This is a genomic window from Marinibactrum halimedae (assembly GCF_021234875.1).
Lineage (GTDB): Bacteria > Pseudomonadota > Gammaproteobacteria > Pseudomonadales > Cellvibrionaceae > Marinibactrum > Marinibactrum halimedae.
In genome coordinates, this window is sequence record NZ_JAJQVM010000037.1 from 1 (window position 1) to 43388 (window position 43388).

The window sequence follows — 43388 nt, forward strand, 5'->3', positions numbered from 1 at the left end:
CGATTTGTCACGCTATGCGGCCAACGTGCGTCTGGAATATACAAATAGGGAGAAAAAATCATCAAAAGAACGAATTTTTATCCAATATTTTTGTAAATAAATGCGTAATGATAATTATTTTCGGTAAGTGTTCCGGTAGAAAAAATTAGAAAATTATCGCGCTAAAAAAACGAATTTATAGAGGTTCCCTTGAATCTCTTTTGGCACTAACATCTTTACATTACGGCCTATAACTTCTTCACGATTAAAGCCCCACAACTTTACTGCCGCATCATTAAAATACGTCACATTGTTATTACCATCAATCGAGACAATCGCATCAATGGACTGATCTAAAACTTCTTTTAAGTTTTCACGTTGGCTAGGAAACCCAAACATTAATACCGCCCTTAATATCGATTATCATTTCAATATAGGAAAACTTTTAATAATAACGTCTAAAGATTAGTCGTCATTTTAAATAAGTGGCAAGCTGAGTTGAATAATAAAGCTTTATAGAAAACACAGAGTATTCATCGAAAGCATAACAATACAGTCTATCGTGCAATGCACCGTCGATTTAGAGGCGTTTTCATAAAATGTCATATTTGTTTATTTCAAGGATGAACTAAGATGACTGCGCTGATTTAAAATAGGTATAATTGGTAAAGGTTGTAAACAGACCATAGAAAAATCATTCCCGTATTTCAGTCATAAATTTGATGAGGGCAACACCAATCATGCTGAGAGGAGCACTATTTAAACAGTTTTTTTTATGGATGATTGCCGTCAATATTTCAACCATCATCATAATGGGGTTATTGGGTTCAATACTGTTTGAGAAAGGTTCTGAACAGGCGTTTCAAAAAGGGGATGAGCGTCAATTGCACAACGCCGCTGAGCTATTGGCAGAGCACTATCGTTATCATGGCCGGTGGGATGAGGTTATCCATAATGATACATTGTGGTGGGGCTTTGCTGTGCCCGGTATTTTAACGCCCAAGCCTGATGGAACGCCTTTATCTTCGCGGGAACTTCTCGAACGATTTCAATCACTGAAAGTTCCTCCTCTGCCCAAACACCATTTACCTTTTAAGCTTTTGTCAGAAAAGGGCAAATTGGAACACAATGCCACAAAAAATCGCCCCCCTAAAAAGCCACCTCTCCCATCCAACTCGATGCTGCTCTTTAATGCAGAAGGCAAACTATTGAAAGGAGACGCTGCGCTGACCTCCTTGTTAACCACACGCATTCCCATTTTGCTCGACAACGCACTTATCGGTTACATTGGTAGGCCACCTCGCCCACACATTATCGAAAATCTCTATTCAAGCCTGTGGCACTCCGCCCCCATCACGCTAATTGGCGGCATTATGACAGCATTATTGCTGTCGATCGGTGTGGCCTATTGGGTAAGCCAAACGTTATCAACACCACTAATACGAATTTCGTCCACCATACGCAAACTCGCCTCAGGGGATTTTCAAAAGCGCGTCACTATTGATGCCTCTCACACTTACTATCCCATTGCTGAGGACGTCAATTTCTTAGGTGAAGCACTGGCAGAAAGTAAAGAAGCTCGACAACAGTGGGTCAGTGATATTGCCCACGAATTACGAACACCCGTCAGTATTATGGTCGCTGAAATCGAGTCGGTTGAATATGGTATCAAGCCATCTTCAACCGATATGCTGCAATCCATGCGTGAAGAAATTGATCAGCTCAATACATTAATTGGCGATTTGAAAACATTGAATCTGTCTGATTTAGGCGGGGTGAACTTAGAGCGCTCAACCCTTTCTTTCAATGATTTTCTTGATGCCTATGAGCACAAAATAGAAAAAACGGTTCATCAGCATGAAATTCAGTTCGAAATGACATTAGATGCGCTGTCCGACGAGGTCTCTCTATTTGTCGACGAAAATCGACTTCGACAAGTCCTCGATAATTTATTGCAAAATACCCTTCGCTATACGGATAGTGGCGGTATATTGCAGATAAGCACCCGATTAGACGGAGAGAATATCTACCTTACTTGGGAAGATTCTGCACCTGCTGTGCCTGAACATGCTTTACCTCATTTATTTGAGCGCCTATACCGTGTTGAAAAAACCCGTGATCGTGCAACCGAAGGTTCGGGCCTGGGCTTATCCATTTGTCGTAGCATCATCGAGGCACTAGAAGGCAATATTGATGCACGACACTCTCAGCTGGGAGGCCTGGCCATCGACATACGATTGCCGGTTTATCGAAACTGGTAATTGCTTTCTCGTACCTTCAGCCACACCCTTACTGCACCTCCCTCATTGATGCCGCTCACTATCTACTATCTACTATCTACTATCTACTATCTACTATCTACTACCTACTACCTACTACCAGCATCAAAAATAAGTGATCACTCACAAACCATTCGTTAAAAGACAATACCGATATATTCCCCTTGATAAAACCAAATAAGAAGTATTATCATATGCAATATATTCGTATTAAGTTTATTGTTAACAACATTAACGGTGTTAATGATTATTCAAAAATATTTACCAAACATACGAATTCATCTTTGTTGTACAGATTCACAGGGGCAGCAGGGGGCACTTCGGAAGGTTCTAAAGGCTCACCCATGTTCACAAAATCGAGATGAACTGTGCTTGTCATTAACGATATACCAAAAAGAAAATATCGAGTTTAGGACCATGAAAACACTCCCAATTGTTACCGCTATATCCACCATCTTAGGGGCCAGCTTATCACCTGCTTTCGCAGACCAACTTCCATCGAAGACAACCCCAAAAGACTCTGAAGATATTGAAGAAGTCGCGGTTTATGGCAGCAACTACCGAACTACAGGCACCAAATCAACCCTGAAACCTCTCGATGCCCCCATGAGTTTTGAAGTCTACGATGCGACGCTGCTGTCTAGCCGACAAGTGGACAGTGTGAACGATGCTATGCGTTATGTACCTGGGGTGACGCCAGAAAGTCGCGGAGCTGTGACTATTTTTGATCAATACAGTATTCGAGGCTTTGTTAGCTACTTTAATTATTACGAAGGCCTACCACTGCAGGAACTTCCTGGCTGGAATTTAAAACCTCAAGTGGACATGATCGCCACAGAAACCATTGAAGTGTTAAAAGGGCCAACGTCTGTATTGTATGGGGCGGCACCAGCAGGAGGAATGATTAACCAAACCGCAAAACACCCCCAATCCACACCAGAGACAACCCTTAGAGCCAGACTCGGCAACAATGACTTGATGGATGCCTCTATCGACAGTACCGGCGCACTTTCTGAAAATGTCGACTACCGACTGATTGCCTTAGCAAGGCAAAGGGACGGCCAGCAAGTGACCACAGAAGAGGAACGCTACCTGCTCTCTCCTTCAATTACCTGGCAGGTCGCAGATACCACCAGTTTATATGTCAGCCTGTTTTATCAAGATGACCCACAAATGGTGCCTTCCACCCCACTTCCATCCATTGGCACTCTTTACGAAGCCAGTTATGGCCGACTCGGTTCAGACGCCTATTCTGGAGATAGAAATTGGGCGAAATTCGATCGCGAAATGACCATGGTAAGCTATAAATTAAACCATGATTTTTCAGACACGCTCAGCTTTTTACAAAACTTCCGCTACACCAAAGGTGAGTCTCTACAGCACAACACATACAACGCCGGGCTGGTCACTAACTTCCCCGGCCTTGAAGACAACATACATCTCATTCGCAGTGCTTACCTAACAGACGAAGAGTTAGAGGGGTTCACAGTCGACAATCAGCTGGCTTTCACACTCAATACTGGTGAATTGGAGCACCGACTGCTTGTCGGCTTGGATTACAAAACACTGGATGGCACTGTCACTTACCGAGATACTCTGGCTGGAGATCCCGTTACAAGACTGCCCTTTATTCCCACAATAGACCTGTCCAATCCAGACTACGATTTACTCAACCCCAGCACTTTACCGTTAGACAATTACGGTGAAGACCACGATATCGAAGAAACTCAAATCGGCTTTTATATTCAAGATGAAATTCACTGGAATGCCGTCACGGTAATTGCGGGCCTACGGTACGATAATTACGAAAGTACCGACAAAGAAGAAACTATCTATTTCGGTAGTGAATCCGAAGACACCGCAGACATTGATCAAGACAATTTAAGCGCACGACTGGCCGTGATTGTGGACATTGCAGATGGCGTTTCTCCCTATATCAATTACTCAGAATCGTTTGAGCCAGAAGCAGGGTTTAACGATGTTACTGGCGAAGAATTCGACCCTACTACCGCAAGCCAAATAGAAGCAGGGGTGAAATTCCAAAGTCACGACAAAGCCTTCGATATGACTTTTGCGGTCTATGATATTCGTAAAGAAGATGTAGTAGTTAACAGCCCTACAAACCGCAACCTTTCAACGCAAGCCGGTGAAATCCGCTCGCAAGGCGCAGAAATTGCGGCAAATGCTGCCATTACCGAGAACTTTTCTCTCAACGTAACCGCTTCATACAATGATATTGAAGTTACCGACAACCCACTTGACCCAGCGCGAGAAGGAAAAACGCCAGTTTGGGCATCCGATTGGCAAGCAGGGGCTTGGGCAAGTTATCAAGCAACGCCGGCATTACTCTTGAGCGGTGGCCTGAGACACGTCGGTGAAAGTGCGCTTGATCAATACAACACCGACACGGTTCCTTCTTACACTCTTTGGGACTTTGTCGCCTCCTACCAAGTGAACAACACACTGAGTTTGGGCATAAGCGCCAGTAATCTTACCGATGAAGAATATGTTGGCTCCTGCTTTGATGCCAGCAATTGCTGGATGGGAGCTCAACGAAACGTTGAATTCAGTGTTGATCTCACTTTTTAAGCGACATACCCGATAAACTCATAGCCTCGTTTGCTCCGCTTATTCTGTACTGGGTATTCTCCTGGTACAGAATAGACGGCCTAAAAATAGACCGAGATTCCTTTTCTATACCGCGTCACTTATTCCATTTTCTATTCACCTTCCTAACTTTGGCCCTTCTAAAATCAAGTAATAAGCATTCCAAAGAACAACCGTCACTTTTACTTCACATTATTCTTTTAGAGGGAATCATTAAGACAAATTTGTGATAGATAAATGATACCATTCACGCCGATACACCCAGGAGGCCGTCATATAACGCTTAGGCGCCAATATGAACAACGAATTTACCAACACGAAGTGTGTTCTAAACAACGGTGATTGATCAAACAATGACGAGGCTGCATCAAAAATCTGCTTTCCCTTTTGCAAAACTAAAAGCGGTTGCTCTCACAACGCTTCTGGCTCTTTTCCAAACTGCTGCACTCGCCAACCCCTCTTCTATCTCACCTAATACCGATGGCTCTAATGTCAATGAGATGGGGATGGCTATCAACGACACCGATACCAGTGACTCTAGTAATATCGATGTCGATACTGAAGCCAATGCCCCGGAGCCATTAAATAACCCACAGCCCTTGTTGACTTCTTTAGAGGACAACAAAGAGGTCAACTCAATCACTGAAACCGAAAAAAGCGTCATCACGATAGAACCAGAGGAAGAAGAAGCCGGCGCTCAACCTCAACCCGCCCCCAATGTTGACCTGAGTGAAGTAGCCCCCATTCCACAGCCCATTCCCACAACTGAAGACAATAGCGCTTCCTTTGACACTGACGCCGTTACCACATCAGTCGAAGGCACCGAAACCACAGCCCCCACTTCGATTCAGTCTGAACCGGTCGTTACACAACAACCTAAACCCGAACCACCTGTTACCACAACAGCAGAAATTACTTATGACCAATTCGTTATTCTCGGCGCAGAAGTGCTACCGGGAACCTCAACCCGCCTAGCTTGGTCGCCCAATGTAGCCATAACAGGCCTTGCTTTACCAACCCCTGTACTCGTCATTAATGGTGCTCAGGATGGCCCTACATTGTGTCTGAGTGCCGCCGTTCACGGAGACGAGCTCAATGGTATCGAGATTGTTCGACGCGTGATGTACAACATCGACCCCAGCCGGCTTCACGGCAAGGTCATTGGTGTGCCGATTGTGAATTTACAAGGTTTCCAACGAGGCTCACGCTACCTGCCAGATCGACGCGATTTGAATCGTTTCTTCCCTGGCGATAAAAACGGCAGCCTTGCGTCCCGTATTGCCGCTTCCTTTTTTACGGAAGTCATCAGCCATTGTGACATGCTCGTGGATTTACATACCGGCTCAGCCGGGCGCACCAATATGCCCCAAATTCGGGCCGATATGAGCAATGAGGCAGTCAGAATGTTGACCGAAGGCTTCGACAAAATGGTAGTCGTTCACAGCCCCGGCAACCCAGGTATGCTTCGTTCTGCGGCTAACGCTGTAGGCATTACCTCGGTCACCATGGAAGTGGGGGAGTCTCTTCGGGTACAGGAAGATTCGATTAAGGCAGGTGTGACGGGTGTGTACTCACTAATGGAAAAACAAGGCATGTTCGCACGGCGTTTCGTCTGGGGCAGCCCATCCCCGGTGTATTACAAATCCTATTGGTTACGAACAGAAACCGGCGGTATTTTATTCAGTCGAGCCGACTTAGGGGATACGGTCTATGCAGGCCAAGTATTGGGCCATGTCACAGACCCAATCACCAACGAGACCACACAAATTATCGCCCCGGTAAAAGGCCGTATTATTGGTATGGCTGTTAATCAAGTGGTTATGCCTGGTTTCGCTGCTTACCACATTGGTGAAATTGCCACTGAAGATACGATTGTTGACCCAGAAACCACTATTGATAGCCCCATGCACTTAGGGGAATCAAATAATAACTCTGCCATTGATACCGAAGAGAATTTTATTATTAACAATTGATTTAACGCTGCTCTTTAAGGTAATTCAGCAACAGCCCATTAATCACCGACATCAAGGGAGCGCATGGCGATCTTTTGGATAAGGCTAAGTAAATCAACCCATTATTAATAATGATACTTTCCACAACGCCTGAGCTGTCATCATTAATTAAGGCTAATGCAGAATACCCAGTAGCTCGCCCCACAACCACATAATCCACACGGTTGTGCAACAACATTTTCATTAAGCTCTCTGCATTCTGTGCCTGGGCGAGATTAAGAAAGATTGTCGAAAATTCATCAAATTCATCTCCAAATTTATCTCCCGCACTGATTGCCCCCCGCAAAGAGATCAAGTCTAACCAGGTTTTTACTTTTGAGGAGAGCGGTGTTAATACAAATACATTGGAGGGATTGGCAAAAACAGGCACGTAGGAATAATTCAAAAACTTCCGTCGCTCACGCGTATCTTTAAGGCCAATCAGCATATCGATATCACCCGTATTGGCTTCGGCCAATACCCGCTTCCAAGGCGTTGGAGAATGAATTTCAAATGGGATGTTAAGGTCTTTTTCTAACCGCTTGGCAAGGTCGATGGATAACCCCACCAATCGATTATTTTCCGTGTAATGAAAAGGACGATAATCAGGATGAGCACCGACCACGACTTTTTTGCATCCTGAAGGGATTTGATCAGGAAGTGGCGGTTTTAGAGCAGTTTGAGCATGGCTCCCCCAGCTAAGCGATAAACACAACAGCGCCACCGTGACCGGAAAACGCAAACGCAAAAAAAACAAAGAAATTATCGTCGACAGGCGTAGAGCAGAAGTACACAAGCTCAACACGGCTTTCACTCGCTTCACCATACTCCCACTATATTCTCCATCGCTTTACCGTCACTTTAACGGCTTTTCAGCTGCCACAAGAGGAAATACACCATAAATAACACCGTAATGAATAGCACGTTATTACAATTTGTTCAAAAAAGAAAACCGTTGTCTTAATGCCGTCTTACTGTAAGTAAGAGGATACCTCTATCGTTCGCTCTGCCAAGATATCACCAAAGCTACAATTTCCTCGGCTGGTTAAGTTGTAAAACGTTGTGACATTCGCGGAATCATTTACGGCTGTGCAAAACACCGTCATTGTACAGCTCCTCAACCCGGTAGCAGTGAATGAGATTGCAGTGCCTGTCCCTCCATTATCGATCCCATTACACTCCGCCGTCGCGGCTGCACGAGTTAATGATGCGGTGCTGTCAAAATACAGCCGATGCATTGCGTATTGGGCGCCACTTTCTGCAGCATAAAACGCTTGAAGTGACGCCTGCTCTTGCAATACCGATAGGTTACTGTATTGCGTCATACGACTCAGTGTTACCCCGAGCCCTGCTAAAATCAGCACGATAAACAGCGCCAGCGGTAATAAAAAACCCTGTTGAGGTCGTAGAAGAGGGTATTGACCAAGATCATTACGGGACATTGCGAATCATCACCTGATGGCTAAGTGTAATGGCTTGATTAGCTTCAGAAATTGGCAAGTTAATAGAAACCAATGTATTGACCGTCTCCGTTGCAAGAGACACCGAAAAAGCGGCAGCACCATTAACACCATCCATCAATAACACACTGTTACCGCTTGGCGTACCGAGTGAAAGTGCACTGTTGAGTGGGTAAGTGTTAGCGGGGGTATAGGCATCATAAAGTCGTAACTGATCACCCGACACACAAATTTGACGAGGAAACGTCGCCACAAACATTCGTCGATTAACCGAATTACGCACAAACTGCTTGGCACTGTGCGACACCACATTCGGCACTATTGATGTATCCACACCGCCCCACAAAGCCAATGCCGCCGACGAACTGCCCGATGCATACAATTCACTTGGCAGTAAACCACCCACCGAGACATAAACCGGCACACCAGAAGACAGAGAAAGCGGCGCTGTGTTTAGCGTGCTGGTAGTGTTGCCATTTTCGACATCCCCTACCACACCCAAGTAATTCGCCCCCCCAATAATAGGGATGTACTCAATACACTGGCCCGAGCTGTTCGAGCGCACACTGTTCGGTAGTGCCATACGAAGCTCTCGGGTAATCCGTTCAAGCGCCTGTCGTCCTTTTTGGGTAAGCGCAAAACGCGCTTTCGACTGGGTATAACTGGTAATGGAACTGGTGACAAATTGCGTACTCAATACCGCCAGAATCGATAAAATTACCATCACGGTAATCAATTCGATCAGCGTAAAGGCTTGCTGCCGACGATACGGGCTTCGTTCTAACGGACTCCGCTCTAACTGCACCCTCTTTAATTGCCATTTCTGTAAATAAGAGCGCTTTGCAATCGTGAGGGGAGAAAACTCAGACTTTACTGGAACCATTAAAAGTTAGCCTTATAGGCACTGAGTACCGTTTGTGCGCCCCCACTGGCGGTGGCAGTGACAGTAATTAGCCGGGCCCCATCGCCCGCCAAACCCAAATCGGCTCCGGCATCCACCACCGTAACCGCTGTAGAACACCGAGTGGCACTGTTGTCAGTGCTATTGTGGTAATCCAACACATCATCAAAATCAGCATCTGCCGTTCCGGCGCAGGTTACGCCCTCTGCATCAAAACTATTACAAGCGGGGATGCCACCTGTGGGGGTGTTTTCATCAAACTTTCGCGCCAAAATTTCATCCATTTTCGCTTGTGCGCACTCTAATGCTCGGGTTTGGTCAATGGGGTTTACGCTGTTGGCCACTGATTGATTGTACACTCCAATGACGGCCGCCAACGCCGTACTCACCACCACCATAAAGACAATCAGCTCCACCAAAGAGGCACCCCATTGCCGTGACAGCCTATTCTGAGTGAATATCACTTTATTAGTGTGCATAACGGCATTAGTGCACATAACCGCTCGCCTCCACCGTCACCTGAGTGGACGCACCATCATGGGAAAGCGTAAAAACCGTTGCAGTGGTCTCCCCCATCTTATTGTAAGCCAAGGTTACTGCCGGACTCACCGTCACCCCATTGGATAACACTACTGGGTACTGCACCCCAGCACTGCTTAAGCTAGCACCACTGGCTTGTACATCGATGGCCGCGCCGGAAGTCACAAAGGTAATGGGATTGGCAGCAGAATCGCGAGACATGGCAATTTGCTGAGCAAAGAAAAGGGCCGCAATCAAATCGTCGCGGCCAGAGGAAAGGTTCGAATCAATCGAACTGAAGCGATTACCCACATACACGCTGATAATCGCCACAATCAGCAATACGGTAATTAATTCAATTAGCGTAAAGCCATTTCGATGCATAAATTAGAGACTAAGCCTTTAATTTAAGGAGTCGTAGCTGGAGCAACAACATTATATGCAGTGAAAAACTCTGAAGGTGAATCTGATGCATCAAAAGCATTATTGTCATTTGAATCGACAGAAACTGTACACTGAGCACTGTCACCTTCAGCAGCACCAACGGCATTAGTCGATATGAAATATCCATTTGGTAAACCGCCATCTAGGAGAGCTGCAACATTGTTACAAGTAGTCACACTAACTATTGAGTTCGCTTCGGTCGGTAAACCCGCATCAGCAGCAATATTGTTGGCATGATTAAGTGCAGCAGCACTGGCCAACCCACCCGCAACGCCCTGAACAGCAGCTTGTTCAGCAGCATCAGATAAGTTTAAAAATCTCGGAATTGCCGTCGCGGCAAGAATTCCCAAAATAACAATAACCGAAATCAATTCAATTAAAGTGAAACCCGCTTGCTGTTGTTTCATGGTGTGCATAATAAATTACTCCAAATTACTGAGGAACCGGTGCGCTTACCCCGCGCCCTTAGGCTTTAAAAATCCGCGTAAACTTCAAAAAAAATCGGCACAAAGCTACGCAGGCAATTACCGCCTCTGTGTAAGCATAGGCTTTTATCCGCCTATTTTGATGCCATTCCAGAGGCTAATCACACCCAAACCACCACCAATAAGAGTGGCAATATCGAAAGTGAGTGCATTTTTATTATTGTCATCTCACTCATTATTAATTGAGCGGCCAATTCAGCAAAGCGGTTAAAACCTTGCCTTCTTTAATATTTAACCCTCACTCAAGAATAAATAGATCTTTACATAGATAAATTTATTTTCAAAATGATTTTTTAATACTTAGTAAAAAAAACGTCTTTGATGACAAATGGCTTACATTTCTGCAAAAACGTCCACTTTAAAAACTTTTTCCCATAGAACAATCAAAAAACCTAACTATAAAATATAAAACCACGCTTAACCCAACAATCACAACCACTCTAGATAAGCTTTACAACGAGAAATGGGTAGATACCGCAACCCGCCCATTACGCAAATTATAATCAAAAAATAACGTATCATTATTTTTTATAGCCAATTCATACCGACAAATATAAGAGTCTGGCATTGATACGTGATAAGTCGCTCGCCCGCGATTTTCATCCCCCTGTATGGTGGCATCGATACTGCTCTGCGAGATCCCTAGCCATAAAAAAAAGCACTCTTGGGGAGTTTGGTTATGAATAGAGGGAGATCCACTTTCTCCTGCCGACGCCGCCCAACCAAATTCATTTAAATGAACAGTCACCCCTTCCATATCGACAGAATGAATTTCTCCGCGCTCTGTTCGATTCACCAACCAATGCCCCCTCAAACTGGACACGGACGATGCAAAACTTCTGGCCGATGCATTAATGAGTGCTTTTTGAGCCTCTTCCTGTGATTGCAAATAATACTTAATGCCTATGGCTGCCAATACACCAATCACCGTAATTACGATAATAAACTCAAACAAGCTGTAACCACCAATACTACGATTTTTGTGTCTGGCACGTACCATACTCAACAGCCTAAATAGGGTTTACCGTTTGGTTTTATCATCTCACCTCTTTCCTGCTCTCTTAAGTTAACCTTAAGTTAATCTTTACTTAACTTTTACGCCTGATTTAATCTTACTTCTGAATGTTGTACATTTCCCACATGGGTAAGAAGATACCCAACGCTAAAATCATGACAAACACTGCCATAATCACCAAAATAATCGGCTCGATACGATCAGAAAGTTTACTCACATCATAATCCACTTCCCGTTCGTAAAACTCAGCCACTTCTTTTAACAACTCGTCTACCTGCCCGCTCTCTTCGCCGACAGAAACCATTTGCAAAACCAACGGCGTAAACATTTTACTGGCAGTGTGCGTACGAATTAAACTTTCTCCGCGCTCAACACCGCTTTTCATACCTAAAATTTTTTCCATTAAAAATCGATTATCGATACTCTCGGCACACAGCGCCAATGCGGTAGGTAACGGAACACCCGAACTTGACATTAAACTGAAAGAACGAGCATAACGAGCCAAAGAAGCTCGATTAATAATGTCGCCGATAATGGGTAATCGAATTTTCGTTTCTCCCCAAAAACGCTGCCCATTATCGGTTTTCATATAGCGCCACCATAGGCCAACCGACACTGCCACTACAATCAGCATATGTGGCCAATAGTTAACGAACGTATCCGAAACACCGATCAATATTTTTGTAGGCAAAGGTAATTCCGCATCAAAGCGAGAAAACATATTCGCAAAGGCTGGGATCACGAAAATATTAATCACCACCATAGCCACTGCCAAAGCAATTAATACAAAACTGGGATACCGTAATGCCGATTTAATGCGCCGAGCCGTATCCAATTCCCGCTCTAAATATTCAGCCATTTGCAAAAAAACGCTGTCTAGTCGGCCACTGTTTTCACCCACTCTAACCATACTGATAAAGAGCGAACTGAAAACATCCGTGTGATAACGCATAGACACCGATAACTCCATACCGGCTTCTAGACGATCTGCAATTTCAAATAATGTTTTTTGCAATACGTAATGCTTAATGGATTCTGCCAACCCTCGTACCCCCCGCACTAACGGGATACCCGCTTTAGTGATGGTATACATCTGCCGACAAAGAATAATTAACTCCTCCACCGACACACCACTGGAGCCCATCAAGCGCTGAAACCTAACCTCCAGGGGTACTTGCTCCTTCACGTCTGAAGCCGGGTTGATGGCAACAGGCGTAATGCCCCGCCCCATCAGTGTACTTGCCACAGCATCCATTGTGGCTGCTTCTTGTTGGCCTTTTACCTGCCCACCTTTTCCGTCGCGCCCTACGTAGGCAAATAATGGCATCTTCTCTTTCGCACTCGTATCGTCAGTTAATTAAGTTCAGTTCAACAGTAATTAAAAACATTCTCTTTTCTAAAACAGGTCAAGCAATAAAGGGGCAATTAGAGGATGGCGGCTGCCTCATCTTCCACTTCTGCCGACACTTTCATTACCTCTTCTAATGTTGTAATGCCTTGTAGAGCATACTCTAAAGCACCGATACTCAATGGCTGAAAATTCGGGTTACGTTGCGCGGCTTCATGAAAATCAACATGGCTGTTATCGCGTAGAGCGGTGGCCATTTCGCTATTAATATCCAGCATTTCAAACACCCCGATTCGGCCACGATACCCCGTATTAAAACAATGCGGACACCCCGCACCTTTTTTAAATCGAGCGTTGGAAAAGTCCAAACGGGAAGCCAGAGCGTTGAGAAGTTGCTGCTCAGATTCATCCGGTTGGTGATCCGTCGCACAAGTGCTACACACGCGTCGAACCAATCGCTGAGCAATAATGGCTTTTAGCGAAGAGGCTACAAGAAAAGAATCCACCCCCATATCCACCAAACGCAGCGCTGAACTCACGGCATCATTCGTGTGTAAAGTGGATAGTACCAAGTGTCCGGTCATGGCGGCTCTCAATGCAATTTCCGCAGACTCACCATCACGAATCTCACCAATCAATAAAATATCCGGGTCTTGTCGCAACGTCGCCTTCAGGACTTTCCCGAAACTTAAATCAATACGCTCGTTAATTTGCACTTGGCTGATTCGAGGCAAGCGATATTCCACCGGGTCTTCAACGGTGATGATTTTTTTCTCTGGCCGATTTAATTCAGACAATGCGCCATAAAGTGTGGTGGTTTTCCCCGAACCCGTCGGCCCGGTCACCAAAATTAATCCATGAGGTCGATGAATGGTTTTACGAAAACGCGATTGCATTTCTGCGGGCATACCCACTGCATCCAACTTTCGTACGCCCTCTGACTGATCTAACAGCCGCATCACCACCGATTCACCAAACTGTACGGGCATGGTAGAAATCCGAACATCGACGTTTTGGTTTCTCACCCGCAAATTAAAGCGGCCATCTTGTGGTAAACGTTTTTCGGAGATATTCAAATTGGACATCAACTTCAAACGCACCACTAACGCACTAGCAATGCGTTTTTCATTCATCACCTGCTCAGACAGCACACCATCAATACGCTGACGAATGCGCAGCACTTGTTCGTCCGGCTCAATATGAATATCAGATGCTTTGGCATTAATCGCTTCTTCAAAGATTTTTTGTAATAACTTCACCACCGGGGCATCGGTATCTTCCGCATCAGTAACGATATCGGCCAAATCCAGCGCGGCGTCGTCCAGCTCCTCATCCATTTCTTGGGCAAGCGAAGCAATTTCATCTTGACGAGAATACGCAATATCAAGAATGTCTAATAATTCAGATTCCCTCACCACTGCTTGACGAATGGGCTTATGAATCACACGGCTAAGATCATCTAATCCGAAAATATCGGTGGGATCTGCCATACCGAGCAAAATACTATCGGCATCTTCACTTAATGGAATCACACGATACCGGCGGGCCAAAGTTTCGGGTAAAGATTGCACCAGTGCGGAATCAAACCGAAACTGTTTTAGCTCAACAAACGGGATATCTAACTGTTGAGACAATAATGTCAGCAATGCATTTTCTTCGACATAGCCCAACTCCACCAACATGCGGCCTAATTTTCGTCCGGTTTTTTTCTGTTCAGACAGAGCATGATCCAGCTGAGAAGGGTCGATCATTTGATGGGCGACCAAAAGATCACCGATACGAATTCGCTTTTGTGTAGTAGCAGGTTGTGACATCAAACTCACTCAAAAGAAATTAGGGCTTCTGGGATTTATATAGTTGTTACTTATGATTTCAGCCAGAAAATGTCCCCTTTTTCGTATGTAGCGTATAAAAAGGTGCCGTACTGGCTATTTTCCCAACACATTGAAGCTATTGTGAAAAGTGGTAATGGTTTCCCAGCGCAGCTAAACGCTGATCAATGTACGCTCGAATATCCGCTTGGCCTTGGTGAAAAGGGCGTGCTCTCAGAAAAGCTCGGCGAGCCTCTGTAAATTCAGAAAGCGCATCATAAGCAATGGCCAACCCCAACCAATAACGCCCATTACTCGGGGCATCAGCCGCCAAACGTTCGTAAATCAAGGCAGATTTTTCATAAATACCCAAAGTCTGGTACATACCGGCCAGCAAACTGTAATAGTCATGATGCTGTTGAAGAGGAGGTAAATTCGCCTCAAGTAACGCAATAGCCTTGTTAGATTGCCCTAAATGCAATAGCACCCGAGCATCCAACTGGCGTAATTTCACTTCTGGAATCACATCGCGAGCATGTTCAATTAGGGTTAATGCAGAAGCAGAATCGTCGGCCTTTACGTAAAGGTCGACCACATACTCCAGTGCCTCAAATGCTGAGGGGTACTTCAGCAATAATGCTTCCAATCGCCCCAACGCCTTTACCCAGTTCCCATTATCTACCTGTTCTCTGGCGTACACCAATGCAGCATGAGTGTCTAAACGCTGTTGAGTTTCAGGGCTGACTTGTCGCTCAATAGTGGCAACGGTGTCTTTTTCTTCCTGGTGAACTTTCAGCACCGGACGTAACGCCAGCAACCCAGCATCGCCGGGAAAGAAACTAAGGCCTCGTTCGATCAAGCGCTCTGCCCGCAGAAAATTCTCAGACATCAACGCATTTTTTGCTAACGCTTCATAACGCGTGGCAATGGCTTGCATACCTGCCAGTGCTTTTAGATTGCCTGGCTCCAATCGCAATACTTCCTGATAGAGCGAATACGCATTATTGCCCTCAGGCACCGTAAGCCGATCATGGTCAAGCGCAAACGCCGCTTGGGAAAGTAATCGCTCCAGCGCCTGAGCGAATCTCAATGCCGATTCATCACGCGCTTTTGGCAACGAATCCACCACTTTGAGAGGAGCTGACTCATTTCTGGGTACATCGTTAGCCAATGCATCAACCGACACAACTGAGGCACCTTCCACAATGCCCCCCCCTTCTACAATGGACTCACCTTCTGCTTCCAATGCGTTTTTTTCCGCCATTATGGATTCTTTAAAAAGCCCTGAATGGCCTGTGTCTTGATGACCTGTGTCTCGATGGCCTGTGTCCTGATGCCTCGGTTCGACCATGTGCATTAAACCTCCATGATCAAGTACCAACGCACTACCCACCAACACTAAAGCAACACATCCCCCAATAAACGGCCCCTTAAAGGCTTTACTTGCTAATGAGCCAAAGTTGTTGAAACTAGAGTTGTTGAAACCAGAGTTGTTGAAACTAGAGTTGCTGAGACCAGAGCTATTACAACCAAGACTATTCAAACGAGAATCATCTGGGCCAGGTCTCGGTTCAATAGTCTTTGAAGGCTTCGGCGACGCCCCTCGATCCTGAAGATCTTGTAGCATTTGCTGCATTAGGCTCATAAACCCACCCCCGCTCTCGCTGCACGCCAGACCAACAAAACACCACCACCGGATAGGGCACCCCAAAGCGCCCACTTCTGCCAAGCATTATTCAAACCGGATAATCGTGCCTCTGGTGTATCGTGGATGGCTCGCCGCATTTCACGAGACGAAACGGTCGCCACACCCAATCCATAGGCTGATAATAACGCCTTGTGACACAGAATATTCATCAGCCTTGGAATGCCGCCACTGTAGTGATACAACCACCAGAAAGCCCCTTTTGTAAAAAGAGTAGAAGACTCAAAACCCGCTACTTGCAAGCGAGTGTTCACATAGTGCTGGCTTTGACTGCGGTTAAGCGGGTAGAGATATTCACTGAATACGATACGCTGGCGTAATTGACGTAAATCATTACGGCTTAATATCTGGTCAAGTTCAGGCTGACCAAACAACACCACCTGTAACAACTTACGATGCTCGGTTTCCAAATTGGTCATCAACCGTAATGCTTCTAACGTTTCTTTTGGCATGGCTTGAGCTTCGTCAATCACCAACACCACACGCTTTTCAGACTGAGCAAGTTTAATTAAATGAAGATTGAGCGCTTTTAACAACTGATGGCTAGAAAGTGTTGTATCGCTAGGCATTTGCAGCTCTTCTGCCACCGCACTGTTGAGCCCTTCTGGGGATAAATACGGGTTAGGAATGTACGCAGTCACAAACCCCTGCTGTAATCGTTTTAACAGTTGACGACACAAGAGGGTTTTTCCTGTACCAACCTCACCCACAATTTTGATAAACCCTTCACCGTGCTCTAAAGCCAGCAGGGTTGCATTAAGCACTGCACCATGACCACTTTCTTCACAAAAAAATTCCGTATCAGGGGTCAGTGAAAAGGGCGCTCTTTTTAATCCAAAGTGAGGCTCATACAAGTGATGGTGCAAAGTCATACCACACTACCATTCTCGACGTGTTTTTAACGCTTCCTCGATGCTTCTCATACGAGTTTCTGTATTACGTAAATCGGAATCCCATGTCTCATCATCAATGACTAGCGGTTTTAATAAAATCACCAACTCTGTTTTACGATTGCCTTTTTGATTGGCGCGGAATAACCCATTCAACAACGGGATATCTCCCAACACAGGGCGACGCCGATCTGTTTTCGTGGTGGATTCCTGCATTAATCCTCCCAATACAATGACCTGACCAGAACGTGCACGCACAATGGTGTCAGACTCGCGAATATCGCGGAATGCCAGAGGGAGGGTGAATTGATCATCCCCCAAGGTAAAACTTTTTTGCTGATCAGTGACTTCACTGACGATGGGGTGAATGTGCAAAATTACGTCGCCATTCTCCGCAATTTGTGGCGTCACATCCAAAGAAATACCCGAAAAAAACGAGGCCAACTCAACATTTGGGGTTTCCGATGTGGTGGCAGTACTGGCGGTTGTCGTCGTTGAAATGCCCGTCACAAAATACTCATCCGACCCAACACGAATGACCGCTTTTTGATTATTCACAGTGGAAACACGTGGGCTCGATAATACTTGTACATTGCCTTGTGACTCCAATAAATTAATGAGTGTGGAAACGTCTCCCACACTTAATAATGTCCCAAATAATCCGCCCACACCGTCATCAACCGTCACAATTTGGTTGCCATTGGCAAACTCCGATACGTCATAGCCATATAACGCTTGTCCAGAAATAGCTCCCCAATTAATGCCGGCTGAAAACTCATCGTTCAGCCCAACTTCAAGAATTTTGGCTTCTAAAATAACCTGGCGTGATACATTTAATTCCGAACGTTCTAAAAATTCTCTTACGGCAGATAGCTCACTGGGCATGGCTTTAACCACGACCATCCCCGCCTGTGGTGCCACCACAACAGAACGATCGCCTTCTTCACCGCCAATAATTGCAATGACCGCTTCTTGTAAATTACCCCAAAAGTCCGTTTGGTTGAGGGTTTGCACACGAGAGCCTGGCAACGAAATATTCTGAGCTCCGGCACCCAAGCCGCCTAAACCACCTAAGCCACCGGCTCCTGCTACGCCACCCACACCTTGCGGTTGCACCAGGTTGGCTAATCCGCCACCCATATTATTATTGTTGTTATTGCGATTGTTACCGTTCTGACCATTGTTATTGTTGCTGGTTAATTCCCCGACCAACACACTGGTATCAGACGTACCCGCACGCTGTACATCCAAGTAATCAATGTGAAAAATTTCGCTGCGCAACTCTCTTGGATACACACGATAAATGCCACTATCCAATTTGTACTCATACCCAAATATATCGCGCACTACTTTCAAGGTTTCTTCGATGGTGACATTTTTGAGCTCTAAACTAATCGCACCCGATACAGACGGGTGTACCACCATATTGTGACGAGTACCTTCCACCAACCCTAAGAAAAAAGCACGGGCAGGCACTTCATTCACCGAGATGTCGAAACGGGATTCAAGCGGCAAAGCGGCTTCTTGCCCGGTACGATTATTCAACCCGGAGCTGGAATTAAGTAGGGCATCTGTCACCGCTTGGGGTGGCGTGGACGGTGCTCCAGATGGCATTGCCGCATGATCGGTATTACGAATCCGCTCTTGCTCTACTTGGTCGGCCAAAGAAGGCGGCTGGGTATTTGACGAACACCCCAATAACCCCAATAACACTACCGCGCTCAACGACGCCGCCACCCCTACCTGTTTTACAAAAAGTGTCTTCACCCGAAATACCTTCATCCCAAAAATTTACCTGAGGCCACGATGTCAATTTCAAGCTTAATGTCATCGATAATGGCACTGCTGCCTGCGTGTGTTTTTAAACCTAGTGTTAAACGATCAACGTACCACCTTCACTTTGTGATTATTCAAATACAATGTATGTGTTTTTCCATTTTTTCGAATCAAAACTGACCGCTCTCGAATTCGGCTAACAACACCACCACCCACAATCGAATCACCTTCTTTTACCCGTTTGCCATTGATAATGGCAGTACGCTTATTGTCACGAAAAACAACCGAAGATAACCGCAGTGATTGGGATATCGATGAAACAGAAGGGCGAAAGTAAATAGGGCGGGTAGGATCAGACAGTGTATTTAAATCCACCAGTGGACGATCGGGAGACTTTTGAAACGACTGACTCTCACGCTCAATTTGCGCTTGCGCCTGAACACCACCGGCAACGAAAAGACTGAGGCAATAGCACAGTAAAAGGGGCAAAATAGAAATGCGCTTGAAACTCAGAAATGGGTTATTACAATTACACACCCAGCAGCCCCTCTTCCGTCGTCAGGGTATACACCCACACCGTCACACGACCACTCGGGTAATCGTCTACTTCGTAGGTCATTCTATCCCAATAAAATCGCCATGAAAGATGCTCAAGGCGACGCAAATAACGCGTCACATCGAAATAACTGCCTTCAAACTCTACTCTCACTCTGTGTTTATACACCCCTACCGGTTGTGAAGCCGATGATTCCCACGCCGGATCAGCCACCGGGCTTACTACTGTAGGTTCAGTGGGCGCGCCTGTCTCCGATGTTTGTGCAAGAAGCTCCTCTGTACCTGATAAGGTAATTAACTGCACAGGTAAGGTTTGTAGTTCGGTTAACCGCAACCCTTTCGATTCCAACAATAACTGCTCAAGCAATTGTGGTAATTCATCTGCCCGAATAAGCCCTACAGACATTTGTGCCAATTGTTCATCTAAACGATCCACCTTTTTTTGCTCGACGGCAATGGACTCACGTAATTTTCCATTCGGATCAAAAGACTGTAGCTGCACCATCTGCGTTAATGTTTGTTGGCTCACCTGCAATTCTTTTTTTATCGAAACAATGCTGGCTTCTTTTTTACTGAGTTGTTTGGCAACGGGGCTTACGATCATAAAATCCAGCAACATAATGATCAGTAACGCTCCCCCAACCAAAACCAGCAATCGCTCCCGAGTTTCCAGCGCGTCAAATTTCTCTGCAATGCCCTGCCAACGCTCTTGCAATGTCATTGCGCGTCTCCATTCTGGGTTAAGTCTGACGCGGTTTCACTATCAGCAATCGAGAAACGTACCGGTTTATTGTCTTCGTGAACCAGCGTTAATATTCCCATTCGTGCTTTCGCAAAATGCTCATCCTTTCTTAACTTACCCAAGTAACGTGGCACTAGCTCAGAATGAGTTGCCGTGCCTGAAAAAGACACCCAGCCTCCCCCAGAGTCAAGATCAAACGTTTGTAACTGAATCCCTTTGACGTACTCTTTCGCAAACCCCACCAAATACCCGGAAAAGCCTTGCGCATTACCTAAATTTTGCCGTTCAATCAATTGCAATACCTGTTGGCGACGGCGATACGTTTCTTTTAGATTATCCAATTCGCGTTGTAACTGTGCACTGGGGGTAATATTACGCTGAACACGCAGTTTTTCGACTTGCTCAGTAATGTTGGCAACATCGAGCGTTAGTGCTGCTAATTCTTCTTCTGACTGATCTAACTCATACAGTGTCCAGCCCCATAACAAGAAAGCAATAAAGACTGCCGATGCCATCGCTATCAATAAATGCTGGGATGAAAACAAAAGCGCTGAATGACGAAATTCATCCGTATATAAATTAATTTGTTGGCCTTGATTCACGCCTCACCCTCTCTTAATGCCACACCGATACTCGGTAAACATTGCTGCCAAAGGCTTTCATCGTGGAGAGTCGGAACAACCTCCGAAAGCGTTTCGGTTTCTGTGAGTAATGATAGGTCAAAGGCTCCAATATCCACACTTAGACCTTGGCGTAAGGAGTCTTCTATTTTTTCAGCTCCCAAATACAACCCCGACAACCATACTTTTGTGGGAGGAGATTGCCCCATTTGCCGTTCAAAATAATCTAAAGAACGCTGCAGCTCTAATAACAGTGGCTCAGCAGGTAACTCATCCATTAACCCACCACGGTAATCGATATCAAAGCGACGGGATAAATACAAATTACCAACACGGGTCAGCGTTAATTTACCTATACCATTATGGAGGTGCACCATGGCAATACTGCGTTCTTCGTCTGCCAGCTCAGCCCCCAAATTCCGCAACGCCATATCCACAATATCGATGGCATTCAATTCCAATCCCACGTTGGGAACAAATTCAATAATCTGTTCGACTAATCGCCTTTTCGCCGCCACCACATACAATAAGGGTGCTTTATTTCGACTACTGTCTTCGGGCAAGGTGATGACATCAATCACCAACTCCTCTAAAGGCAAAGCGACTAAATCTTTCACTTTCCATTTCACCGCTTCACGTAGCTCTGCTTGAGGAACATTGGGGGCTTCAACCAAAAGAAGTTGATAATCATCGTGACCCAAAACAACATTGGTCATAGCAGATTTCAAACCCAGTGTCTCAATTCTCTCAGCCACAAGGTCAATAAAAGCTCCACTCTCTGGTTTACCACCATGAGGAATCACTTCACAGACACTCAATGCCCGATGACTGCCCGGAGTAACCGCTACTAATGCAAGCCCTTCTTTTAGTATCTGCATACCGACAGTCGGTACGGATGCACGGCGGCGTTTCCATCGTCGAAACCACGACATAAGTGACCAAGCCTCATTGTTCTCTATTCAAAACACATCCTTGCCACGACCTCATTCCATCAACGTTTCACAATGCTGCTTAGAACCATCCGGCCCACTCACATGTGAAGTAATAATTCATTTGGAATTATAGATACATTTTTCATAGTTATTCGATTTTTGACAAAAATATCTGTTTCAAAAACAAAATAATTTTATACGAAAATGCATATAACCATGGAAAACAAGAAAATCTCCGTAGCCATCCCAAGATGATCGACTCAAAAAGCGGAAAGATAGAAAAGAAATATTAAAAGTGGGAGTAACAAGCGCCTGAACCAACAGTCATAAAGAAATTAGGAAGGAAATCGGATAAAAGAATTGAGAGGGAAAATACGCAGAAAAGGCAAGATAAACTGGTAGATTGGACACCTCTGTAAGCAGAGGCGTCTTTAGCGTAGGGGCACTTAAGAATTAGCGCTTAATACAAAAAACCGCTTAAATAACATACATATTTGACGATGAATTTTTGGTTATCGAGATGCCAAATCAACAAACGAAGTATCGCCATCAACCACTAATTGAAATTCATAACGGCGTTTCAGCCCATCCATCGCCGCTTTTTGACCATCTTTGGTTTCTACTGTAAAAACAGATGAAGCAAGCGCACGACGTGCGGCGGATGTAAACACTTTGGCAGGGCTTTCCTCGATGACCGTAATTTCCTCAACAGCACCTTGTGCATTCACATTATAAGAAACCAAAACGTAGCCTTGAACCTTATTTTTCAAGGCATGACGGGGGTACTCAGGTTTAATATCTTTAACAATGCCCACTGTGCCATCTTCCATAACATGAACTATTTTGGAGGGGGCCTCTTTCGCCATACTCATTGCCGCGACGCTCATGCCCAGTGCAATAGTGATTAATTTTCTCATTCTGATGCTCCTTAATAGGTTCTCGATACCGGGTGGCGATACTCGCTCAACTCACCGGTGGTTTTTTTTAACCCCAAGGAAAAATAGAAACGTTGCGTTTCTCTCACTTACCTTGCTTGTATTAAGCAATGACTATTTATTGGCCATTTCTTATTGTTAGCGCTTTCTTGATGACCACTCGATTTCACGAATAGCCTCAAAGATTTTTATTCTCAGAGCTTTTTATGCTCAAAAACTATAAACAAAGTTTATACCCGAACTCATATATACTTTGTATATACAAAATAATATCCCTCGCCTTCGACCAAAGTCAAAGAATTCTTTTAATATTTAACACTTTTGTAATAAAAGTGTGGTAGCAAAACTTAAATCAGTCAAAAAACAACCAAAAAGCGCTTCTTCTTTCCTTACCCCAAAACACAACTGAGCGTACAACTGAGGTTAACGCATGGCGTCTTGAGCGGGTTCTGGTAAACTGCGCCGCTCATGCAACAGCACACTCTTATATGACTTTGCGCCCTGCGCTTCTCGTGTTTAAGGCCTTACCCATGACTCAATCCATGAACGTTCTTGCTCACAATGACGACCTTCCCATTCGAACCGAACAGCCCATTCATAGTGGGAAAGTGCGTTCGGTCTACTGGCTTACCGAAGCGGACAGCCAACGACTCATTCAAGAACACAACTACCCCGTCCCCGAAAGTACTCCCTTGGCCATCATGGTCATTAGTGATCGGATTTCCGCCTTTGATTGCATCTGGAAAGGAGAAAACGGCTTAGATGGCGTACCAGGGAAAGGGGCCGCGTTGAACAGTATTTCTAATTATTGGTTTCAACGATTCAAAGAAGAAGGGCTGGCTAACAGCCATATTTTAGATGTTCCGCACCCGTTGGTGTGGATTGTGCAAAAAGCACGCCCCGTAAAAATTGAGGCCATTGGGCGCCAATACATTACCGGCTCCATGTGGCGCGCTTACGAGAAAGGTGAACGTGATTTTTGTGGTATCCAATTACCAGAAGGGCTGACTCAACATCAAAAGCTAGATGACATACTCATTACACCAAGTACCAAAGGAGTGTTGAGAGGCTTGCCCGGCGTACCAGAGGCGGACGATGCCAACATCACCCGACGTAATATTGAAGAAAATCTCCATGCCTTTAACTTCAATAGCGCAGACGATATCAGTCGCTACGAAACCCTGCTTAAAGAAGGCTTTGCTATTATTCAAAACGACTTCGCCAAACTGGATCAACTCTTTGTAGATACCAAGTTTGAATTTGGCTATGTCACAAATAAAGAAGGAAATGAAGAATTAATTTATATGGATGAGGTCGGCACACCCGATTCTTCAAGAATTTGGGATGGTACTGCCTACCAATCTGGCAAGATTATTGAAAATTCCAAAGAAGGCTTCAGACAAGCGCTGCTGAATCATTTCCCTGATCCAGATATTTTATTAAATAAAAACCGAATGGATGAACGGACACAACTGGCTGAAAACCATCGCTTACCCGTTGAAATGCTGATGGATTTATCAAATACCTACCAAGCAGTTGCAGAAAAAATCATAGGTGCGTGTATTGAAATTTCTGACAATCCAAAAGAGGAAGTGATTGAAGCTCTAGGCGCAAAATATGGGCTTATTGTTTAATGACTAGCGTTTAATAAAAAAAATAAAACATTCGCAATATTCAATAATAGAAACTTAATTGATATTTAATTCAATGTAGAATAGACCGAAGAAAGCCCTAGTTTCGTCTTTTAGGGCTTCGACGGCAATCAGAACTTCAGCGACGACACCAAACACAATAACACCATCATTACAACACCGTAACGGTTCCATAAAACTACGCTATTCTCCCCATATCCAGCATATCTCTTGCATGGCATTATAAACGATTGTCTTTAGGTGCATGGCCAATATGAAGCCAACACAATCCATATTTCGAATGCGCAGGGAATACAACAAATGGGTAGGCAACCAAACCCTTGAAGATTTTGCGCTTCGTTTTACTGCCAAGAAAGCTCGACGCTTAAGCATTAGTCGTGTTGGAAAAACCGCATTAGGCGCCACCGCTTTTCTCGCTTTAGAAGCCTTGGCAGCTGCAGCGACATTGCAGTATGGGTTTATCAATACCCTCTATGCCATGCTTGCCGTTGCCATCGTGATTGTATTAACAAGCATTCCAATTTCTTATCATGCAGCCAAGAATGGACTCGACATCGACTTACTCACTCGCGGCGCTGGCTTTGGCTATTTAGGCTCTACAATTACCTCTTTAATTTATGCCTCTTTTACGTTCATCTTCTTCGCCATTGAAGCCGCCATTTTAGCCTCAGCACTCAAAGCCTTATTTCAGATTCCACTGTCAATTGGTTATGTTCTTTGCGCGATAGCCGTTGTTCCTATTGTCACTCACGGCATCACCGCTATCAGTCGCTTTCAAGTCGGTACACAAACAATGTGGTTACTGCTCCAGTGCAGTGCATTATTTGTCGTTGGCTATTTTGAATACCACCGTTTAAGCCAATGGGTTCATTACGCTCCCCCAGATTTGCCGAACGGCCATACCTTTAATCTCGCCTTATTTGGTGCTTGCTCCTCCATCTTTTTTGCAATGGTGGCCCAAATCGGCGAGCAAGTAGATTACTTACGATTTATGCCAAGTCAATCGCCAAGCAATAAATACCAATGGTGGTTTTGGCTTCTGCTATCAGGGCCTGGGTGGATATTCGTTGGTTTAATTAAAATGTTATTGGGGTCTTTTCTTGCCTTTATCGCCATCACCCAATTCGTCCCCTACGAACAGGCTATTGACCCGGTATATATGTATCAAATGACCTTTCTCTACTTAACCGAATCCCCCACTTTTGCGTTGGTGCTTGCGGGTATTATGGTCATTATCTCTCAAATGAAAATTAACGTTACCAATGCTTATGCCGGCTCAATTGCCTGGTCAAACTTCTTTAGCCGGTTGACTCACAGCCACCCCGGCCGAGTGGTATGGCTCATTTTCAACGTTGCCATTGCACTCACTTTGATGGAGCTAGGCATTTATCGAGTATTAGAAGCCATTTTGGGTATTTTCGCATTAATCGCCATTAGTTGGCTTGGCTCTCTCTCAGCAGACTTATTAATTAATAGACCTCTTAAACTCAGCCCAAAGCGCATCGAATTTAAACGAGGGCACTTATACGACATTAATCCCGTGGGGTTCGGCTCAATGGGCCTAGCCACCATTGTGGGTATGGTAGCTTATTTGGGGTACTTAGGAGAAACTGCCAAACATTTAGCCCATTTTTTATCGTTAGCCGCCTGTTATATTTTCGTGCCAGCACTCGGCTTACTGACTCATGGAAAATATTATTTGGCAAGAGAGTATGATACCACTTTACTCATACCCACTTGCGAGCATATTGAAAAGCCTCAAACACTTACCTGTACTATTTGCGAAAATCAATTTGATGTAGAAGACATGAGCTATTGCCCGGCATACGGTGATACGATTTGTTCCTTATGTTGCTCATTGGACGCACGCTGTTTAGACATGTGCAAACCCAATGGGCGCATTGGAGATCAAACACGATTATTCCTCAAAAAATTCAGTCATGAACGCTTTTTCGTTTTTATTGACTCCAAAATCATTGGTTTTTTAGGGCTATTCACCGGTACTGTTCTTTTAAACGCGGCTTTTTTAGTGCTGATCTACATGCACAGCGCACCAGCTTCTCCACCAGAAAAAGCGCTATTGGCCGACAGCATGTGGACAATATTCTACGCACTGTCCATTGTATCCGGCGTGCTAGCCTGGTTGTTTTTACTCGCTCATGAAAGCCGAAAAGTCGCGCAACAAGAATCGAACCGGCAAACACAGCTTCTTATTGATGAAATTGAAGCCCACAAAGAAACTGATCTCGAATTGCAAAATGCCAAAGAGGTTGCTGAACGTGCTAATAATGCCAAGAGCCGATATCTTTCAGGTATTAGCCATGAATTACGAACCCCCCTACAATCAGTGCTAGGATATGCGCAGTTATTACAACAAAAAGAAGATATACCAGCTCAACATCAGCGTATGCTAAGTACCATTCGCAACAGTGGTGAACACCTTGCCAACCTCATTGAAGGGTTATTAGAAATCTCAAAAATTGAAGCCGGAAGGCTCGACTTATATCGACAAGAAGTCAAAATTAAAGAATTACTGAATCAACTGGTACAAATTTTTCAACCACAAGCTGAAGCTAAAGGTATTGAATTTCATTTTACAATTCACAATCCTTTACCAGAGGTGGTCACAACCGACGAAAAGCGTCTCAAACAGATTCTCATTAATTTATTATCAAATGCCATAAAATACACAGAAGAAGGGCGAGTAGATTTTCATATCTATTATCGAAATCAAGTAGCCGAATTTACAGTCGTCGATACCGGCGTTGGCATTAATAAAAAAGACATCGAGCGCATCATGAACCCATTTGAGCGCGTTCGTAACCAAGCTGTACCAAATGTTCCAGGCACCGGTCTGGGCCTCACTATTGTGAGACTTCTTACCGAGGTGCTCGGAGGTCACTTAGAAGTAGACAGTACTCCTGGTTTTGGAAGCTGCTTTTCAGTCTCTCTTATGCTTTCATGGGTTTATCAACCAACCCCCTCGACCATACCAGAAAAAACCATTCGCGGTTATTTAGAATCGAAAAAAACAGTGTTGGTTATCGACGATGACGCCATTCATCGAGGTTTAATTTCTGATATTTTATTGCCACTCGACTTTATTACGCTAGAAGCACAAAACGCTCATGAATGCATTCAAATTATGAAAGATAATAATCCAGACATACTATTAATGGATATTACTATGCCAGTAATGAGCGGATTGCAATTATCCAAACATTTACGCCAACAAGGTTATCGGCAACCCATCGTTATGCTTTCTGCAGATGCCACTGTGCAAAAAGATAAAGAAGATTACAACGCCTATGACGGTTATATCACCAAGCCGATTCGCAATCGAGAACTCATAGAACGCATTGGGCAGTTACTTAACCTCACATGGCGTTATACCGAAGAACCCCAACATAGCATAATGAATCGTACAACACAGGCTATCGAGCCAACATCAATAGAACTTCCTTGCCACCTATCTGCCCCAGAAACTTTCTCTGAATTATTATATGCCGTACAAATTGGGCATAAACGCAGTGTTGTTTCGGCTTTAAAAACATTGAGAGATAAGAACATTTTATCTCCTATACTTTTAGATCATTTAACACAACTGGCTGACTTAATGCGATTTGATAAAATTGAGAAAATTATTACGGAAAATTCATCACATGAATAATGTAACCAGAGACGAAATCGTTCTTGTAGTTGACGATTCACCAGAAGCACTAGCCCTAATTAATGATACTCTTGAAAGTGAAAATATTGATGTATTAGTAGCGCTAGAAGGTCAGCAAGCATTAACCATTGCAAAACGGGTAAGACCCGATATGATTTTATTGGATGCCGTTATGCCAAGAATGGATGGCTTTGAAACATGTCAACATTTAAAAAACGACCCCGATCTCTCCGGAATTCCAGTTATTTTTATGACCGGCTTGTCGGATACAAAAGATATCGTGAAGGGGCTAGAGGTCGGCGGTGTTGATTACCTAACCAAACCCATTAGGCCAGATGAATTACTTGCACGTATGCGAGTTCATCTCAAAAATGCGCGTATTGCAGATTCAACTCAAAGAGCGCTCGACAATACAGGCCAGTACTTATTCTCTGTAACAACAGCAGGAGAAATTCAATGGGCTACACCACAAGCCTATGAACTACTACAGCAATGCCAACCTGATGAACACTGGCAAAACGACATATTTTGCAAAACTATTTTTCAATGGTTACAACACCATCCGACACCACGACAACGCTCTGCTTTTAAAGATGTTAGTCCACCCATTGCAGTTGAATTTGTTGAGGCACGAAATCATGATGAGTATTTGTTAAAATTGATCAATTTAGATCAAATACCAGATGAGGTATTACTTCAAAAAAATCTCAACCTAACCAAACGAGAAGCCGAAGTGCTCCGTTGGATATCTCAAGGAAAAACCAACCGAGAAATAGGCCAAATTCTGGATATTAGCCCAAGAACCGTTAATAAACATTTGGAACAGGTTTTTGAAAAGATTGGGGTTGAAAATAGAACGACGGCAGCCAGTGTTGCCATTCGCGTCATCACAGAACACCAACATTAAAAAACGGCCAAACATATCGCACTCTCTCTTATAGAGAACACCTAGCTTTGGGTTTACACGGCCAGATATTGCTTAATTAAGGCGTCATTCAACTGATCCATGGCACTACTGGCGACAATTCTGCCTTTTTCCATCAACCGAAAGGATTGCCCTACACGTCTGGCAAAACCCAATTTTTGCTCAACCAATATAACCGTTAAATTTTCATCACGGTTTAATTTTAAGATAACATCCCCGATTTGTCGCACAATATTTGGCTGGATACCTTCATTGGGTTCATCTAAAATTAACACCCTAGGCTCAATAACCAACGCTCGTGCAATTGCCAACTGTTGCTGCTGCCCACCAGAAAGATCTCCACCTAAACGGTTTAACATTTCCTTCAACACTGGAAATAAATCATAAATTTTTTCGGGTATGCATTTCGATTTATCCTTGCGTATCGGCAATCCAATCCGTAAATTTTCTTCAACTGTTAGCATTGGAAAAATATCACGTCCTTGCGGTACATAACCCACCCCTAACGGTGCTCGTGCTTCTGCACTCAATGATACTAAAGATTGACCATTCAAGATTATATCGCCAGAGTGAATAGACAATAACCCCATTAAACACCTCAATAGTGTTGTTTTACCCACGCCATTGCGCCCCATAATACAAGTAACTTCGCCTTCCTTTATCTCTAAATCGAGATTCCAAAGAATTTGTGTTCCCCCATATTTTTGATTGAGTTGGCTAAATTGAATCATGGTTGATCTCCCAAATACACCTCGATCACATCAGGGTTATTCTGAATGGCCTCCATCGAACCTTCTGCCAGTACAGACCCTTGATGCAATACCGTGACGGTTCGTGCAATACTTCGAACAAATTCCATATCATGCTCTACCACCACCACAGTATGGTCACCGGCCAATGACGTCAGTAATTCTGCTGTGCGCTCAGTTTCTTGGGGAGTCATTCCCGCAACAGGTTCATCGATCAATAACAAACGAGGCTCGGCAGCCAGTAACATTCCAATTTCTAACCATTGCTTTTCTCCATGAGACAAGGCACCCGCAACTTGATAACGATGCTTTTCCAAACCGATAATGTTTAATACTTCATCGATGTAATCCATCTCTTCCATTGATAATTTGGCCGAGAGTGTATACCAGACACCCTTATACGTTTTTAACGAGAGCTCTAAATTTTCATAAACAGTATGCACTTCAAAAACGGTCGGCTTCTGAAACTTTCTCCCTATACCTAAACGAGCAATTTCTGGTTCAGAATGCTCCAATAAATTAATGGTTTGTCCGAAATAAACACTGCCCTGATTACACTGGGTTTTACCTGTAATCACATCCATTAAGGTTGTTTTACCGGCACCGTTTGCTCCAATAAGGCATCTTAACTCACCATCATTAATATAGAGATTTAAATCATTGAGTGCCTTAAATCCATCAAAATTGACGGTTACTCCTTCTATATATAAAATCACATTTCGAGATACATCAACCTCCCTTGCTCTAGGCTCAAGAAAAGACCACACACGATCTCGGCGCCACAAACCACGCTGCCCATAATTCTCGCTCATACTTCTACCTCAGATACTGATTTTTTATCTTTTACCTCAAAGCTATCCAATTCTCTTGATGAATCTCCCTTCAAAAAAGATATTCGCTGCTCAAAAAATCCAACAATTCCATTGGGTAGGTAAAGTGTAACGCCGACAAACAATGCCCCTAAAGCAAACAACCATCCATCTGGAAGTACTGCAGTAAATTTCGTTTTTGCATAGTTAACTAACAATGCCCCCACCGCTGCACCGTATAACGTGCCACGACCACCAACAGCCACCCAAACAACCACTTCGATAGAATTAATTGGAGAAAATTCACTAGGGTTGATAATACCCACCTGAGGAACATACAAAACCCCTGCAAATGCAGCTAATACCGCAGAGTACACAAAGAGGGCAACTTTATAATGATCGGTTACATAGCCTAAAAAGCGTGCTCGACTTTCGCCATCCCGTATTGAAATAACAACACGCCCAAATCGTGACTTCATGATTTTCTGACTTAATAACAACGCAATGATTAAAACCAAGGCAGATAAAAAGAAAAGCCCTACACGAGTTTCATTTGACTGTAAATCAAAATGCAGAATTTCTTTAAAATCCGTTAATCCATTATTCCCACCAAAACCCATTTCATTTCGAAAAAACGCGAGCATCAGAGCGTAGGTTAATGCTTGCGTCATAATAGACAAGTACACACCGGTTACCCGAGAGCGAAATGCCAACCACCCAAAAACAAATGCCAGCAAACCGGGAATAAAAATGGCCATGGCAATCGCAAACCAAAATTGATCCATGCCAAACCAATACCAAGGCAATTCTGTCCAATCGAGAAATACCATGAAATCTGGCAAATCAGGATTACCGTAGACACCTCGATCACCCACTTGTCGCATGAGGTACATGCCCATACCGTAACCACCTAAGGCAAAGAAAGCTCCATGCCCTAAGCTAAGCACACCACAGTAACCCCATACCACATCAACCGACAGTGCAAGCAATGCAAAACATAAATATTTTCCCAGAAGGGTAATCGTATAGGTACTTACATAAAATATGGATTGCTCAGGAACTAAAAGATTTGAAACCGAGCAGACTATGACAACAACGAATAAAATTAGGGAAAACATGTGCACACCATTACGGATTCGTTTTCCGAAAAAGCCCTTCGAGACGAGAGCATTAAAAAATTGACTCATTCTGCCGCCCTCCCTTTCTGTGGGAATAATCCTTTTGGTCGCTTCTGTATAAACAAGATAATAAATATCAACACAACAATATTCGCCAATACAGCGCCGGTAATCGGTTCAATAAATTTATTGGCCACACCCAATGTAAAACTCGCGACCAATGTACCCAATAAATTGCCCACACCACCAAATACCACCACCATAAATGAATCAATAATGTAAGCCTGACCTAAATTAGGACCGACGTTCGTCAGCTGACTAAGCGCCACACCAGCCACACCGGCGACTCCTGATCCCAAACCAAACGTCATCGCATCCACCCATTCAGTGCGAACCCCCATTGCCTTCGCCATTGGTCTGTTTTGAGAAACTGCTCGAACATTTAATCCTAAAGATGTCTTCTTAATCACAAAAACCAATACAATAAACACAAGAATAGAAAATGCGACAATGTACAATCGGTTATAAGTCAAAGAAAGCACTGGATTAATTTCTAAGGTACCACTCATCCAGTCGGGCTGATCTACTTGCCGATTAAGCGGTGAAAAAATAGTACGCACAGCTTGCCGCAATAATAAACTGATCCCAAACGTGGCCAATAAGGTCTCCAGTGGCCGTCCATGCAGGTGACGAATAACGGTTTGTTGAATAATAATCCCGACAATCGCAGACGCCAAAAAAGCAGCGGGAATGGCAACCAGAAGAGAATAACCAATAAAGTTTGGCATGATTAATTGAACCACATAAGTAGAATAGGCCCCAATCATGATCATCTCTCCATGAGCCATATTAATCACGCCCATGACACCAAAGGTAATCGACAACCCTACCGCAGCCAACAGCAATACCGAACCCAAGCTGATACCAAAAAATAACTTCTCAACAAAGACATAAAACCGATTCTTTTCTTCTATCGCCGTCAACGCCTTATTTAACTCTTTTAATAACTGTGATTTTTGATCACTTTGAATCTCACTTTCCTCAAGAAACCCTTTATACTCCACCAACGTATTTTTAACCGGAATTTCCAATCGATCACCCAGCAGTACAATTGCTTGATTCACCTTAGAGGAGGACACAGCAGTCATATCTTGTGATGTCTTTAAGGTATGTACCGCCAATACGATAGACATCATTTCTTTTACCTTGCCTGATCTTTCATTTTCGTACATTGACTCAATTGCCGATGCAGTCACAGGATCTATGGTTAACACCATCGCTTTTAACGCATTGATTTTGTTAGATTCCGAATCAGATTTTAATGACAAACGAGCTATGGATAGTTTTATACCCTTCCTTACACGATTATTGGTGCGAACTTTTTTATAGATTTTTTTAAGATCCAGTTTAGATAGTAATTTACTTTCAGATTCTTCACCTAATTCCTTCACTTGATACTCATCGCCTTCATATTTCTTTGCATACACCAAAATATCAGGATCTTTTTTAAGATAATACAACTCCCCAGACAACAGAGACGTTAACAGGTCATAAGCGTGCTGACCTCCTTTCTGCTCAATCTTTTCTATTAATGCTAATTTTTCTTTAAAGTTTGCCAAAGGCAACTGACGAATCAGATGTTCATACTCAACCATTAATTCTTCATCGCTTTGCAAGCCTTTCTGCAATACACCTTGCTGCGACTCTAATAATGTATAACCTTCTTTTTTTTCATCTTTACTATTCGCAAAACAAGGCTTCACTGCTATAGAGCACAAAAGGATTACAGTGCATAATATCCTCCACCAAAACCAATCTCTCTGAGGCAATAAGGTGTACATTCTGGAAGTCACACATCCTCCTTCATATCAATAAAACACTTAAAAAACGAGCATTTAAAAATCGGGCACCAAGGCCCGAATTCAAAAAAAATTAAAATTTAGTAATTCTGACCTGAACACTTTTTCGTTTCAGTATTATAATTCCCACAGTTAACAGATTTATCTTTCCAATCCGCTATAATTTTCGCACTCTCTGGTAAGTGATCGGTCCAAGCATCACCTGCAACTTCACTTTCTGTTTCCCAAACAATCTCGAATTGGCCATCATCCTGAATTTCGCCAATCAAAACGGGTTTCGTAAAATGATGATTCGGCAATACTTCCGCTACGCCACCGGTTAAGTTTTTCACTCGAATGCCATACATCGCATTACGAACTTTATCCACATCCGTCGTCTTCGCTTTTTTCACCGCTTTTATCCAAGCTTTAAATCCAATATAAGTTGCCTCCATTGGATCGTTAGTTACGCGCTTTTCGTTCTTGATGTATTTTTTCCATTTAGCGATAAACGCATCATTAGCGTCTGATTCAGCACTTTGAAAGTAATTCCATGCCGCCAAGTGCCCCAATAGTGGCGATGTATCAAATCCAGACAGTTCTTCTTCCCCTACCGAGAAAGCCACAACAGGAATATCCTCTGCCGTTACCCCTTGATTACCCAGCTCTTTATAAAAAGGCACATTCGCATCACCGTTAATGGTAGAAACCACAGCAGTTTTCTTACCTTGACCACCAAATTTTTTGATTGAAGAAACAATACCCTGCCAATCAGAGTGACCAAATGGTGTATAAGAAATCATAATATCTTCCTCAGCCACGCCTTTGGATTTCAGATAGGACTCCAAAATTTTATTCGTGGTTCTTGGATAAACGTAATCGGTGCCTGCAAGTACCCAACGCTTTACTTCTAACTCATCAGCCAAATAATCTACAGCCGGAATGGCCTGTTGGTTAGGTGCCGCACCGGTATAAAAAACATTTTTTGAAGATTCTTCCCCTTCATATTGAACAGGGTAAAATAACAATCCATTTAACTCTTCAATCACCGGTAAAACAGATTTTCTGGAAACAGATGTCCAACAACCAAAAATGACATCAACATCTTTTTTGGTTATTAATTCACGGGTTTTTTCCGCAAACAACGGCCAATTTGAAGCCGGATCCACCACAACGGCCTCCAATTTTTTTCCAAGCAACCCACCTTTTTTATTTTGCTCTTCCACCATCATTAACACGGTATCTTTTAGCGTTGTCTCACTGATGGCCATTGTTCCAGAAAGAGAATGTAATACACCAACCTTAATCGTATCTGCTGCCAACACTGAAAAAGATAATACCGATGCCGCAACACCAGCACCTATACTTGTGAATACTTTTTTAAGCTTCATCGTTTAATTCCTCACCTATAAAAAAGACGTCATACTTAAGATTTTTAAACCTAAATTTAGATTTGCAGTTGGAATCCAACCGAAATTGAGTTTGTATCTTGGCCCTTATATCCACTGATATTGGCATCACCGCTGGCAAAATTCAGATTCACTTTCGCGTTGTGCCCTTTAATAATGTAATTAAGACCCGCTTCCGTTAAGGTACTCGAATCAAAATTTGAAGGGCTATTTTCGACATAGCGTAAATAAGGCTGGAAGCGTCCCATTCCATCGCCAGGCAATAAATAAGCGCCAGATAAGAAATAAGACTCTCCGTCAAATAACCCGAAATTGGTTGGATCGCTGGGTGAGCCGCCTTCATAATCAGAATCAAAACTTTTGTATTCTGCTTCAACCGTCAGCGCCTGACCGGACGACAATGCTTTTTCATATAAAACATCAACCGTATAGCCGCTAAAATCACCCGGTGATTCCTCTGTTCCTACACCATCAGATTGAGATTGAAGAGAAAGTGCAACGGTAAAGATATCTCCCAAACCACCAAAATAAGTACTCGAGGTGTAATAAGCTGGATTATCTTCCATATTCAAAAAATTATACGCAAAGCGGGCCGCCATTAATGGCGAGTCGCCTTGATTCGCAGTACCGTCACCGGATAGACCCTCAAAGATCCCTATTGCATATTGAAACTTTCCTGTTTTCCCCCAGAAGGTGGCACCATCATCACGTCCATAGGTTCCTGCAACATCGACTTGATCTGACGCATACAGAGGCTGTGTATATTGATTCCAAGTTAATCCATAAAAGGGACCATTCATCTCGATGCGATCAGCCGGCACCAAATGACGACCAATATGAAAGTTCACCTGCTCGTTAACACTGAAGCTCACAAACGCATCCAAAACATCAACAGGGCCATCAGCAAATATCTCATCTGTATTGAATGTGAATCCAATATTCTCAGCAACCTGCCCATTGACGTATAAACGAATATTTTGGGTATCAAAATCTAACGAAGAATCACCATCCGGGGCTCCTTCATCAGAATAAATTCCAGCTACGCGTACACCTGCGCCCACACTAACCCAACTTGTATCAGAAAGTTCTATTTTTCCGGCTGCCTGAGCATTTATTGATGCCATGCCCATACCTGAAAGAAGAACGATTCCTTTACCCAGCTTTTCTAAAGAGAAAAATTTTTGAAATCCGTTTTGATAACTCATATTGTTAACAAACTTCATACCATGCCCTCACCGTTTAAAAATAAGCATGATGTTATTATCCCCAGCCAAGGCACATTCACCATGAGACAAAAAACGCACACCACTACGTCATTCACCCCATAAAAAGGCACTTATCCTAAGGAATAAAAAATACATCGTACAATTAAAAGGCAAGAAACACAGAAAAAGACTAAGCTTTATAAGGAAAACCAAACGGTGAAGAGAAAAAGAGAAAAAATAATAGAAAGCTTTCAACAAACCAAAAAAAGAAGCTCACCTAAAAATAGATCAAGACTCAAAAATGCACTGTATAAATAAATTTATTGATTTCTTTCAACAATCAATCCAACCCCTAAAACATCAACAACACGGGATATCAAAAAAGCTCCCCAAATTAACATTAATGAAGTACCAACAAATCCCACTCCAAATCCTAACAAAGACGCGTCGCCAGGCAATTCCACTCCGTGGACATAACCATGAGAAAAAGCAAAGATTGCAATAAGCATCCTTCCAACAGAATTAAAATACCTACCAAAAATTGAACGCCTTTGAACTTTAATCAACCATTTTTTAAAAAACATCACGACCAGAAAAAGCCCACAAGCAATACTCATTGACAAATCGATCAAAACTTCAACACTGGATAATGAAACCCAATGCAAACCACCGTGCCCACTGACATACCCGAGAATAATTACCCCCAAAGAGACAAGAAGTGTCATAATTCGACAACTAGCACAACCGTGAGCCAATAAGCACCCTGCAGTAATAAACGTAAGAAAATGATCTAAGCCAACCAATGGATGCACAACCCCATGCCAAAATCCTTGAAATATTCCCATATTCATATGGCCTGAATGAGCTAAGGTATAAGAAGAGAATGACACTAACGTAAGCAACACCAAGCTTATCATTAAAAATGGTTTATTTTTTACGATTTTAAGCATTTTACACTCCGCCCTTTCGCCTTAATACAATTAACGTCGAACTTTGATTATGATCTTGATGATTGAATACATTTTTCAGATGGACTTTGTGCCGGCAACATCTTTGATAACTCAATATTAATATCATCACTCTTTTTCAACATTCCTTGATCAATAATAAACTGAATCACATCAGCAACACCTTTAGTCGTCTCTACATTTGTAAAAACAAAAGGGCGGCCTTTTCTCATTAATCGAGTATCGCGATCCATCACCTCCAATGAAGCCCCCACATGTTCAGCAATATCGACTTTATTAATGATCAACAAATCCGACTTCGTAATTCCTGGGCCGCCTTTGCGTGGAATTTTATCTCCTGCACAGACATCAATAACATATAAGGTCAAGTCAGATAACTCTGGGCTAAACGTAGCAGAAAGATTATCACCGCCACTTTCTATCATCACCATTTCAAGTTGTGGATGTCGATCTTGTAAAGATTGAACCGCCGCCAAATTCATAGAGGCATCTTCTCGGATTGCCGTATGAGGGCAACCCCCAGTCTCTACACCTAAAATTCTATCTTCAGACAAAGCCTCATTACGTAATAAAAACTGTGCATCTTCTTTGGTATAAATATCATTGGTCACCACCGCAATATCATAGTGATTTCGCATTATTTGACATACCTTTTGTAAAAGCGCAGTTTTCCCAGAGCCTACTGGCCCCCCAACCCCCACCCTTAACACTTGGTTCGTCATACAAAGCCTCTCAAATTAAATATCATCGAACTCAATTGCTTTTCAAGCCTAACTATTAAGAACGAAAAAGCCGTGAGTATTGCTGCTCATGTAAAGCAGACGCCAATGCCATTCCCATTAAACCAGAACCAATATTGTCATCATCAACATCACAAGACTGCTCACCAACCTCTATCATGATGGGGATCAGAGTCTGAAGCATTCTCTGCCCTTCTGTTTGGCCCATTGGCAATACTTTGCTGGCACACGCAATTTGATTTTCACACCAACTCCAAATAAAACCCAACATTGCCCAATCAGGCTCTAATTCACTGTAAACCGCCCCTAAAGCATGCATACACACGACGGTTGGCAAAGCACAAACTGCAACATCGGGCTTACGCTCAGCATCTTGCCCTATATGCCAACGTGCGTACGCACTGCCAACATTCACATCCTCCCAATACAATTCTTGGGTTTCTCTAAATGACAGCAATATGGCATTCCACCTTTTAATGCTATCCAAGTCTTTTTTTTTCCATGCGCTGAATAGTCGTAAATAAATGGGCAAATCTAAATGTCCAAGACCAAACCGTAAATTCATTACAATCCAATCGTGAACTTCACTACTGTTATTACACCAACCAGAGTCCAATGCGTATTCAAGACCTTGTGAATACGCAAAACTCCCCACAGGCAATGCGGAACTGGATAGATGCAATAATGAAAGCAGCCGATGCAAAGACGATTTTTCTTCGCTATACATTATTCAATATACGCTCAAGAAATTACGCATGAGATGGGGAGTGATGATGTGCATGCGCAACGCTATAAGCTCCACCCTCAGGCTCAAAGGGCGCATTTTCGTGTATCACATCCACCCCCAATTGTTGTAGCATTTCATCTAATACTGAGTCGTATTGATAGCGCAAAAAATTGACACCTATCTGCAAAGGAACATGTCGATTTCCTAAGTGATAACATGCCCTAGCAAATAATGTGGCATTATGAACATGAGCGCTGGATACTGATTCATTGGACGCTAAAATTTTGAGTATTTGCCCATCATCACTTTTTAAATACATATTATCTCTAAGAATGATCCCTCGTTCAATTTGAATCCCAACCGTCTGCCCACACTCAGAAACCGATTTAAGACGAGCTCGCTTTCGATCATCAAACGTTAATTTGAGGCTGAGTAAATTAGAGGGAAAAGACATACTGTCTGACGAGACTATTTGAGTAAATATTTTCATACAACCATTGCCTGCTGTTTAAAGACATTACATTGAAAAACACCACACCCATAGTCCATCAAAATTTAAAATAAATAATACCTCTGAGCCATTGGCAATACCTTTGCAGGTTCACACTGCAAAGGTTGTCCATCCGCTGTGACCACATAAGTTTGAGGGTCAACCTCTAACCTTGGTTGATAATCATTAAGAACCATATCTGACTTACGGACTGAACGGGTTTTATTGACCGCACAGAGGCGTTTTTTTAAACCAAGGTGATTGAGTGTTTTATTTTTAATAGCTGCATCAGATACAAAACTGACACTGGTCGCATGAGCAACCCCACTGTACGCGCCAAACATCGGACGATAATGAACTGGTTGCGGTGTTGGAATTGACGCATTCGGGTCTCCCATCGGCGCCCCCGCAATCATCCCCCCCTTTATAATTAAAGAAGGTTTAGTACCGAAATACATAGGTTTCCAGAGAACCAAATCCGCTAATTTCCCCACTTCGATTGAACCCACTTCATGGGCAATACCCATGGTAATGGCCGGATTAATGGCATATTTAGCGATATAACGGCGACAACGAAAATTATCATTTCCTTCAGTATCTTCCGTTAACTGGCCTCGCTGCACTTTCATTTTATGCGCCGTTTGCCATGTTCGTGTAATGACTTCACCCACACGCCCCATCGCTTGCGAGTCTGATGAAATCATACTAAATGCCCCAAGATCATGGAGAATATCTTCTGCTGCAATCGTCTCACGACGGATACGAGAGTCAGCAAATGCAACGTCTTCTGGAATACTGGGGTCTAAGTGATGACACACCATTAACATATCAAGATGCTCATCAACAGTATTAATCGTGTAAGGCCGGGTGGGATTAGTTGACGATGGTAAAACATTGGCTTCACCGCACGCTTTAATAATATCAGGAGCGTGCCCACCACCGGCGCCTTCCGTGTGATAAGTATGGATGACGCGACCTTTAAATGCCGCTAAAGTATCTTCCACAAACCCAGATTCATTTAATGTATCCGTATGTATCGCAACCTGAACATCGTAACGTTCTGCAACCGATAAACAATTATCAATTGCGGCGGGTGTTGTCCCCCAATCTTCGTGAAGCTTTAACCCCATTGCGCCCGCTTCAATTTGTTCAGCAAGCGGCTCTGGTAAACTGGCATTGCCTTTTCCTAAGAACCCAATATTCATGGGTAATTCATCAATCGCTTGCAGCATTTTTCCTATATGCCAAGGCCCAGGCGTGCATGTGGTGGCATTGGTACCGGTTGCCGGCCCCGTCCCACCTCCCAACATCGTTGTCACACCACTCATTAACGCGTCTTCAATTTGTTGCGGACAAATAAAATGAATATGGGCATCCACCGCACCGGGCGTCACAATTTGTCCTTCACCAGCAATAATTTCCGTACCTGCCCCGATAGCAATGGTGACTCCCTCTTGGGTATCGGGATTGCCCGCCTTTCCTATTGCGGAAATACGCCCCGCTTTTATAGCAATATCCGCTTTAACCACACCCCAATAATCCAGAATTAACGCATTTGTAATGACAGTATCGGGGACATCCCCACAACTCTCTTGGCTTTGCCCCATCCCGTCACGAATGACCTTTCCACCACCAAATTTCACCTCATCACCATAAACGGTGTAATCTTTTTCCGGTGAAATAAATAACTCGGTGTCAGCCAAGCGAACTTTATCACCAACGGTTGGCCCATACATATCTACGTATGCTTGTCGATCTATTTTGGCCATACCATTTTCCTTTTTGTTAACTCAAAAATTAGAATAAAGAGGTAAACAAACGATTTAATTTAAAAAAACGCTTTCTGATATTTTGAATTGATTCTGTTTTTAATTAATACGCTAAGGTAATGTACCCATGACATCCCCACGAAAACCATAGATTTTTCGCTTTCCAGAAAATGCCACCAATTCAACAGTACGAATTTGTCCCGGCTCAAAACGTATGGCTGTGCCAGCAGGGATATTTAAGCGCATTCCCAGAGCTGAAGAACGATCAAATCGTAAAGCGGGATTGGTTTCATAAAAATGATAATGGCTGCCAACTTGAATGGGCCGATCACCTTGATTTGCCACCTCAACAGAGCATGTCATTCGATCCGCATTGATCTCTACATCCTCTGACGCACAAATGATTTCCCCTGGAATCATCTTACCTCCTCGCCACCAACGTAAATGGTTCAAATCATAAAATGATGAATTAAGCTATAGGATTATGTACCGTGACCAATTTTGTTCCATCAGGAAATGTCGCCTCCACTTGAACTTCATGGAGCATATCTGCAATACCGTCCATCACATCGTCACGAGATAAAACACCACGCCCCGCATTCATTAGTTCTGCGACCGTACAACCATCACGAGCCCCTTCCATAATAAAAGCACTTACGATAGCGATACTTTCAGGGTAGTTGAGTTTGACCCCTCGATCTTTGCGCTTTTGCGCCAACTCGGCAGCCAAAAAGAGCAGTAATTTATCTTTTTCTCGTGGCGAAAGTTCCACGACAGCCTCCAATCGTTCACAATATTATGATTGTCGTATAAGGCCTTAGGGGATGATATGCGTTAAATTACGTACACCAAATACGCGGAACACATACCGGCCGCCCCATAGCATAAGGCCGAATCATTGCCCATAACATTTCAAACACTTGTCTTATTTTTTCTGCACGATTCCCTAGGGCCCGAACAATCCAAACCATAGGTTTTTGTGTCATTGCGATTAGCGTATCAGGATTTCTTTGCATGAACTCAGTCTGCCAGCCAACTATTTTTTTCTGCAAATTTTTCTGCTCTAAAGAGAGCGCTTCATCAATAGGAAATAAATCTGTGGTTATCAAAAACGTACCCGCTACACATTTGCCCTGTAAACCTGCCACACCAGACTGCAACGATGAATTGGCAGTTAATATCAATCGATCGGAAAAGACAGGGGTGCCATCCCGTGTCACCTGAAAGCTTTGTTTAAGGCTTCCAGAAACAAAAGGATCACTGCTTTCATAACGCCCAATACAGGTAATTTCCCACCCACAAAATACGCCATCGCCCTTCAGTTCAACAGAGGTATTTATATGGGCTTCTGCGCCATCATAAATGATATTTTCTTGTGGAAAATATTCTATTTTTGCACCACTATGAACGTTAACACCAACATTTTGAACCTGAGGCAAGCCACGAATATTCCGATAAATCTTTCCTGCTGATGGTGTTGTCACCAAGCAATGTGATCTCTCTTTCACATCAAATGAAATACTGAGACTGTCTCCCCCAACCAACCCTCCTGGAGGGTGAAGCAAATAGAGATGCAAACAATCACGACCCTCAGGAAAAAAAGGGCGTTGTATTCGTAATGGCCCATAATGATCGGTTTTACCTAAAAAGGCCTTATTACCTGAGCACTTGATTTCTGCAAAAAGCTTAGCGTGCCATTGCTCCTCGCAGTATTGAGGCGTCGATTCAAACTGCCCAGAAATGGGGTGTCGAACAGATTGAAAATCTTTTTCACTTGTAACGACGTCAATCATTCCAACACTCACCAGTCTAACCCTTTCATGCAAGTGTCACATGTCACTCAAGAATCTAAAATACGTCAATTATACACCTGATGATTTAGACATATTTATCGATTCAATTTTCATTTCACCAAAAAAATGTCACAAAAAAGATCAAATAGGCAGATAAAACATTGGAATTCACCAGCCCACAATAAACAATCACCCCAGTACAACTTATCATACCAACCAACATTATTTACCGGCTTGAAGGCCGCACCACTTTCAATAAAACAATAGTATACAAACCACCACCACTCTTATAAATTCTAAAAACCACATCATTAAAAAAACAAAGCAATACTTTAAACATACTTAACATCAATACTGTGGACAGTTTTTACTCTCCACTTAAATTAAGAAGGGTATTTTGTATCAAATGAAAGTAGTTCAAAAAAGGTAAAATCATAGTACTGGGCCCATGGATAAAAACTGCGATAATGTGGTTTCTGACATCGCATCATCACAGAAATCTATCCATGGAATCATTAGTAAACACCGCTTT

The 43388-nt window shown here is 43.4% G+C and carries 39 protein-coding genes; 6 read left to right on the plus strand and 33 right to left on the minus strand.

Annotated features, from left to right (window positions below; translation table 11 throughout):
• Nucleotides 1–153: 153 nt before the first annotated feature.
• Nucleotides 154–378, minus strand: a complete 225-nt coding sequence (locus LU351_RS17520) for a PAS domain S-box protein (RefSeq protein WP_232595394.1) — start codon at nt 376–378, stop codon at nt 154–156.
• A 341-nt stretch (nt 379–719) separates the two neighbouring features.
• Here LU351_RS17520 and LU351_RS17525 point away from each other — a divergent pair, with 341 nt between their 5' ends.
• From LU351_RS17525 to LU351_RS17535, 3 genes are all read left to right on the plus strand, one after another.
• Nucleotides 720–2240, plus strand: coding sequence for an ATP-binding protein (locus LU351_RS17525; protein WP_232595395.1), 1521 nt, complete (start codon nt 720–722; stop codon nt 2238–2240).
• A gap of 435 nt (nt 2241–2675) precedes the next feature.
• A complete protein-coding gene (locus LU351_RS17530) occupies nt 2676–4847 on the plus strand; it encodes a TonB-dependent siderophore receptor (protein WP_232595396.1) in 2172 nt (723 codons plus the stop codon).
• A gap of 371 nt (nt 4848–5218) precedes the next feature.
• Nucleotides 5219–6838: a succinylglutamate desuccinylase/aspartoacylase family protein gene (locus tag LU351_RS17535; protein WP_232595397.1), complete on the plus strand. Its 1620-nt coding sequence runs from the start codon at nt 5219–5221 to the stop codon at nt 6836–6838.
• A gap of 1 nt (nt 6839) precedes the next feature.
• Here the strand turns inward: LU351_RS17535 and LU351_RS17540 are convergent, their stop codons facing one another.
• From LU351_RS17540 to LU351_RS17620, 17 genes are all read right to left on the minus strand, one after another.
• On the minus strand, nt 6840–7670 hold the full coding sequence (locus LU351_RS17540; RefSeq protein ID WP_232595398.1) for a substrate-binding periplasmic protein: 831 nt from the start codon (nt 7668–7670) through the stop codon (nt 6840–6842).
• Between the two features lie 157 nt (nt 7671–7827).
• Entirely contained in the window at nt 7828–8298 is a 471-nt protein-coding gene (locus LU351_RS17545; protein ID WP_232595399.1) for a pilus assembly PilX family protein, read from the minus strand.
• The gene (locus LU351_RS17550; protein ID WP_232595400.1) at nt 8288–9199 is read right to left on the minus strand and encodes a PulJ/GspJ family protein; all 912 of its coding nucleotides are present in this window, start codon (nt 9197–9199) and stop codon (nt 8288–8290) included. Before LU351_RS17550 ends, LU351_RS17545 begins: the two co-directional genes overlap by 11 nt.
• Entirely contained in the window at nt 9199–9714 is a 516-nt protein-coding gene (locus LU351_RS17555; RefSeq protein ID WP_232595401.1) for a type IV pilus modification PilV family protein, read from the minus strand. Before LU351_RS17555 ends, LU351_RS17550 begins: the two co-directional genes overlap by 1 nt.
• Nucleotides 9704–10120 carry a pilus assembly FimT family protein gene (locus LU351_RS17560; protein WP_232595402.1) on the minus strand — a complete coding sequence of 139 codons (417 nt, stop codon included), beginning with the start codon at nt 10118–10120 and terminating at the stop codon, nt 9704–9706. The genes LU351_RS17555 and LU351_RS17560 overlap by 11 nt, the downstream gene beginning before the upstream one ends.
• A gap of 23 nt (nt 10121–10143) precedes the next feature.
• Nucleotides 10144–10596: a type II secretion system protein gene (locus LU351_RS20805; RefSeq protein WP_269783517.1), complete on the minus strand. Its 453-nt coding sequence runs from the start codon at nt 10594–10596 to the stop codon at nt 10144–10146.
• A gap of 520 nt (nt 10597–11116) precedes the next feature.
• On the minus strand, nt 11117–11665 hold the full coding sequence (locus tag LU351_RS17570; RefSeq protein ID WP_232595403.1) for a type II secretion system protein: 549 nt from the start codon (nt 11663–11665) through the stop codon (nt 11117–11119).
• Nucleotides 11666–11777: 112 nt separating this feature from the next.
• Nucleotides 11778–13007, minus strand: coding sequence for a type II secretion system F family protein (locus LU351_RS17575; protein ID WP_232595404.1), 1230 nt, complete (start codon nt 13005–13007; stop codon nt 11778–11780).
• 98 nt (nt 13008–13105) lie between these two features.
• Nucleotides 13106–14842, minus strand: a complete 1737-nt coding sequence (locus tag LU351_RS17580) for a GspE/PulE family protein (protein WP_232595405.1) — start codon at nt 14840–14842, stop codon at nt 13106–13108.
• Between the two features lie 136 nt (nt 14843–14978).
• A complete protein-coding gene (locus LU351_RS17585; protein ID WP_232595406.1) occupies nt 14979–16484 on the minus strand; it encodes a tetratricopeptide repeat protein in 1506 nt (501 codons plus the stop codon).
• Complete coding sequence (locus LU351_RS17590) at nt 16481–17416, minus strand: ExeA family protein (RefSeq protein ID WP_232595407.1); 936 nt, start codon at nt 17414–17416, stop codon at nt 16481–16483. The genes LU351_RS17585 and LU351_RS17590 overlap by 4 nt, the downstream gene beginning before the upstream one ends.
• 6 nt (nt 17417–17422) lie before the next feature.
• Nucleotides 17423–19201, minus strand: a complete 1779-nt coding sequence (gene mshL, locus LU351_RS17595; RefSeq protein WP_232595408.1) for a pilus (MSHA type) biogenesis protein MshL — start codon at nt 19199–19201, stop codon at nt 17423–17425.
• A 114-nt stretch (nt 19202–19315) separates the two neighbouring features.
• The gene (locus tag LU351_RS17600) at nt 19316–19699 is read right to left on the minus strand and encodes a general secretion pathway protein GspB (protein ID WP_232595409.1); all 384 of its coding nucleotides are present in this window, start codon (nt 19697–19699) and stop codon (nt 19316–19318) included.
• A 40-nt stretch (nt 19700–19739) separates the two neighbouring features.
• Complete coding sequence (gene gspM / locus LU351_RS17605; RefSeq protein ID WP_232595410.1) at nt 19740–20486, minus strand: type II secretion system protein GspM; 747 nt, start codon at nt 20484–20486, stop codon at nt 19740–19742.
• Nucleotides 20483–21109, minus strand: a complete 627-nt coding sequence (locus LU351_RS17610) for a hypothetical protein (protein ID WP_232595411.1) — start codon at nt 21107–21109, stop codon at nt 20483–20485. The genes gspM and LU351_RS17610 overlap by 4 nt, the downstream gene beginning before the upstream one ends.
• The gene (locus LU351_RS17615; protein WP_232595412.1) at nt 21106–22059 is read right to left on the minus strand and encodes a type IV pilus biogenesis protein PilM; all 954 of its coding nucleotides are present in this window, start codon (nt 22057–22059) and stop codon (nt 21106–21108) included. The genes LU351_RS17610 and LU351_RS17615 overlap by 4 nt, the downstream gene beginning before the upstream one ends.
• Before the next feature lie 512 nt (nt 22060–22571).
• On the minus strand, nt 22572–22976 hold the full coding sequence (locus tag LU351_RS17620) for an energy transducer TonB (RefSeq protein ID WP_232595413.1): 405 nt from the start codon (nt 22974–22976) through the stop codon (nt 22572–22574).
• Between the two features lie 548 nt (nt 22977–23524).
• Between LU351_RS17620 and LU351_RS17625 the strand changes: the two genes are divergently transcribed.
• Nucleotides 23525–24628 (plus strand): phosphoribosylaminoimidazolesuccinocarboxamide synthase, encoded by a 1104-nt coding sequence (locus LU351_RS17625; RefSeq protein ID WP_232595414.1) that lies wholly within the window; start codon nt 23525–23527, stop codon nt 24626–24628.
• 54 nt (nt 24629–24682) lie between these two features.
• On the opposite strand, the gene LU351_RS17630 is transcribed toward LU351_RS17625, so the two are convergent.
• Nucleotides 24683–24820: a hypothetical protein gene (locus tag LU351_RS17630; protein WP_232595415.1), complete on the minus strand. Its 138-nt coding sequence runs from the start codon at nt 24818–24820 to the stop codon at nt 24683–24685.
• A gap of 79 nt (nt 24821–24899) precedes the next feature.
• Here LU351_RS17630 and LU351_RS17635 point away from each other — a divergent pair, with 79 nt between their 5' ends.
• Together LU351_RS17635 and LU351_RS17640 are read left to right on the plus strand one after the other, a co-directional pair.
• Nucleotides 24900–28316: a hybrid sensor histidine kinase/response regulator gene (locus tag LU351_RS17635; RefSeq protein WP_232595416.1), complete on the plus strand. Its 3417-nt coding sequence runs from the start codon at nt 24900–24902 to the stop codon at nt 28314–28316.
• A complete protein-coding gene (locus LU351_RS17640; protein WP_232595417.1) occupies nt 28309–29223 on the plus strand; it encodes a response regulator transcription factor in 915 nt (304 codons plus the stop codon). Before LU351_RS17635 ends, LU351_RS17640 begins: the two co-directional genes overlap by 8 nt.
• A gap of 53 nt (nt 29224–29276) precedes the next feature.
• Here LU351_RS17640 and urtE read toward each other — a convergent pair whose 3' ends face one another.
• From urtE to LU351_RS17710, 14 genes are all read right to left on the minus strand, one after another.
• The gene (gene urtE / locus LU351_RS17645; protein ID WP_232595418.1) at nt 29277–29972 is read right to left on the minus strand and encodes an urea ABC transporter ATP-binding subunit UrtE; all 696 of its coding nucleotides are present in this window, start codon (nt 29970–29972) and stop codon (nt 29277–29279) included.
• Complete coding sequence (gene urtD / locus LU351_RS17650) at nt 29969–30802, minus strand: urea ABC transporter ATP-binding protein UrtD (RefSeq protein WP_232595419.1); 834 nt, start codon at nt 30800–30802, stop codon at nt 29969–29971. Before urtD ends, urtE begins: the two co-directional genes overlap by 4 nt.
• Nucleotides 30799–31917 (minus strand): urea ABC transporter permease subunit UrtC, encoded by a 1119-nt coding sequence (gene urtC, locus LU351_RS17655; protein WP_416053969.1) that lies wholly within the window; start codon nt 31915–31917, stop codon nt 30799–30801. Before urtC ends, urtD begins: the two co-directional genes overlap by 4 nt.
• 65 nt (nt 31918–31982) lie before the next feature.
• Complete coding sequence (gene urtB, locus LU351_RS17660; protein ID WP_232595421.1) at nt 31983–33680, minus strand: urea ABC transporter permease subunit UrtB; 1698 nt, start codon at nt 33678–33680, stop codon at nt 31983–31985.
• 176 nt (nt 33681–33856) lie between these two features.
• Complete coding sequence (gene urtA / locus LU351_RS17665) at nt 33857–35146, minus strand: urea ABC transporter substrate-binding protein (protein WP_232595422.1); 1290 nt, start codon at nt 35144–35146, stop codon at nt 33857–33859.
• 56 nt (nt 35147–35202) lie between these two features.
• Nucleotides 35203–36387 carry a porin gene (locus LU351_RS17670; protein ID WP_232595423.1) on the minus strand — a complete coding sequence of 395 codons (1185 nt, stop codon included), beginning with the start codon at nt 36385–36387 and terminating at the stop codon, nt 35203–35205.
• Between the two features lie 302 nt (nt 36388–36689).
• Complete coding sequence (locus tag LU351_RS17675) at nt 36690–37319, minus strand: HupE/UreJ family protein (RefSeq protein ID WP_232595424.1); 630 nt, start codon at nt 37317–37319, stop codon at nt 36690–36692.
• A 47-nt stretch (nt 37320–37366) separates the two neighbouring features.
• Nucleotides 37367–38059 carry an urease accessory protein UreG gene (gene ureG / locus LU351_RS17680; protein ID WP_232595425.1) on the minus strand — a complete coding sequence of 231 codons (693 nt, stop codon included), beginning with the start codon at nt 38057–38059 and terminating at the stop codon, nt 37367–37369.
• Nucleotides 38060–38114: 55 nt separating this feature from the next.
• Nucleotides 38115–38804 carry an urease accessory protein UreF gene (locus tag LU351_RS17685; RefSeq protein WP_232595426.1) on the minus strand — a complete coding sequence of 230 codons (690 nt, stop codon included), beginning with the start codon at nt 38802–38804 and terminating at the stop codon, nt 38115–38117.
• Nucleotides 38805–38826: 22 nt separating this feature from the next.
• The gene (gene ureE, locus LU351_RS17690) at nt 38827–39294 is read right to left on the minus strand and encodes an urease accessory protein UreE (RefSeq protein ID WP_232595427.1); all 468 of its coding nucleotides are present in this window, start codon (nt 39292–39294) and stop codon (nt 38827–38829) included.
• 65 nt (nt 39295–39359) lie between these two features.
• Nucleotides 39360–41063: an urease subunit alpha gene (ureC, locus tag LU351_RS17695; protein ID WP_232595428.1), complete on the minus strand. Its 1704-nt coding sequence runs from the start codon at nt 41061–41063 to the stop codon at nt 39360–39362.
• 111 nt (nt 41064–41174) lie between these two features.
• Nucleotides 41175–41483, minus strand: coding sequence for an urease subunit beta (locus LU351_RS17700; RefSeq protein ID WP_232595429.1), 309 nt, complete (start codon nt 41481–41483; stop codon nt 41175–41177).
• Nucleotides 41484–41532: 49 nt separating this feature from the next.
• Entirely contained in the window at nt 41533–41835 is a 303-nt protein-coding gene (gene ureA / locus LU351_RS17705; RefSeq protein WP_232595430.1) for an urease subunit gamma, read from the minus strand.
• 67 nt (nt 41836–41902) lie between these two features.
• Nucleotides 41903–42856, minus strand: a complete 954-nt coding sequence (locus tag LU351_RS17710) for an urease accessory protein UreD (RefSeq protein WP_232595431.1) — start codon at nt 42854–42856, stop codon at nt 41903–41905.
• Nucleotides 42857–43388: the final 532 nt, after the last annotated feature.

What these genes read in the sequence shown, in the direction of transcription:
- LU351_RS17530 (WP_232595396.1), top strand. Translation starts at nt 2,676, where the DNA reads ATGAAAACACTCCCAATTGTTACCGCTATATCCACCATCTTAGGGGCC.
- LU351_RS17525 (WP_232595395.1), top strand. Translation starts at nt 720, where the DNA reads ATGCTGAGAGGAGCACTATTTAAACAGTTTTTTTTATGGATGATTGCC.
- LU351_RS17575 (WP_232595404.1), bottom strand. Translation starts at nt 13,007, where the DNA reads ATGCCATTATTTGCCTACGTAGGGCGCGACGGAAAAGGTGGGCAGGTA.
- LU351_RS17585 (WP_232595406.1), bottom strand. Translation starts at nt 16,484, where the DNA reads ATGAGCCTAATGCAGCAAATGCTACAAGATCTTCAGGATCGAGGGGCG.
- urtC (WP_416053969.1), bottom strand. Translation starts at nt 31,917, where the DNA reads ATGTTTTCCCTAATTTTATTCGTTGTTGTCATAGTCTGCTCGGTTTCA.
- LU351_RS20805 (WP_269783517.1), bottom strand. Translation starts at nt 10,596, where the DNA reads ATGCACACCATGAAACAACAGCAAGCGGGTTTCACTTTAATTGAATTG.
- LU351_RS17580 (WP_232595405.1), bottom strand. Translation starts at nt 14,842, where the DNA reads ATGTCACAACCTGCTACTACACAAAAGCGAATTCGTATCGGTGATCTT.
- LU351_RS17670 (WP_232595423.1), bottom strand. Translation starts at nt 36,387, where the DNA reads ATGAAGTTTGTTAACAATATGAGTTATCAAAACGGATTTCAAAAATTT.
- LU351_RS17545 (WP_232595399.1), bottom strand. Translation starts at nt 8,298, where the DNA reads ATGTCCCGTAATGATCTTGGTCAATACCCTCTTCTACGACCTCAACAG.
- LU351_RS17625 (WP_232595414.1), top strand. Translation starts at nt 23,525, where the DNA reads ATGACTCAATCCATGAACGTTCTTGCTCACAATGACGACCTTCCCATT.
- urtE (WP_232595418.1), bottom strand. Translation starts at nt 29,972, where the DNA reads ATGATTCAATTTAGCCAACTCAATCAAAAATATGGGGGAACACAAATT.
- LU351_RS17550 (WP_232595400.1), bottom strand. Translation starts at nt 9,199, where the DNA reads ATGGTTCCAGTAAAGTCTGAGTTTTCTCCCCTCACGATTGCAAAGCGC.
- LU351_RS17685 (WP_232595426.1), bottom strand. Translation starts at nt 38,804, where the DNA reads ATGTATAGCGAAGAAAAATCGTCTTTGCATCGGCTGCTTTCATTATTG.
- gspM (WP_232595410.1), bottom strand. Translation starts at nt 20,486, where the DNA reads ATGACATTGCAAGAGCGTTGGCAGGGCATTGCAGAGAAATTTGACGCG.
- LU351_RS17640 (WP_232595417.1), top strand. Translation starts at nt 28,309, where the DNA reads ATGAATAATGTAACCAGAGACGAAATCGTTCTTGTAGTTGACGATTCA.
- ureG (WP_232595425.1), bottom strand. Translation starts at nt 38,059, where the DNA reads ATGACGAACCAAGTGTTAAGGGTGGGGGTTGGGGGGCCAGTAGGCTCT.
- LU351_RS17555 (WP_232595401.1), bottom strand. Translation starts at nt 9,714, where the DNA reads ATGTGCACTAATGCCGTTATGCACACTAATAAAGTGATATTCACTCAG.
- LU351_RS17560 (WP_232595402.1), bottom strand. Translation starts at nt 10,120, where the DNA reads ATGCATCGAAATGGCTTTACGCTAATTGAATTAATTACCGTATTGCTG.
- LU351_RS17675 (WP_232595424.1), bottom strand. Translation starts at nt 37,319, where the DNA reads ATGCTTAAAATCGTAAAAAATAAACCATTTTTAATGATAAGCTTGGTG.
- LU351_RS17615 (WP_232595412.1), bottom strand. Translation starts at nt 22,059, where the DNA reads ATGTCGTGGTTTCGACGATGGAAACGCCGCCGTGCATCCGTACCGACT.
- LU351_RS17630 (WP_232595415.1), bottom strand. Translation starts at nt 24,820, where the DNA reads ATGGAACCGTTACGGTGTTGTAATGATGGTGTTATTGTGTTTGGTGTC.
- LU351_RS17710 (WP_232595431.1), bottom strand. Translation starts at nt 42,856, where the DNA reads ATGATTGACGTCGTTACAAGTGAAAAAGATTTTCAATCTGTTCGACAC.
- urtA (WP_232595422.1), bottom strand. Translation starts at nt 35,146, where the DNA reads ATGAAGCTTAAAAAAGTATTCACAAGTATAGGTGCTGGTGTTGCGGCA.
- ureE (WP_232595427.1), bottom strand. Translation starts at nt 39,294, where the DNA reads ATGAAAATATTTACTCAAATAGTCTCGTCAGACAGTATGTCTTTTCCC.
- LU351_RS17635 (WP_232595416.1), top strand. Translation starts at nt 24,900, where the DNA reads ATGAAGCCAACACAATCCATATTTCGAATGCGCAGGGAATACAACAAA.
- ureC (WP_232595428.1), bottom strand. Translation starts at nt 41,063, where the DNA reads ATGGCCAAAATAGATCGACAAGCATACGTAGATATGTATGGGCCAACC.
- LU351_RS17570 (WP_232595403.1), bottom strand. Translation starts at nt 11,665, where the DNA reads ATGGTACGTGCCAGACACAAAAATCGTAGTATTGGTGGTTACAGCTTG.
- LU351_RS17535 (WP_232595397.1), top strand. Translation starts at nt 5,219, where the DNA reads ATGACGAGGCTGCATCAAAAATCTGCTTTCCCTTTTGCAAAACTAAAA.
- LU351_RS17620 (WP_232595413.1), bottom strand. Translation starts at nt 22,976, where the DNA reads ATGAGAAAATTAATCACTATTGCACTGGGCATGAGCGTCGCGGCAATG.
- urtD (WP_232595419.1), bottom strand. Translation starts at nt 30,802, where the DNA reads ATGAGCGAGAATTATGGGCAGCGTGGTTTGTGGCGCCGAGATCGTGTG.
- LU351_RS17590 (WP_232595407.1), bottom strand. Translation starts at nt 17,416, where the DNA reads ATGACTTTGCACCATCACTTGTATGAGCCTCACTTTGGATTAAAAAGA.
- LU351_RS17700 (WP_232595429.1), bottom strand. Translation starts at nt 41,483, where the DNA reads ATGATTCCAGGGGAAATCATTTGTGCGTCAGAGGATGTAGAGATCAAT.
- LU351_RS17520 (WP_232595394.1), bottom strand. Translation starts at nt 378, where the DNA reads ATGTTTGGGTTTCCTAGCCAACGTGAAAACTTAAAAGAAGTTTTAGAT.